Origin of the sequence: Ferrimonas sediminum, from assembly GCF_900100175.1 — a bacterium.
In the GTDB taxonomy this organism is placed as follows: Bacteria; Pseudomonadota; Gammaproteobacteria; order Enterobacterales; family Shewanellaceae; genus Ferrimonas; species Ferrimonas sediminum.
The window spans coordinates 1-57671 of the sequence record NZ_FNEM01000002.1; the positions used below are offsets into that span (position 1 = coordinate 1).

At 57.9% G+C, this 57671-nt stretch carries 49 protein-coding genes (1 of these 49 running past the window's edge); 27 read left to right on the forward strand and 22 right to left on the reverse strand.

Annotated elements, in window-relative coordinates:
• Positions 1-208: 208 nt before the first annotated feature.
• From BLT77_RS02315 to BLT77_RS02390, 16 genes are all read left to right on the forward strand, one after another.
• Complete coding sequence (locus BLT77_RS02315; protein WP_090361389.1) at positions 209-1033, forward strand: pirin family protein; 825 nt, start codon at positions 209-211, stop codon at positions 1031-1033.
• A gap of 152 nt (positions 1034-1185) precedes the next feature.
• Entirely contained in the window at positions 1186-2142 is a 957-nt protein-coding gene (locus BLT77_RS02320; protein WP_090361392.1) for an AAA family ATPase, read from the forward strand.
• Positions 2142-3062 (forward strand): DUF58 domain-containing protein, encoded by a 921-nt coding sequence (locus BLT77_RS02325; RefSeq protein WP_090361395.1) that lies wholly within the window; start codon positions 2142-2144, stop codon positions 3060-3062. Before BLT77_RS02320 ends, BLT77_RS02325 begins: the two co-directional genes overlap by 1 nt.
• On the forward strand, positions 3044-3502 hold the full coding sequence (locus tag BLT77_RS02330) for a DUF4381 domain-containing protein (protein ID WP_090361398.1): 459 nt from the start codon (positions 3044-3046) through the stop codon (positions 3500-3502). Before BLT77_RS02325 ends, BLT77_RS02330 begins: the two co-directional genes overlap by 19 nt.
• Positions 3496-4476 (forward strand): vWA domain-containing protein, encoded by a 981-nt coding sequence (locus tag BLT77_RS02335; protein WP_090361401.1) that lies wholly within the window; start codon positions 3496-3498, stop codon positions 4474-4476. Before BLT77_RS02330 ends, BLT77_RS02335 begins: the two co-directional genes overlap by 7 nt.
• A complete protein-coding gene (locus BLT77_RS02340) occupies positions 4469-6415 on the forward strand; it encodes a VWA domain-containing protein (protein ID WP_090361404.1) in 1947 nt (648 codons plus the stop codon). The genes BLT77_RS02335 and BLT77_RS02340 overlap by 8 nt, the downstream gene beginning before the upstream one ends.
• Entirely contained in the window at positions 6409-8025 is a 1617-nt protein-coding gene (locus BLT77_RS02345) for a BatD family protein (RefSeq protein WP_143026539.1), read from the forward strand. Before BLT77_RS02340 ends, BLT77_RS02345 begins: the two co-directional genes overlap by 7 nt.
• A gap of 148 nt (positions 8026-8173) precedes the next feature.
• On the forward strand, positions 8174-8740 hold the full coding sequence (locus BLT77_RS02350) for a sigma-70 family RNA polymerase sigma factor (RefSeq protein WP_090361410.1): 567 nt from the start codon (positions 8174-8176) through the stop codon (positions 8738-8740).
• On the forward strand, positions 8733-9431 hold the full coding sequence (locus tag BLT77_RS02355; protein WP_090361413.1) for a DUF3379 family protein: 699 nt from the start codon (positions 8733-8735) through the stop codon (positions 9429-9431). Before BLT77_RS02350 ends, BLT77_RS02355 begins: the two co-directional genes overlap by 8 nt.
• Positions 9432-9806: 375 nt before the next feature.
• Entirely contained in the window at positions 9807-11246 is a 1440-nt protein-coding gene (gene putP, locus BLT77_RS02360; protein WP_090361417.1) for a sodium/proline symporter PutP, read from the forward strand.
• A 361-nt stretch (positions 11247-11607) separates the two neighbouring features.
• Entirely contained in the window at positions 11608-12921 is a 1314-nt protein-coding gene (locus tag BLT77_RS02365) for an outer membrane protein transport protein (RefSeq protein WP_090361420.1), read from the forward strand.
• A 160-nt stretch (positions 12922-13081) separates the two neighbouring features.
• Complete coding sequence (locus BLT77_RS02370) at positions 13082-15622, forward strand: efflux RND transporter permease subunit (RefSeq protein ID WP_090361423.1); 2541 nt, start codon at positions 13082-13084, stop codon at positions 15620-15622.
• Between the two features lie 4 nt (positions 15623-15626).
• Positions 15627-16412, forward strand: coding sequence for an outer membrane lipoprotein-sorting protein (locus tag BLT77_RS02375; RefSeq protein WP_090361427.1), 786 nt, complete (start codon positions 15627-15629; stop codon positions 16410-16412).
• Between the two features lie 7 nt (positions 16413-16419).
• Positions 16420-17712, forward strand: a complete 1293-nt coding sequence (locus BLT77_RS02380; RefSeq protein WP_090361431.1) for a TonB-dependent receptor — start codon at positions 16420-16422, stop codon at positions 17710-17712.
• Between the two features lie 11 nt (positions 17713-17723).
• Positions 17724-17945, forward strand: coding sequence for a YgaP family membrane protein (locus tag BLT77_RS02385; protein WP_090361435.1), 222 nt, complete (start codon positions 17724-17726; stop codon positions 17943-17945).
• A gap of 3 nt (positions 17946-17948) precedes the next feature.
• Positions 17949-18299, forward strand: coding sequence for a rhodanese-like domain-containing protein (locus BLT77_RS02390; RefSeq protein WP_090361440.1), 351 nt, complete (start codon positions 17949-17951; stop codon positions 18297-18299).
• A 281-nt stretch (positions 18300-18580) separates the two neighbouring features.
• On the opposite strand, the gene BLT77_RS02395 is transcribed toward BLT77_RS02390, so the two are convergent.
• Positions 18581-18991 carry a hypothetical protein gene (locus tag BLT77_RS02395; RefSeq protein WP_090361445.1) on the reverse strand — a complete coding sequence of 137 codons (411 nt, stop codon included), beginning with the start codon at positions 18989-18991 and terminating at the stop codon, positions 18581-18583.
• Between the two features lie 142 nt (positions 18992-19133).
• Between BLT77_RS02395 and BLT77_RS02400 the strand changes: the two genes are divergently transcribed.
• Entirely contained in the window at positions 19134-20114 is a 981-nt protein-coding gene (locus tag BLT77_RS02400) for a transposase (RefSeq protein WP_090361449.1), read from the forward strand.
• Positions 20115-20529: 415 nt separating this feature from the next.
• Entirely contained in the window at positions 20530-21180 is a 651-nt protein-coding gene (locus BLT77_RS02405) for an HAD family hydrolase (protein ID WP_090361452.1), read from the forward strand.
• 105 nt (positions 21181-21285) lie between these two features.
• Here BLT77_RS02405 and rssA read toward each other — a convergent pair whose 3' ends face one another.
• From rssA to BLT77_RS02420, 3 genes are all read right to left on the reverse strand, one after another.
• On the reverse strand, positions 21286-22218 hold the full coding sequence (gene rssA, locus BLT77_RS02410; RefSeq protein WP_090361455.1) for a patatin-like phospholipase RssA: 933 nt from the start codon (positions 22216-22218) through the stop codon (positions 21286-21288).
• Positions 22219-22346: 128 nt separating this feature from the next.
• Entirely contained in the window at positions 22347-23510 is a 1164-nt protein-coding gene (locus tag BLT77_RS02415) for a helix-turn-helix transcriptional regulator (protein WP_090361457.1), read from the reverse strand.
• On the reverse strand, positions 23494-24492 hold the full coding sequence (locus BLT77_RS02420; protein WP_090361461.1) for a helix-turn-helix domain-containing protein: 999 nt from the start codon (positions 24490-24492) through the stop codon (positions 23494-23496). The genes BLT77_RS02415 and BLT77_RS02420 overlap by 17 nt, the downstream gene beginning before the upstream one ends.
• Positions 24493-24866: 374 nt before the next feature.
• Here BLT77_RS02420 and BLT77_RS02425 point away from each other — a divergent pair, with 374 nt between their 5' ends.
• Complete coding sequence (locus tag BLT77_RS02425) at positions 24867-26426, forward strand: SulP family inorganic anion transporter (RefSeq protein ID WP_090361466.1); 1560 nt, start codon at positions 24867-24869, stop codon at positions 26424-26426.
• Between the two features lie 166 nt (positions 26427-26592).
• On the opposite strand, the gene BLT77_RS02430 is transcribed toward BLT77_RS02425, so the two are convergent.
• Positions 26593-29463: a hypothetical protein gene (locus BLT77_RS02430; protein WP_143026542.1), complete on the reverse strand. Its 2871-nt coding sequence runs from the start codon at positions 29461-29463 to the stop codon at positions 26593-26595.
• A 595-nt stretch (positions 29464-30058) separates the two neighbouring features.
• Here BLT77_RS02430 and rihA point away from each other — a divergent pair.
• On the forward strand, positions 30059-30994 hold the full coding sequence (gene rihA / locus BLT77_RS02435) for a pyrimidine-specific ribonucleoside hydrolase RihA (protein ID WP_090361477.1): 936 nt from the start codon (positions 30059-30061) through the stop codon (positions 30992-30994).
• 54 nt (positions 30995-31048) lie between these two features.
• Here rihA and BLT77_RS02440 read toward each other — a convergent pair whose 3' ends face one another.
• Positions 31049-32698, reverse strand: a complete 1650-nt coding sequence (locus tag BLT77_RS02440) for a methyl-accepting chemotaxis protein (protein ID WP_090361480.1) — start codon at positions 32696-32698, stop codon at positions 31049-31051.
• Between the two features lie 272 nt (positions 32699-32970).
• Complete coding sequence (locus tag BLT77_RS02445) at positions 32971-33294, reverse strand: hypothetical protein (RefSeq protein WP_090361484.1); 324 nt, start codon at positions 33292-33294, stop codon at positions 32971-32973.
• 338 nt (positions 33295-33632) lie between these two features.
• Here BLT77_RS02445 and BLT77_RS02450 point away from each other — a divergent pair, with 338 nt between their 5' ends.
• Entirely contained in the window at positions 33633-34244 is a 612-nt protein-coding gene (locus BLT77_RS02450; protein ID WP_090361487.1) for an outer membrane beta-barrel protein, read from the forward strand.
• Here BLT77_RS02450 and BLT77_RS02455 read toward each other — a convergent pair.
• The 13 genes from BLT77_RS02455 to BLT77_RS02515 form a co-directional block, all read right to left on the reverse strand.
• Positions 34241-35113: an NAD-dependent epimerase/dehydratase family protein gene (locus BLT77_RS02455; RefSeq protein WP_090361490.1), complete on the reverse strand. Its 873-nt coding sequence runs from the start codon at positions 35111-35113 to the stop codon at positions 34241-34243. The two genes, BLT77_RS02450 and BLT77_RS02455, sit on opposite strands and share 4 nt — an antisense overlap.
• Before the next feature lie 27 nt (positions 35114-35140).
• Positions 35141-35623, reverse strand: a complete 483-nt coding sequence (locus BLT77_RS02460; protein WP_218126889.1) for a DUF2059 domain-containing protein — start codon at positions 35621-35623, stop codon at positions 35141-35143.
• Positions 35624-35788: 165 nt separating this feature from the next.
• Entirely contained in the window at positions 35789-36721 is a 933-nt protein-coding gene (locus BLT77_RS02465) for an esterase-like activity of phytase family protein (protein WP_090361496.1), read from the reverse strand.
• Positions 36722-36790: 69 nt separating this feature from the next.
• Positions 36791-37681: a cation diffusion facilitator family transporter gene (locus BLT77_RS02470; protein WP_090361499.1), complete on the reverse strand. Its 891-nt coding sequence runs from the start codon at positions 37679-37681 to the stop codon at positions 36791-36793.
• Positions 37682-37920: 239 nt separating this feature from the next.
• Positions 37921-38157 carry an RNA recognition motif domain-containing protein gene (locus BLT77_RS02475; RefSeq protein WP_090361502.1) on the reverse strand — a complete coding sequence of 79 codons (237 nt, stop codon included), beginning with the start codon at positions 38155-38157 and terminating at the stop codon, positions 37921-37923.
• Positions 38158-38244: 87 nt separating this feature from the next.
• Positions 38245-38598: a hypothetical protein gene (locus BLT77_RS02480; RefSeq protein ID WP_090361504.1), complete on the reverse strand. Its 354-nt coding sequence runs from the start codon at positions 38596-38598 to the stop codon at positions 38245-38247.
• Positions 38599-38769: 171 nt separating this feature from the next.
• The gene (locus tag BLT77_RS02485) at positions 38770-39531 is read right to left on the reverse strand and encodes an SDR family oxidoreductase (protein ID WP_090361506.1); all 762 of its coding nucleotides are present in this window, start codon (positions 39529-39531) and stop codon (positions 38770-38772) included.
• Between the two features lie 2 nt (positions 39532-39533).
• Positions 39534-40436, reverse strand: a complete 903-nt coding sequence (gene mmsB / locus BLT77_RS02490; RefSeq protein WP_090361510.1) for a 3-hydroxyisobutyrate dehydrogenase — start codon at positions 40434-40436, stop codon at positions 39534-39536.
• A gap of 2 nt (positions 40437-40438) precedes the next feature.
• Positions 40439-41554 (reverse strand): enoyl-CoA hydratase/isomerase family protein, encoded by a 1116-nt coding sequence (locus tag BLT77_RS02495; RefSeq protein ID WP_090361513.1) that lies wholly within the window; start codon positions 41552-41554, stop codon positions 40439-40441.
• Positions 41554-42327 (reverse strand): enoyl-CoA hydratase, encoded by a 774-nt coding sequence (locus tag BLT77_RS02500; protein ID WP_090361517.1) that lies wholly within the window; start codon positions 42325-42327, stop codon positions 41554-41556. The genes BLT77_RS02495 and BLT77_RS02500 overlap by 1 nt, the downstream gene beginning before the upstream one ends.
• A gap of 12 nt (positions 42328-42339) precedes the next feature.
• Positions 42340-43497 carry an acyl-CoA dehydrogenase family protein gene (locus BLT77_RS02505; RefSeq protein ID WP_090361520.1) on the reverse strand — a complete coding sequence of 386 codons (1158 nt, stop codon included), beginning with the start codon at positions 43495-43497 and terminating at the stop codon, positions 42340-42342.
• Between the two features lie 10 nt (positions 43498-43507).
• Positions 43508-45001, reverse strand: coding sequence for a CoA-acylating methylmalonate-semialdehyde dehydrogenase (locus BLT77_RS02510; RefSeq protein ID WP_090361523.1), 1494 nt, complete (start codon positions 44999-45001; stop codon positions 43508-43510).
• A 96-nt stretch (positions 45002-45097) separates the two neighbouring features.
• Complete coding sequence (locus BLT77_RS02515) at positions 45098-46285, reverse strand: thiolase family protein (protein ID WP_090361527.1); 1188 nt, start codon at positions 46283-46285, stop codon at positions 45098-45100.
• 181 nt (positions 46286-46466) lie between these two features.
• Between BLT77_RS02515 and BLT77_RS02520 the strand changes: the two genes are divergently transcribed.
• The 5 genes from BLT77_RS02520 (at position 46467) to BLT77_RS02540 (ending at position 55117) form a co-directional block, all read left to right on the forward strand.
• Complete coding sequence (locus BLT77_RS02520) at positions 46467-47951, forward strand: FMN-binding glutamate synthase family protein (RefSeq protein ID WP_245709845.1); 1485 nt, start codon at positions 46467-46469, stop codon at positions 47949-47951.
• 610 nt (positions 47952-48561) lie between these two features.
• Positions 48562-51378, forward strand: a complete 2817-nt coding sequence (locus BLT77_RS02525) for a TonB-dependent receptor plug domain-containing protein (protein ID WP_245709846.1) — start codon at positions 48562-48564, stop codon at positions 51376-51378.
• 347 nt (positions 51379-51725) lie between these two features.
• Positions 51726-52052 (forward strand): c-type cytochrome, encoded by a 327-nt coding sequence (locus BLT77_RS02530; RefSeq protein WP_090361533.1) that lies wholly within the window; start codon positions 51726-51728, stop codon positions 52050-52052.
• Between the two features lie 36 nt (positions 52053-52088).
• Positions 52089-53669: a DUF3373 domain-containing protein gene (locus BLT77_RS02535; RefSeq protein WP_090361536.1), complete on the forward strand. Its 1581-nt coding sequence runs from the start codon at positions 52089-52091 to the stop codon at positions 53667-53669.
• A gap of 71 nt (positions 53670-53740) precedes the next feature.
• On the forward strand, positions 53741-55117 hold the full coding sequence (locus BLT77_RS02540) for a tetrathionate reductase family octaheme c-type cytochrome (protein ID WP_090361538.1): 1377 nt from the start codon (positions 53741-53743) through the stop codon (positions 55115-55117).
• Between the two features lie 69 nt (positions 55118-55186).
• On the opposite strand, the gene BLT77_RS02545 is transcribed toward BLT77_RS02540, so the two are convergent.
• Together BLT77_RS02545 and BLT77_RS02550 are read right to left on the reverse strand one after the other, a co-directional pair.
• Positions 55187-56125 carry a GlxA family transcriptional regulator gene (locus BLT77_RS02545; protein WP_090361540.1) on the reverse strand — a complete coding sequence of 313 codons (939 nt, stop codon included), beginning with the start codon at positions 56123-56125 and terminating at the stop codon, positions 55187-55189.
• Between the two features lie 40 nt (positions 56126-56165).
• A complete protein-coding gene (locus BLT77_RS02550) occupies positions 56166-57053 on the reverse strand; it encodes a LysR family transcriptional regulator (RefSeq protein WP_090361542.1) in 888 nt (295 codons plus the stop codon).
• 176 nt (positions 57054-57229) lie between these two features.
• Between BLT77_RS02550 and BLT77_RS02555 the strand changes: the two genes are divergently transcribed.
• On the forward strand, positions 57230-57671 hold the 5' portion of the coding sequence (locus BLT77_RS02555; RefSeq protein WP_090361544.1) for an NADPH-dependent FMN reductase. 104 nt of this gene lie beyond the right edge of the window; only the first 442 of its 546 coding nucleotides appear in the window; it begins with the start codon at positions 57230-57232; the stop codon falls past the right edge of the window.

The window sequence follows — 57671 nt, forward strand, 5'->3', positions numbered from 1 at the left end:
CCCCGCAACCAACTTTTACAGAAAGCCTGATTCGAAAGAGTCAGGCTTTTTGGTGTGTGTCGGCGGAAAGACATCGGCGCTTAACGTCGAAGCCAAGCCGCAAGTCGCCCTTCCTTTCGATTTACCTGCATATTAACCGCAACATTATGCGCTTTTTGTTCGATTTTAGTAGATCCATACTGTCTCCAGAATAGTTAGGAGACACAGCATGAAAATTCGACCGCTCATTCACATCGAAGCCTCCCGTCCGACTCAGGACGGCGATGGCGTCACCATCCAGCGTATCGCCGGGTTTAAAAATCCGCTTATGGATCCCTTCTTGATGCTCGATGAACTCAAAGGCGATCAATCCCGAGACTACATCGGCGGGTTCCCCTCCCACCCCCACCGTGGCATCGAAACCCTGACCTACATGAAAACCGGTCACTTTTTGCATCAGGATCACCTGGGCAACCGGGGAGAACTCAAAGACGGCGGGGCGCAATGGATGAGTGCCGGCAAAGGCGTGATCCACTCTGAGATGCCCATCATGACACAGGGCCAACTCCATGGCTTTCAGCTTTGGATCAACCTGCCTGCCGAGAAGAAGATGCAGCCCGCGGACTATCAGGAGTTTCAAAAAGACACCATCGCCAACATCGAACTGGCTCAAGACAGCAGCATGAAGCTGATCAGTGGCAGTTATGCCGGCCAGCGCGGTCCGCTGGTGCGCCAGGCCGTTCCCATGCTGATTGCCGATCTCAGCCTGTACGGCGAGCACCATCTGACTATCCCTGACAGCATGCAGGTCATGGCCTACCTTTATCAGGGCCGTGTCGCCACAGAGAAAGGTTCAATCCACGCCGGTCATATGCTCTATTTTGGCGAAGGCGAGACCGTTCACCTAAATACCAAAGACAGCGCCAGGATGCTGCTGTTGGCCGGAGAACCAATTCGAGAACCCATAGTGCACTGGGGTCCGTTTGTGATGAACAGCCAACAACAGATCGATACCGCCATCCGCCAGTACCAGCAAGGCACACTGACCGATTAAGCAACGTCGGTCCGCTGTGCAGGAAACCAGCACTCGGCACACTATTTGGGAACTTTTTGGCTCAAGTCGTCTCAGAATTAGACTCCCTCTGGCAGGGAGTAACTGATTTTAATAGGATAGTATCGGACTTACAGACGAAAGCGGGCTCCCACATGTTGCTGGAACGATTTGAACAGGCAAAAAACTACCTCAACCAGATGGTCATCGGCCAGCCTGAGATGGTCGAAGGACTTCTCATCGCCCTGGTGGCCAATGGCCACTTATTGGTGGAAGGCCCACCGGGACTGGCCAAAACCCGAGCAGTAAAAGCCCTGGCAGACAGCATCGAAGGCAATTTTCACCGGGTCCAATTTACCCCTGATCTGCTGCCCGCTGATCTGACCGGTACCGACATCTTCAGGCAGGAAACCGGCCAGTTTGAATTTCAGGCCGGGCCACTGTTTCACAATCTGCTGCTGGCCGATGAAATCAACCGGGCGCCGGCCAAGGTTCAGTCTGCGCTGCTGGAAGCCATGGCCGAGAATCAGATAACGGTGGGCAAAACCAGTTACCGGCTACCGGAACTGTTCCTGGTATTGGCAACCCAGAATCCCATCGAGAACGAGGGCACCTACCCACTGCCGGAAGCCCAACTGGACCGTTTTCTGCTTCACCTGTCTCTGGATTACCCCGGACCCGACGTCGAAAAACAGATTTTGGCCCTCAGCCGGCAGGAGGCGCTGTCTACTCCTCCTCAGCCCCCGGTGCCGCTGACCCAATCCGAAGTTTTCAGTGCCCGCAAACAGGCGCTGGAGCTCTATCTGGCGCCACAACTGGAGGACTACATGGTCCACCTGGTGGACGCCACCCGGGCGCCTCAGCGCTACAGCGACCAGTTGCAACGTTACCTGGAATGGGGTGTGAGTCCACGGGCCACCATCGCCCTCGAGCGCTGTGCCCGAGCCAGAGCCTGGCTGCACGGCAAGGATTACGTGGCACCGGAAGACATTCAGGCGGTCCTGCCCAATGTCCTCAGACACCGGCTGCTACTCAGTTATCAGGCGGAAGCCGAAGGGGTTAATGCCGATGAGATCATTAACCAAATCATTAAGTTAGTGGCCTTGTCCTGATGGTCAGTCTGCCGACCCACAGCAACGGCATCGATGTCAGTCTTGAGGAGCTGCTGATCTATCGCGGACCGGCAGCACGCAACAATCCATTTAAAGGGTTACCCCGCACCAGCCACCGCGCTGGCCAGAACCTGAGCCGCATCAAAGGCCGCGGCATGGAATTTGACGAAGTCCGCCGCTATCAAAGTGGCGATGATGTCCGTACCATCGACTGGCGAGTCACGGCCAGAACCGGTCATGCCCACACCAAGCTGTTTCGCGAAGAGCGGGAGCGCCCGGTGCTGCTGTTTGTGGATCTGGGCAACCGCCTGCATTGCGGTTCCGCACTGTTGCTGCAGTCGGTTCAGGCCTGTCACCTGGCGGCAATGCTGGGATGGCAGAGCATCAACGCCGGCGAGCGTCTGGGCGGCATCATCTGCCGGGAAGGGGGCCATCGGGAACACAAGCCTCGGGCTCGCCGTCAGGGGATCGCCCCGCTGCTGGACTCTCTGGTTGAACTGCACCGGGCAGAGCAGCAATCGGAGCCGCAATACCTGGATACCGGCCTGAACAGGCTGCGACGACTGGCGCACCCCGGCAGCGTGGTACTGGTGATTTCCGATGGTCTGGGATTTAACGACCACCACCTCGACATTCTGGCGGAGATGGCCAGGCACAGCGAAATCCGCCTGTTTCAAATAACCGACCCGCTGTCAAAACGACTGGCTCAACTCAATGCCGACGCGGTATTGCCGGTATGGTACCAGGGCAAGCTGACCACCCTGAACCATACCGGGCGTCAACAGTGGCTGCAACAGCTTGAACAGGAGCAACAACACTTCGTCCAGGGAAGCCGCCAACGTGGCCTGGCCCGAAGCCAGGTGGATGCCGCCATCCCCTTAACGGAGCAACTGGAAACACTATGGCACCCGATCCGTTAGCTCAACTGAGAGACATCATCACCGAACCGGCGCCCTGGAGCTGGCCGCTTTCTATCAGCGCCAGCCTGGTTCTGCTGGCATTGAGTGTGGCCCTGGGGCTGGGGCTGGTCTGGGTGTGGCACCGACACCGTCACCAACGGCCATTGCGCTGCGCCCTGCAGGAGCTGCAAGCCTTACCGGACACCGTGACCATAACCGACCTCAGTGGCCTGATGAAGCGCACCGCCCTGTGTTACTACCCCAGAGAGCAGGTAGCCAGCCTAAGCGGAGCCGACTGGGCGCAGTGGCTGGCCCAATATCAAGCCCCCGACCACCAACGCCAGTGGCAACAACTGCAGCAACGACAATATCAAGCCAACGCCGAGGTTCGTCGTGACGGCGTTACGGCACTGCTGACCCATACCCTCAAGCGGCTCAGCAAAGGGAGGAAGCCATGTTAACCCTGGCCTGGCCCTATCTATTGCTGGCCGTGATTCTCCCCTGGCTACTGCCCCGGCCTCGCCAGCGTCAGAGCGCCATCACCGCTCTTAAGTTGCCCTGGGGACAATCCCCTCTGCACAGCAGCGAACGCCGACCCACACCGGCTTGGCTGAAGCTCGTCATGTTGATCGCCTGGTTGGCCCTGGTTGCTGCCTGCGCCCGACCACAATGGCTGGGTGAACCGGTGCCCCTGGAGCGTCAGGGCCGGGATCTGATGATCGCCGCCGACCTTTCCGGCAGCATGCAGATTCAGGACATGCGCTACCAGGGCAACATGATTGACCGTTTCAGTATGATGCAACATCTGCTGGGAGACTTTGTCCGTCGCCGGGAAGGGGATCGCATCGGCTTAATCCTGTTTGCCGACGGAGCCTACCTGCAAGCGCCGCTGACCTTCGACCGCTATACGGTGAAGCGCTACCTCGATGAAGCGGTACTGGGGCTGGTTGGACAGCAAACCGCCATTGGTGACGCCATCGCCCTGGCGGTCAAACGGTTCAGCCAGCTTCAGGAGAGCAACAAGGTGTTGCTACTGCTCACCGATGGCAGCAACAATGCCGGGCAGTTCAATGTCGATCAGGCCCTGCAGCTGGCAAAAAACGCCGGGGTAAAGATCTACGCCATCGGCATCGGTGCCGACAGCCTCAAGCAAACCAGCTGGATGGGCTTCGACACGCGCCAGGTCAACCCCAGTCGGGATCTGAATGAAGCGGTGCTTCAACAGTTGGCCAATGAGACCGGAGGCCAGTATTTTCGGGCCCGCAGCGGCGACAACATGGAGCAGATCTACGCCAGACTCGATCAACTCGAGCCGGTGGCACGAGACGAAAAAAGATGGCGCCCCAAAACCGAACTCTATGCCTGGCCTCTGGGTCTGGCCTTGTTGCTGACCACACTGGGGCTGATGGCAAGCCGGAGGGTACAGCGTGACTGACTTTCATCTGATTCGACCATGGTGGCTGCTGGCACTGGCACTGCTTCCCGCGCTCTACCTGGCCTCAAAGCGCTACCGCAACCACGGCCTCAACTGGCAACAATTGGTGCCCGAGCATCTTCAGGCCGCCATGTTGATGCGCCATCAGGATCAGCACCCCTCCCGGCGCAGCCAGTGGCCCTGGTGGCTGGCGGCCCTGTGCATGCTGGCCCTCAGTGGTCCCAGTTGGACCCGCCTGGAGGTGCCGGTGTTTCAGCTCAATCAGGGCAGGGTCATCGTCATGGACATGTCCTACTCCATGTATGCCACCGATCTGACACCGAACCGACTGACTCAATCCCGGTTTAAAGCCATTGACCTCATCCGGAGTTTTGACGAGGGAGAAACCGGTCTCATCGCCTACGCCGGCGACGCCTTCACCCTGGCACCGATGACCGACGACAAGCAAACCCTGCTCAACCTGATCCCCACGCTGTCGCCTGAAATCATGCCGGTACCGGGCTCCGACCTGCCCAGTGCTCTGGAGTTGGCCAGCACCCTGCTGAAAGACGCCGGCTACCACAAGGGCGAGATCATTCTGTTTATTGACGGCATCAACGATGAGCACGCCTCCCGGGCATTGGAACTGGCACAATCCCAGCCCTGGAACCTGAAGGTGTACGTGCTGGGCACCGATGCCGGGGCTCCCATGCGTCGCTCCGATGGCAAGCTGGTAAAAAACCGGGCTGGAGAGGTGATCGTGGCACAAGCCAACACCGCGTTACTGAACAAACTGGCCGATGCCGGCAACGGCAGGCTCATTCCGTTCCGTGCGGGTGATCAAGACATCGCCACACTGGCTGCCCCCCTGCACCGGCAGGACCAGAGCAAGCACACGCAACAACAGCAACGGAGCACTGATCAATGGCAGGATATGGGCATCTACCTGCTGCCACTGCTGCTGCTCCCGGCTGCCTGGTTCGCCCGTCGCTACCTGCCGTTACTGATGCTGTCGCTATTGGTGCTACCTCCGGCCCCCGCCGACGCCGCCTGGTGGCAATCGTCCCAATCTCAGGCCAATGAGCTGATGCGCCAGGGCCAGCATCAGCAGGCTGCTGACCTGCTGCCCGACGGCAGTCAGAAAGCCGAAGCCTACTATCGCAGTAACCAGTTTGAACAGGCGCTGACCCAGTATCAGCAACTGCCTCAAAGCGCCCGCTCTCTGTATAATCAGGGCAACGCCCTCGCCCGTCTGAACCAGCTCAAGCCTGCACAACACGCCTATGAACAGGCACTGGCGCTGAACCCCAAGCTTGAAGCCGCCCAGGCCAACCTGCAACTGGTCAAGCAGTTGCAAGAACAGCAGCAGAAACAACAGCAGGCTGGCGACGGCGATCAGGGGCAGGAAGGCCAGCAGGATCAGAATCAGCAGCCCGGGGATCAAGACGGCCAGGAGCAAACGCCGCCATCCGACAATCAGAGTCAACAGAGCCAAGACCAATCCCAGAACTCGAATCAGAGTCAGGGGCAAAGCGCCTCCGACGATCAATCTCAGTCCGCGCCGGACAGCGACCCGCAAGGTTCACCGCCTCGGCCGGAGCTCGGCGACAGCCACGACTCCGGCACCGGCGCCCGGCAACCGGACGGACAGGCGCCACCAGCGCCGGCGCCCCTCCCTCCGTCTGATGATGCACAACCGTCGCAGACCCGCGAGGAGTTTGAAGCCGCCTCCGAAGGCGCTAACGACACCTCGTCGCCGGATCAGGCTCACCCCCAAGGGAGGGCTGCTGCCGATGGCCCTTCCGATACCGAGCAGCAGGAGCCGCCGGCGTCCATCGATGCCCGAACGCTGGAACGCATTCAGGACGACCCCAGCCTGCTGCTGAGAAACAAGATGAAACTAGAGTATGAGCGCCGCCGCCGGGCCGGCCAGATCAATGAGGAGCGTACCCAGTGGTAAATCGATTGGTACTGCTAATGATGCTGTGCATCTCCCCCGCTTGCTGGTCTTACAGCAGCTTAACCGCCAGTATCGACGCCAACCCGGTTGTGGCCAACCAATCGTTCGTGCTTACGGTCATTGCCGACGACGACGTCGACGCCAACGCACTGGATACCACCGTCCTGGAAAACCAGTTCACCGTGGTTCGTAACAACGTCAGCCGTTCCACCCAGATCATCAACTTCAACACTCGGCGGGAAACCCGCTGGCAACTGGTGCTGATACCTAAAAGCACCGGCACACTCACCATCCCTGCGCTGATGGCCGATGGCCTGCAAAGCCAGCCCATCACCCTTAAGGTGGTGGCAGACGGCGCCAAAGCCGGCCAGTTGGCCACGGTATTCATGAAAGCCGGCCTCAGCGAGCACGAAGTGTGGCTTGGCCAGCCGGTGGACTACTGGGTCAAACTTTACCTGGCGACGGAGCTGCAACGCGGCCAACTGTCCGAACCGCAACTGGCCAACGCCAGCGTCGTTCAGCTCGGGCAGGACAGAAACGGCAACGAGGTGGTGAATGGCCGCCGTTACCGGGTGATCGAGCGCCACTACCTGATCACCCCCCAGCAAGCCGGCACGCTGACAGTAAAAGGCTCGGATTTCAGCGGCGACATCCTCAAGCCAGGGCGAAGTAATGACCTGTTTGCCCGCAGCCTGTCCACCCCGGTGCAGGTGATGGGCAGCCCGGTGACTCTGACGGTGAAACAGCCTCCGGCGTCCTTCACCGAGCCATGGCTGGTAGCCAACGCCGTTTCCCTGTCGGAACAGTGGAACCCGGAGCAGCTAACGGTTGAGGTTGGCGACCCCATTACTCGAATCATCAACCTGACCGCCGTCGGCACCTCGGAGGCTGCCCTGCCGACACTGGCTCTGGACTACCCGAAAGGGCTGAAAAGCTATCCGGATAAAGCGGAACGAGGAGACGATCACCAAGGCAAAGAGATCGTGGCCCGCCTGCAGCAAAGCACTGCCATTGTGGCCTCCAGTGCCGGAGAGTACACCCTGCCGGAGATTCGGGTTGCCTGGTGGAACAGCAAGCTCAATCGGAAAGAGTACGCCACGCTGGCCGCCCGTACCCTGACGGTACTGCCAGGAGAAGCCACCGCCGCACCGGCTCCCCCACCGTCACAGCCGGAACAGGCCCAGCCGGCTCAACCTGAAGAGTCTGTGCTTTGGCGATACCTGTCGATGTTGCTGGCCATCGCGCTGGTGCTGACCTTTATCTGGGGCTACCGGCGTCAGCCAGCGGCCACCGCCCCCGCCGCGGCGCCACGACTTCAGTCTGAGGCTGACAGCGGATTCGTTCAGGCTGCGCAGAACAACGATCTTCAACGGGCGCTGAAACTCCTGCCCGCGCACCTGGACGGCATTCGGGGCCCCACGCCGTCACTGAGTCAGGTTCGCACCCTGTTCCCCGAACTGGCACCGGAACTGGATCAACTGCAGCAAGCCCAATTCGGCCGTCAGCAACAGCCGGTGCAGGTATTGCAACTGCTGAAACTGGTGACCGCCTTACAAAAAAAAGTTCAACAAAACCAACAACACCTACCAGAACTTAATCCCAAAGCCTGAAAAGCAGATACACTCTGTACCTAAGGCATGAGCACTCATCGCCTGGAGCGCGCCCACTCTTCGCCTCCAGGCCGGCTACTCACTCCAGGGCGCCTCGATGGTCGGCGCCTTGCGGTGAAAACCACTGCCCGGGACAGGCAACAGAAAAATGTTGAAAATATTCCGAAAGAAAACGCAGCCTTCACCGGTCTTAGATGACATGGTGAGTAAACAAAACCGTTATGAAAGCCTGGTTAGGGCTTTGAATACAGAGCTCTACCGCTATGCCTACTGGCTCAGCGGCAACCCCACGGTGGCGGAAGATCTGGTTCAAGAGACCTTTCTCAGAGCATGGAAGGCGCTGGACTCTCTTAAGGATGACAAAGCCGCCAAGGCATGGCTGATCACCATTTTACGGCGTGAAAATGCCCGTCGATTTGAGCGTAAACAGCTGGATGTCAGTGACATCGACGACTATCAGGTCGCCGACAACCACGCCACCAGCAACGAGCAACTGGTGGACAATGCGCTGCTTCGCAAGCACATCGCCGCATTGGCAGAGGACTATCGCGAACCCCTGGTATTGCAGGTGTTGCATGGTTTTAATGGCGACGAAATCGCTGAAATTATGGGTTTAAACAGAAATACCGTTATGACCCGGCTATTTCGGGCCCGAAACCAACTGCGCGAGAAGCTCGAAGATAAGTCGCTTTCCCGGGAGTTAAACAATGGATGAATTGAAGTTCCGTCGGCAAGCCTATGCCGATCCAAGCAGTCAGGAGCAGGACTTCATCGACGCCACCTTACAAGAAGCGGCCCGGCAGAGCTTTGTCGACGAGCTGCAACTGTTGGATGAACATCTGGCCTCGGCCATGAAGGTGGCTCCGCCTGAGGATCTGGCCAACCGAATTTTACTGCAGCAGAACCTTAACCAGTTTCAGCAGCAAAAGAAACGCCAGCGGTTCCACCTGGCTGCAGCGGCCTCGGTCGCCTTCGTAATCGGCTTGTCGCTGACCTTTATCCGCCAACCCGCCAGCCTGGGCGATCATGCCCTGGCTCACGTGGCTCACGAAGCCGGCTTTGCCGACAAAGTGGATGAATCGGTTAGCCTCAATGCCCTCAACACCAAACTGGCTAGCTTTGGCGGAAAAATGGAGCAGATGCCCGGTCACATCTATTACGCCAACTACTGCGATTTCGACGGCGTTCGCAGCCTGCACATGGTAATGGACACCCCGGACGGCAAGATGACGGTGTTCTTTGTTCCCAAAGAACAAAACAAATCGATGTCTCCCGAGTTTGGCAATGATCAATACACTGGCGAGGCCTTTGAGAAGGGTCGCTTCCAGATCGCCGTGGTCGGTGGCAAGCAGCAGCAGATCGACTCGACGGTTTCTCTGCTGAGAAACTCAGTTTCCAGCATCTGATCGTCATCCCCCTCCTGATTCGGCTGGCTGGCCTATTTGACCAGCCGGCCGAATCTGCCCCAACCGCAGCAATCCGTCCTGTCCGAGCCCCTCCCTGAGCAGCGGCCGCCTTATTCAACCGTTCGCGACGGCCATCAGCAGCATAAAGCGCCGTTCGTGAAGGTGGTCACATATAGCCGTCTCTGATAGGATGAAAAGCGATTGGGATTAACCGCCCTATCAGTCTGTTTGATTTTTCATCACATTTGTTGCATTTCGTCGCATCGCGGCCAACAAATCAATATCAATGCCTTCAGACTCAGCAATCAACACTCTGCAGCCCTTCGCCGACTGCAATGAGACCGTGTTTAATAAACAACAAAATTAAGTAGACTCATGATTTCTACCCCAGCACTCATAACCTTTTTTGGTTATCTGATTCTGTTGTTGGTGATTGGTACTCTTGCCTACCGCGCCACAACCACATCCAGTGACTACATTCTGGGCGGCCGTAAAATGGGGCCCGCCGTCACCGCTCTCAGTGTCGGCGCTTCCGACATGTCTGGCTGGTTGCTGCTCGGCCTGCCCGGAGCGGTGTACCTCTCTGGCCTGGGTGAAATGTGGATTGGTGTCGGCCTGCTGGTCGGTGCCTGGATCAACTGGCTAGTGGTCGCCAAGCGGTTACGGATCTACACCCATTTCACCGACGATGCCCTGACCATGCCAGATTTTCTGGAGAAACGGTTTCACGATACCGGTGCCTTGCGGCTGGTGGCAGCCAGCATCACCCTGCTGTTCTTCGTCTTCTACACCTCGTCTGGCATGGTGGGTGGCGCCATCCTGTTCGAGAAAGTCTTTGGGCTGGACTACCTGACCGCCCTGATGATCGGCAGTGCCATCATCGTCTCCTACACCTTTGTGGGCGGTTTTTTTGCCGTCAGTTGGACCGATTTTCTGCAAGGCTTGCTGATGCTGTTTGCCCTGTTGTTGGTACCCACCATGGTGTTTGGCATTCAAGGAGCCAGTGTCGACACCCTGCCCGAGTCGATGACCCAGCTGGTCTCGGACAACACCACCACCATCGGCATGCTGTCCTTGCTGGCCTGGGGACTGGGTTATTTTGGCCAGCCCCACATCCTGAGCCGATTTATGGCCATTGGTGATGTTAAAGATCTGCCTCTGTCGCGCCGCATCGCCATGAGCTGGATGTTACTGTCCCTGCTGGGAGCCCTGGCCACCGGCCTGGCGGGTGCCGTCCATTTCCACGGCGACACCCTGGCCAATTCAGAAACGGTGTTCATTGAGCTGAGCCGGGTGCTGTTTAACCCCTGGCTCGCCGGTATTCTGATTGCCGCCATCCTGTCGGCCATCATGAGCACCATCGACTCACAGTTGCTGGTGTGCTCCTCCGTCGTCACCGAGGATTTCTACAAGAAGTGGTTGCGTCCCGACGCCAGTGAGCGGGAAAAGGTGATGGTCGGCCGACTGACCGTGCTGGCAGTTGCCATTATTGCCACCCTCATCGCCCTGGATCCTGAGAGCACAGTACTGGAACTGGTCAGCTACGCCTGGGCCGGCTTTGGCGCCTCTTTTGGCCCGGTGATTCTGTTGGCGCTGTACTGGAAGCACTACAGCCGCTTCGGTGCCATCGCCACCATTTTGGTCGGCGCGGCAACCGTGGTTACCTGGAAACAGATGCAAGGTGGAATCTTTGATCTTTATGAAATTTTACCTGGTTTTCTGCTCGCTACTTTAGCCGGTATCGCCGTCAGCAAACTGTTACCTGCCGATAACAAAACCCAAGCTCTTCACCACGCTTTTGAGCAAAAGCTCTAAGCTTTTCTGTTTGCGGGGGCAACTGCCCCCGCACATCTCTCTACCAACACCGGCTCACGCAGACAGTTTCCCCTCCTTGCGACCAATTTAGGGTATTAACTCTAAAAGCGAGCGGCAAATACACATACCTTTAACATGGTGTGATATGGCTTCACAATCGAAGCATTTCGTGGCAAATTCACTCTAAAATACGTTCTGGTCGGAGCTGTATTGGTGCTCAATCCCCCCTACAATGGCGCCAATTCAAAGGGGCGTATTTTGGGTTTGAACTTGCATCGAACTCCGCCGAAAAAAGACACAACTAAAGACCCCGAGGCCTGTCCGAAGGGAAAATAATAACAATCTGAATTTAGAGAGAGTTATGAAAACGTTTAACAAGACGATTATTGCCACTGCGCTGATGGCCATCAGCACCGGTTCCTCAGCGGCCGGCTTCCTGCTTAACGAAACCTCAGTATCTGGCCTGGGCCGGGCCTTCGCCGGTGAAGGTGTGGCGGCAGACGACGCCGCCGTGCTGGCTCGTAACCCCGCCGCCATGTCACTGTTCGATGAAACCGCCATCTCCATCGTTGGTACCTACATCGATCCCGGCGTCGACATGCAGGGTGTCAGTGGTGCAGCGGATCCAAGTGATCTGGATATCGACGGTGCCGCCCCTACCGCCTTTGTCCCCGCCGCCTACCTGATCATGCCGCTGAACGACAAGGTCGCCATCGGTTTCGCGGGTTTCTCCAACTTCGGTCTGGGCACCGATTTCGGTAGCGACTACGCCGCAGGTTCCATCGCCGGTAAGACCGAAGTGATGACCATGAACCTGAACGCCAGTGTTTCCTATCGCATCAACGAGCACTGGTCCCTGGGCCTGGGTGCCAACATCATCTACGGTGACGCCGAGCTGAAGCGCTACGCCGGCAACATGTCCGACAACCCGGCCATGAATCCCATTCTGCCAAGCTACGACACCACACTGGCCGATATGTCCGGTGACGGCTTTGGCTATGGCTACAACGTTGGCGTAATGTACGAACTGAACGACAACCATCGTTTCTCGGTAACCTACCGCTCTCAGGTGACCGTTGAGCTGGAAGGTCAGTTCCAGAACGACATCACCACCATGGTTCCAATCTACTCTCAAGCCCTGAGCGCCACCGGTGGCCAGGCCATCGACGGTACCCTGGATCTGGAACTGCCGGACATCTTTGAATTCTCCGGTTACCACAAGGTCACCGACAAGCTGGCGCTGCACACCACCGTAATGTGGACCGGCTGGAGCGTGTTTGAAGAGATTCGCGGCGTGGCCGATCAGGACTTCAACGACGGTGAGGTCTCCATCAGCAAAGGCCAGACCGTGCTGCTGAAGGAAGAGAACTTCGAAGACGCCTGGCGCTTCGGCATCGGCGCCACCTACAACGTCAGCCCGGAATTTACTCTGCGCACCGGTATCGCCTACGACGAAACCCCGGTACCAGAGAGCCACCGCTCCATCTCCATTCCAGATTCCGATCGTGTCTGGTACAGCATCGGTGCTAACTACCAGCTGTCGGACAACGCCAACATCGATCTGGCCTTCTCCTACATCGACGGAGAGCAGGTGGAGGTCAACGAGGATGGCTACGTGCTGAACTCCGAAGGCAACGCCTTCCTGGCCGGCGCTCAGTTCAACTACAGCTTCTGAGTCTGACTTTCTGTTGACGATAAAAGCCGCGACATAATGTCGCGGCTTTTTTGTTTTTCCACTCCGCCCTAATGTAAAGACGTATCATCAGAGTCAATCGAGGATTGAATATTAGAAAAGACTAAATTATAGTACACCTAATAGATTAGGGAGCTCTAATATGAAAGCCTGGCTGATCCATTTTGCCACTCACTATCCGAAACGGGTTTACGCGCTGGTTCTGAGCCTGACGCTGTTGACCGCCGCGTTGATGCCGATGATTCAAATCGACACCGACCCGGAGAACATGCTACCGGAACACGATGCCGCCAGGCTGTTTCACAACGCCACCAAAACCGAGTTTGCCCTGTATGACAGCATCGTTGTCGGCGCCGTCACTGATCATGAGCAGGGAATCTTTACACCGGAGTCCCTGCAGCAGATGGCCGCCATTACCGACGCCATCCTGGCCATTGACGGGGTCGTTAAAGCCGACCTGATGGCGCTGTCTACCGTGGATAACATCACCCAGTCGGCGCCGGGCACCATCCGCTTTGAATACATGATGAAGTCGGCGCCCACGACCCCGCAGCAGGCCTCCGCCATTGGCGATGCCGTGGCCCGATTGCCGCTGCTGAACAACACCCTGGTATCCGGCGACCGCCAGGCCGCCGCCATCTATGTCCCCCTGAAAGACAAAGCCGAGAGCTTTGCCATCGCCGAGCAGATTCGGGCCATCATCGCCGACCAGCAACCGAGCGCCCACTACTACCTGACCGGTCTGCCGGTGGCGGAAAACCAGTTTGGCCACGAGATGTTTGTCCAAATGGCCATCGCCGCTCCCATGGCCGGAGTGATGATCTTCCTGCTGATGTGGTATTTTTTCCGCTCCCTGCCGCTGGTGGTCGCTCCCATGCTGGTGGCCATGGCCACGGTGATCATCATTGTCGGCAGCCTCATCGGTCTGGGCTTTACCGTCCACATCATGTCGTCGATGATCGCCATCTTCCTGATGCCCATTGCGGTCGTAGACTCCATCCACATCATGAGCGAATTCGCCGACCACTACCGCCCCGGACAGCGGGCACGGGAGGTGATCACCCAGGTGGTCAATGACCTGTTCACCCCCATGCTGTTCACCTCGGTGACCTCGGCGGTAGGCTTTTTCTCCCTGATGATCACCCCAATCCCGCCGGTCCAGGTGTTTGGCGCCTTTGTCGGCAGTGGCATCCTGCTGGCCTTCCTGCTGACCATCGTCCTGCTACCGGCTTACATCGTACGCCTGTCTCCCGATGCCCTGACCAAGATGCAGCAGCGCCTGCACGCGCCCAAAGCCCCGGGGCTGCTAAGCAAACTGCTGCAGGTCACCGGCCAGCGCAGCGTTCGCCAAGCCAAGCCGGTGGTGGCCATCAGTGTGGCGGTGCTGGCCTTCAGCTTCTGGGGCATCAGCAAGATACAGATCAATGATAACCCGGTGCGCTGGTTTAAAAGCGATCACGACATCCGTATCGCCGACGAGGCCCTGAACCACCACTTTGCCGGCACCTACGATGGCTACCTGGTGTTGTCGGCCGAGGATCAGCCGGTTGCCGATGCCAACCTGGCGGCCACCGTCGTGGCGCTACTCGGCCCCGACTACCGGGCCCAGGCGCAATCGGCCAGCGCTGGCGACGCTCAGGCACTGCAGCAGTTGATACTGGCCACCGACGATGCCAGTTTCGAGCGCGACGACCCGCGGCTGTCGACCCTGTTGATACAGCTGGAACGGATGGCAGAGCAGCAGCGACGCTTTCTGGATCCGGCCCTGCTGAACTGGGTGGATACCCTGCAGCAGCACCTCGACCACTCCGGCCTGGTTGGGAAAAGCAACAGCCTGTCGGACATCGTCAAGACCGTAAACCGGGAGCTGCGCAGCGGCGATGATGGCGATCTGGTTCTGCCGGACAGCGCCGCCGGTGTGGCCCAGACCCTGCTGCAATACCAATCCAGCCATCGCCCCAACGATCTCTGGCACTTCGTCACCCCGGACTACCGCAAGGGCCTGGTCTGGCTGCAACTGACCTCGGGTGACAACCAGCACATGAGCCAGGTGATCGCCGAGGTGGATCAGTTTCTCAGCCAACACCCCGCCCCCGACGGCATCGAGGTCAACTGGGCCGGCAAGGCCTACATCAACGTTATCTGGCAAGACGCCATGGTCAGCGGCATGCGCGACAGCCTGCTGTCGGCGTTCGCCATCGTACTGGTGATGATGGTGCTGTTGTTCCGCTCTCCGCTCTATGGGTTACTGGCGATGGTGCCACTGACACTGACCATCAGCTTTATCTACGGGCTTATCGGCTGGCTGGGTAAGGACTATGACATGCCCATCGCGGTGCTCTCGGCCCTGACCCTGGGTTTGTCGGTGGACTTTGCCATCCACTTCCTGGAGCGATTCCGTGAACAATTAAAGCAACTCGGTGAGGTGCGACCGGCGCTGACGGCCATGTATCAGGAACCGGCCCGGGCCATCAGTCGCAACGCCATCGTCATCGCCCTGGGGTTCACGCCACTGCTGTTTGCCCCGCTGGTGCCCTACATCACCGTCGGCGTGCTGCTGGCCAGTATCATGGCCATCTCGGCGGTGGCTACTCTGGTGCTGTTGCCCGCCTGCCTGTGGTTGCTGGCACCGCGACTCACCCCCCACCTTCAGCGGGCCCCGGCCCCTCAACACCAGGAGTAGAGTGATGAGACTACTGTTTGCAGCCGGTGTCATGCTGGCCTCGATGATGATGCCTCGTCCCGGTTATGCCCTTAGCGCCGACGAGGTGGTGTCCAAGGCCAACCTGGCAGCCTTTTACGCCGGCGACGACGGCCGCAGCCAGGCCAGAATGATCATTGTCGATGCCCAGGGGCGAAAACAAACTCGCCAGTTCACCCTGCTGCGCCGGACCCTGGAGCCGGGTGGAGACCAACAGATGCTGGTGTTTTTCTCCCGCCCCTCCGATGTGCGCGGCACCGTATTCCGGGTCGAAAAAAAGGTCAGCCGTGACGACGACCGCTGGCTGTACCTGCCCGGACTGGATCTGCTCAAGCGCATCAGCGCCGGCGACAAGCGCACCTCTTTTGTCGGCAGCCACTTCTTCTACGAAGACGTTTCCGGCCGCAACCTGGCCGAAGACAACTTCACCCTGGAGTCGGAAACCGACAACCACTACCAGATCGGCGCCACTCCCAAAGATCCGGACGGCGTCGAATTCAGCGCCTACCGCGTCTGGATCGACAAGCAGACCTGGCTGCCAAGCAAGGTGGAGTACCGAGATCACCAGGGGCAAACCTATCGCCGGGTAGAGACCATCAAGGTGGAGACCATCGATGGTTACCCAACGGTACTGCGCTCCAAAATCAGCGACCTGAATTCCGGAGGCTATACCCTGATGGAGTTTCGCGGCGTTCACTACAACCTGGGGCTGCCAGAGTCGCTGTTCAGCGAACGCAGCATGCGCCAGCCACCGGTTAAGTATCTGAAGTGAGGATGGCATGATCAGGGGACTGCATCACTGGATGCCGATACTGCTGACACTGTTCGCCGCGGCGCCGGTTCATGCCAATGACCCAGAGTGGGAAGATGACTGGGGCGAGGAGTGGGGCGAGGAGGCCACCTCTCCCTGGCAACCGCTCAGCGGCTTCGTTGAAGCCGGCTTTGGCCGTCGGTTGCAAACCGATGAGGCGGGCCTGGGAAGCACCACCCTGTCTCAACTGACAGCCCGTATGGAAAGCGGCTACCAAGGGGAGCAGTTTCAGGCTTCGGTGCGCCTGGACGCCGGCTATGATGATGTGGTCGACGGCTGGCTAATGGATGTGCGGGAACTGTCCGTCAGCACCGCAATAGGAGACAACACCCAGCTAAAAGCCGGCCGTCAGGTGCTGACATGGGGTACCGGCGATTACCTGTTTCTCAATGATCTGTTCCCCAAAGACTGGCAGGCCTTTTTTTCAGGTCAGGAGGACGAATACCTCAAGGCGCCGGTCAACGCCATTAAGACCAGTTGGTACGGCAGTCGCCTTAATGCCGACCTGGTGTACATGCCCAGATTTGAAGCGGACAACAGCATCAATGGCGAACGCTTCAGCTACTACGACCCCATCAATGGTGGCAAAGTCGCTCCCGGGTACAGCCCGAATGAACCCAGTGACGATGCAGCGGCGGCCAGGCTGTTCTGGAGTTCAGGCCAGATGGAATACGCCCTGTATGGCTACTGGGGCTACAGTGGCCAACCTAAAGCCATCAGCCTTGGCTCCGGCTCCCCCTCTCCTCAGTATGCCCGCCTGAACGCCTATGGTGCCAGCCTGCGCACCACAGTGGGCAGCGGCTTATTTAACGTAGAAACCGCCTATCATCAGAGTCTGGAGGCCACCAGCCCAGCCCATATCGCACCACCGGATCAGGTGCTGCTGTTGCTGGGATACGAGTCTGAACTGGTCACCAACCTGACCGGCTCGATGCAATACTACCTGGAGCATACCCGTAACTACGGTGATTACCTGGCCAGCCAGCCGGATCCGGACAAAGCCGTCGACCAAAATCGGCACCTGCTGACCCTGAGACTGGGCTACCGGGCCTGGCAAGACAAATTGCAGCTCAGCCTGTTCACTTTCTATTCGCCCAGCGACCGCGACTTTTACCTCAAGCCCCAGGCCAGCTACCGAGTCGACGATCGCTGGTTACTGAGTGCCGGACTCAACCTGATGAACGGCCGCGACAACCACACCTTTTTCGGACAACTGGATGACAACAGCAACGCCTGGCTTAGGCTGCGCTACCACTATTAAGGAGCACCACCATGAGCGGACTTTCCACCGAACGCGCCACCCAGGCTTTTGCAGGAACTATGGTATTGATTTCAGTAGGGTTAACCCTTTGGGTTCATCCGTTATTCTTCTGGTTCACCGTTTTTATAGGTGTTAACCTTATTCAATCCGCATTCACCGGTTTCTGCCCGGCGACCCTGGTGATGAAAAAGCTGGGGATGCCAACGGAGAGACAGTTAGCCCACAGAGAATAAACCATGCTAAGACCCTTGATCGCCCTTATCCTGATACTGACCAGCTGGACCTCCTTCGGCAGTGAACGCGCCGAACTGGCCTGGCAGCAGATTCGCCAGCAGCAGGCCGTCATTATCGATGTCCGCAGCCCGGGAGAATTTGCCGAGGGACGCCTAAAAGGGGCCATCAACATCCCGCACGACATCATTGCCGATGAGATGTCACACCTGAGCCTGGCCAAAGACCAACCCATCGTGGTCTATTGCCGCTCCGGCCGTCGCTCCGGCATCGCAGAAATTATTCTTGAAAAACAGGGATACACCAAGGTCATCAATGGCGGTGGCCTCAATGAGATGTTAGAAGCGGAGCGGTAACCGTCCTGCCCGGGCAGCGGTGGCCGAGGGCCGTCTTTGCCCGGGTTCAAACCGGCGCAACATCGATATCAACGAACACACTGGCCCCTCCGTTGGAGAGAATGATCAATGTCGATGCTGATGAATGGGCATTGCCGGGAATAAAGGCTACAACCGCCGCGCTGACGCAAAAACTCTGGACAATCTCCCGAGATAATTTTCGATGATGAATATCGCCCGCCGAAGTGCTATCCGTATCGGCAATAGGACTTTCTTCGATGTCGCATATTCAGTACGGGCAACTACTGTACCTCTTTCAATATACTCTCCACCACCACACCGGATTGAAAACGCAAACTCACTTCCTGCGTGTATCGAAGTGTAAAATCCAGTTCAACATTACAGTCAATAAGCTCCCCCTGGGGCAGGGTGAACTCCCCGGAAAACCAATCCGCCAGTATTGGCTCAGGAGCAGATAGCCGGTATTTTCCCTCTAAGCCGATAAGATAAAGCCGACCCTCACTGATTTCCCAAGTGGCGATGTAGTTTCGCCAACAGGCCGATGACAATACGATACTGTCACCCTCCTGGCGACCCATCTCTTCATCACTCAATGCAGTAATTCGGCCGTCATCGACCGGAAAACCAAGACAAACGGGCATTAAATACTCAGCCCCCTGATACACACACCGATCTTTGAATTGCGTTGTCATACCACCCCGACTTTACTAACCAAACCATCCCTTTATCAGACACCCATACTATCAACGCTTTCTCTAATCAGACACCCAAACGATTAGCGCCGTACCAGACATCGGCTACACTGTGCACTTTGTTAGTTTCAAGGATGAGACTATGCCCACAGCCAGAAACCAACTGGTGTCGCTGCAAGACACCCCTTTCTACCATTGCATCAGCCGTTGTGTACGCCGCAGTTTTCTTTGTGGCGTCGACGCATACACCGGCATCAATTACGAGCACCGTCGCGGCTGGGTCGAAAAGCGATTGCTGGCGCTCAGTGGCGCTTTTGCCATTGAAATCTGTGCCTTTGCCGTGATGAGTAACCATACCCATGTGGTGCTGCATGTGAATACGCAGCAGGCTGCGGCCTGGAGCACGCTGGAGGTGCTCACCCGCTGGCATCGGTTGTTTGCCGGTACCGAAGTTACCCGCCGATATTGTGATGATGAGCAACGAGACAACCTTGCTAGCGTCGAGTTGCATCTGGTGGAACGGAAAGCCGAGCTCTACCGAACCCGCCTGGCAGACTTAAGCTGGTTTATGCGCTCTCTCAACGAGCATATCGCCCGAGAAGCCAACAAGGAGGACGAGTGTACCGGCCGGTTCTGGGAAGGACGCTTCAAATCCCAGGCATTACTGGATGAGCAAGCCCTGCTGGCCTGTATGGCCTACGTAGACCTTAACCCCATTCGCTCCGGCACTGCCAGTACACCAGAGCAGTCGGACTTTACCAGCATTCAGATGCGCATCCGTGCAGCTCTTCAAGGCAAACAACCTGAGGCCCTAAAACCTTTTGATAGTAGTGAGTTAGGTTTACACGCATTGCCGTGTCACCTCAATGATTACCTGGAGTTGGTGGAATTTACCGGCCGAGTCATCAGAGATGATAAAATCGGAACCATCCCAGCATCCTGTGGCCATCTTCTGCAACGCCTCGACATCGACCTGGAGAGTTGGATGGAGCTCTCTGAAGGCTTTGAGTACCAGTTTTGTCACCTAGCCGGTCGACTTCACAGCCTGCAACACTGCCGACAAACCGATGGCATGCATCGGATTCGAGGTTCGGGCAGCGCTAAACGCTTATTCGGTGCTTAATCACAACTCAGACCAACCATACACCACGCCGGACTCTCCCCGGGACTAAGTGGTGCCTGATTCAGGCCCCCTTTTCTTGCTAAACATCGAAAAGTCTCTGGCGGCAATCAATAACATGGCAAACCTGGGCGATTCACGGCCCATTACTGAGTCCAGCAAAAAAATGTAGGAGAGAAACATTTACGAAGGGTGTCTACATAGAGCCTATGGGTGTCTACATAGAGCCTCTACATAGAGCCTGTAGAGCCTATTTACGATGGGTGTCTACATAGAGCCTAGCGAAAAAATGTAGGAGAGAAACATTTACGATGGGTGTCTACATAGAGCCTTTTACGATGGGTGTCTACATAGAGAGGCAAGAGGTGCGGGACTGTGGCATAATGCGGCCCTTTCGCTCACTCATGCTGTACGCCTAATGACTTATCAAGCTGCCATTTTCGACATGGATGGCCTCCTGTTGGACACCGAGCGCCTGTGCATGCGCATCTTTCAGCAGGCTTGTGAAACACAACAACTGCCGTTCTACGAAGAGGTCTATCTCTCTATCATTGGCCGCAACGCCGCCGGCATTGAACGCATCTTTCGACAGGCGTACGGCAAGGATCTCGACCGGTTGCATGAAGAGTGGCGCTGCCGCTACCACGCCGTGGTGGAACATCAGGCTATTCCGATAAAACCCGGTGTGGTTGAACTACTGGAGTGGTTGAAATCCAAGGGCATCGCCACGGCGGTAGCCACCTCAACGGCCAAAGAGGTCGCCAGGAAAAAACTGACACTGGCTGGACTGGATCGCTATTTTGACGTCCTGGCAACCGGGTGTGAGGTCAGCCAGGGCAAACCCAATCCGGAGATTTACCTGTTGGCCGCAACCCGACTCAACGTCGCTCCGGCGAAGTGTCTGGCCTTTGAAGACTCCAACAACGGCGTCCACTCCGCCGTGGCTGCCGAGATGATTACCTATCAGATCCCGGATCTTGTGAACCCCAGTGATGAGGTGCTGGCGTTCGGCCATACCGTCCTGCCCTCAATGGTTCAGGTGCTCGACGACCTGAAACAGCGCCAGTAGCAGAGGCCTTCCCCTTTTGGGTCTTGGCGGCCAGCGCTTCGATGGCGCCGGCCGCGCACCGCCCCAGAGGCACACCCGAACGATTTGCTCTGACGCCATCATGCATCAGGAGAAACGCTGCACTTCGGCTTCGATCTGGTGCTGTATCCGCAGCACCGCTTCCTCACCGGCCGCAATCGCCTCGCCCGCCCGCTGAAACTCCATGGTGTTGATGTCGCCCACCCTGGGCATCACTAACGCCTCTGGCGGATCCCCCATCAACCGAGCCCGCTTATGCCGCTGCTCGAGGATCTCCATCGACTGGTGCATCACCGCCAGCATATTCGGCTGAGCGGTTGCGGCATTGGAGAAGCGATCAGCAAACTCATTCACCAATTCCTTACCACTGGCCAGCAGATCCATAAACCCAGTGGCCGATGCCTCCGTTTGTGGCTGTACCTGGCTGCTGACGTTAGTCAGGCGCACCGGTTCGGCCACCGCCTGGCGGACATCGCCGTGCAGGTCGACGGCAATGACCAGATCCGCCCCCATGGCACGACAGGCCGATACCGGCACCGGATTGACCACGGCCCCATCCACCAACCAGCGTTCACCAATCTGCTTGGGCTCCATCAAACCGGGGATGGAACAGCTGGCACGCACAATGTCAGACAGGGAACCGCTGTCCAGCCACACCTCCTGCCCGGTGTAGAGATCCGTGGCCACCGCCACATAGGGTTTATTCAGTTGATCGATATCGATGATCCCAAGGGCATCACTGGCTGCCTTGAAGATCTTCTCCCCGGAAACCAGGCCACCCCGGCGCCAGGACAGATCCAGTAACCCCACCACATCCCAACTGGAAAAGCCCCGTACCCACTGCTCCAGCTCATCCAGTTTGCCCGCCGCATAAGCCGCACCGACAAACGCACCGATGGAGCAGCCGGCCACATGAGTGGGAATGATGCCGATGCGGTTCAGTCCTCTCAGCACGCCAATATGTGCCCAGCCCTTGGCTGCACCACTGCCCAATGCCACCCCAATTTTCACATCCGCCATAGGATCTCCAGATTTCGGTCGACGTCCCGATTACAGCTGAAAGCCGAATAGAACCGCATTACTGCCTGATATACAAAGAATACAGTCAGGGTTGGGAAGGAACAAGCTGCGCCCGCAGTGACGGAGCCTTATCGGGAGGGGGGGAGGTTCGGGTGGCCAGCCAGAGCCAACAAGGGATCGTGCAGGCGCGCAATCAACTGCTGCTGACTATGCACATTGAATTTCCTCAATAGGGATTGAATGTGAGTCCGCACCGTGGTTTCTGCCACAAAGCACTCATGGGCAATGGAGCGGGCATCCAGCCCCCTGGCGACGTATTGCGCCACATCCAGCTCCCGGGCCGACAGCCCCATCTGTCGTTGCATCAGGCTAAGGCTCAGGTGATCAGTCTGGTGATGGCTTCTCAGCAACACCACTGCATTCAGGCTGGCATCCTCGAAGCTGTGGCTGCTGACGCACCAGGGCCGCACCAGGGCTTCCAACGGTGAACTGCGACTGCCCAGCATCAACGGTGACAGCTGCGGTACACTGTGCTCATCGACGATGTTGCAGGCTCGATACAAGGCCTGTTGCAGTGCCTGCTGTTGTTGATGGTCACTGAGCTCCAGGCGACCGCCGCAGATCTTACCGATGCCATTCTCCAGCAGCAAGGTTTCGGCCTCGGCGTTAAAGGAGCGTACCCGACCGGAGGCATCACACACCACGGCGCCGACCTTCATCTCATCGAGGTGACGAAACGGCCCCGTGCGGCACTGCAGATGATAACGACTCAGCTCATCCAGCTGCAGCGTCTGAGTCAGATGGGGCATCAGCAAGTCCAGGCGACGGACAAAGTCAGTATTAAACGGCGCCTTATCGGCGCCGCGGAAAAACGACAGCCGGAATACCTTATCGCTCCCCGGCAAGCTGGCATAGCCGCCGCACAGGTGCAAAATACCGTGGTCGGCATTGAAGTCGTTGTAGATCTCCGAGCTCAGGTAGTCTTCGAAATCCACCACCTCCTGAATGGCGTAGAACCGCCCCTCTTTCAGCTCCCGGTTAACCATTAATGCTTCGGCCACCATGTCTTTATCGTGATAGTAGCGGTTGTAATCGGCAATGCCCTCGAAGCCGACATCGGCCAGGCTGTCTGCGGCCAGGGTCTGCTTATCCACCAGCGTTACCCAGCCGGCGTCGGAACCGGCATCCTGCAAAAAAGTCTCCAGCCAGTACTGCCAGTGACCCCCATGCACAACGCCCTGATAGAGATTGATGATCAGCTCATTGACCTGGTACTCAGACAATCTTGGCATCGCTCTCCTCCCCGGCGCCTTCAGGCGGCCTCGGCGGCGGGTACAAGCCACTCCACTCCAAGCCGTTGAGGCCACAGTGCATCTTCACCATCAGATGGTTAAGGCTGCGACTGCCGGTTTTTTGAAGGATTTTTCTGATGTGACTGCGAACCGTGCTTTCGCCGATATAGAGGCTCTCGGCGATCTGCTGTGCCAGCAAGCCGTTGGCCAGCAACACCGCCACTGCGGACTCTTTTTTCGACAGGTCGTACAGTTTCTGAAAATAATCCTTCGAAAAGGTCCGGCTTTGCCCCTGCATGCGAATCAGCATCAGGTGCGATCCCGGCGGATCAAAGAATGGCCTGACCAGCACCTGATAACTGCGTCCCCATAGCATTCTCGGTACCCAGCAGGATTGATGGCTTTCCATTACACTGGTCAGGGCCGTCATCAATGGCGACGGCAGCACCGCCACATACGGATCAGGCTGACGTTGCAGTATTTCGGTTCCTAAGGGATTGCTGGCCAGCAACCGACCACGATTGTCACACAACAGCGCCGCAGTATGGTCCGCCGACAGCAAAAACGGTTCCGGTTTGACACTGGTGTGCAACACACTGCCCCATTGCACCAGATGGGGTCTGAGCAGAACCATGGCCGGATGTTGCCACAACGCCGACTGACGGCCGTTACCCAGACACAGCCACAAGCCGTAGTGGGTGTCCTGGCGGGCAAACCAACCAAATCGCTGCTCCACACGGTCATGGTTGCGCTCCAAAGTCAGCGCGACCTTAAAGGCGTTCAGGTTCTCCTGGGCGCTGGCATCATCGAGCGCACAATGGCTCACTACCTCACGGCCATCCCCCGTCCCCACCACAGCCAATTGCACGGCGTCGGATTGCAATATGACCTGCAACTGGCTGACCCAGGTCAGCCAGGGCTGTTCCTCGGTGCCCGCAACGTACAGCCGCTGTATCAGTGGATTGACAGATTCAATCACCACAATGATGCCTCCTTGATTCCCTTTAACATCTTCGCAAACAACTGAAAAATCAACCGTTGCTGTTAAAAAAGTGGCAGCAGGATTATTTCGACAATAAAGGCAAGGTTGTCCCTTAGATTCAATGACAAAATAGATATATCCACCAATAATCAATAATCCCCATATTTTTCATAGGGATAATCACACACCCAAACTAATTATCGGCGGAAAAAATGGCGAATATTCTGAAGCAAACTTTGACATATAAAGCTTCATATTCCATACCTTTCCAAAAGCAACGAAAATGTAATTATTTTTGACTATCCTCACCAATAATGTCAGACTGCGCGGCTTTTTAGTGTCCCATCAACCAACATACAGTGGTGAAATAAGCAATGTTTGAGCTTAGAAGTAATCCAGACGCGTCGGCCCGGGCCGATATTCTGTCGGGATTAACCGTTGCCCTCGCGCTGGTGCCAGAGGCCGTTGCCTTTGCATTCGTCGCCGGAGTCGAACCCAAAGTCGGCCTCTACGCCGCCTTTATGGTCGGTCTGATCACCGCCCTCATCGGCGGACGCCCGGGCATGATCTCCGGCGCTACCGGCGCCCTGGCCGTCGTCATGGTCAGTCTGGTGGCCGAGCACGGCGTTCAGTATCTGTTTGCCACGGTGGTGTTGATGGGACTGATTCAGATTGCCGCCGGCGCTTTTAAGCTGGGTAAGTTCATTCGCCTGGTGCCTCACCCTGTTATGCTCGGTTTTGTGAATGGCCTGGCCATCGTGATCTTTATGGCTCAGCTGGGCCAGTTTAAGGTGGCCAATGCCGCTGGCGAAATGGTGTGGATGGAGGGAGAGCAGCTGTACATCATGCTCGGCCTGATTGCCCTTACCATGGCCATCATTCGCTTCCTGCCAAAATTGACCACCGCCGTGCCCTCCTCTCTGGCGGCCATCGCCACGGTAACCGCGCTGGTGCACTTTGCCGGTATTGAAACCGGCACCGTTGTGGACTTTTTGCGCAACATGACTGGCGATGCCAATGCCAGCCTGTCCGGCACACTGCCGGAGTTTGCCATTCCCATGGTGCCGTTCACCCTGGAAACCCTGTACATCATTCTGCCCTACGCCTTCATTCTGGCGGCCATCGGCCTGATTGAGTCGCTGCTGACCCTGACTCTGGTGGATGAACTGACCCAGACCCGAGGTCAGGGCAACCGCGAATGTGTCGGCCAGGGTGTGGCCAACATCGTTACCGGTTTCTTCGGTGGTATGGGTGGCTGTGCCATGATTGGCCAGAGCATGATCAACATCAACTCCGGCGGTCGTTCTCGCCTGTCCGGCGTCACCGCCGCCCTGGCGCTGCTGGCGTTTATCCTGTTTGCCAGCAGCCTCATCGAGATGGTGCCCCTGGCCGCTCTGGTGGGTGTGATGTTTATCGTGGTACTGGGTACCTTTGAGTGGTCCAGCTTCCGCATCATGCGAAAAGTGCCTAAGTCCGATGCATTTGTCATTGTACTGGTGTCGGCGGTAACCGTAGCCACCGACCTGGCCATTGCGGTTCTGGTGGGCGTGATCGTCTCGGCGCTGCGCTTTGCCTGGGAGCACGCTACCCACATGGTCATCAGCAGCAAAGAAGACAAGTTCGGCCGCAAGGTCTATCGGATCAACGGTCCACTGTTCTTCGCCTCGACCTCCAGCTTCCTGGAGCAGTTCGACGCCAACAATGACCCTCAGGAAGTGATTGTCGACTTCGGCGACTCCCGAGTGTGTGACCACTCGGCGCTGGAGGCCATTGATACCCTGGCAGAGCGTTACCTGAAACAGGGCAAACACCTGCACCTTCGCCACCTGTCCGACGAATGTCGCCAGTTGCTGCAGAAAGCCGGTAACCTGGTAGAGGTGAACGTCATCGAAGATCCCACCTACAAGGTGGCGGTCGACGAACTGGGCGGCTAAGCCTCCGCCTTTGCCAGATAACGCCGTGGTTTCGCCACGGCGTTGTTGTTTGTGGCACAGGTGATAACGCCGGCGCCGCAGCGGCCACTCTGCAACACCAAAGATGCAACCGCACGTTACCTCACGCCGAATACAACAACGCCCCCAACCGGGGGCGTTGTCTCTGCTAGGGTATGATGATGTCCACATCCAGCAACCACCAGGCCCGGGCCTGAAGATCCTCGGCCTCGATCACGCCTCCCGGTTGATAAGGGTGGGCATAGTGCACCAACATCACCGGCTGCCTGGAAACAAAGTGACCCGAAGGCAAGCTGGCGTTGAAAGGATCGGCGTCATTGAACGTCACCGAAACCTGTGGCGTACACCCCGACAACTGGGAATAGGCCAAAGGCCGTGCCAACTGACTGCCATCGCCGCATTGGGCTGTATTTTGCAATCTCAGGGTCAGATTCAGACAGGCCGACGGGTTGTCTTTCAAACAGGCACCGACCACTTGAAGGGTATAGCCTCCCTCCAGGTCGTCGTTATCCCCGGCGGTGGCTCCGTGGCGACTCAGCTGAAACACCGAGTAATGGCTGGACTCACCACTGGCGACCTCAACCGGCGAGTCAATCCGCAGCGGTGTGCCGTTGAAGGTCAACTGCCCCAGCTCCCCCTGTCCGGGCTGATAATCATCAAAGTACACCGGCACCACCCAGGAGGCAGGCTCATAGTTACGACCACCGTCATCGATCACTGCAATGGTAACCGGGGGGGTCTGAGGAAAACGGTGCACCAGCAGGGTACCATCGGCCAACAACTGATAATCCGTCGACGGAGTACCCGCAAGTCGGTAACTGAGCTTGCCCTTTGGGCTTGTCACCGCAATGGGCTCAACACGCATGCCGGGCACAAAAGCGGGAGCAAACACCGCATCGGCATCCGGCAGCCCCGGATAGGGTGCCTTATCCACCCTAAGCGAATACGACAAAGCAGTATCTTCGAAGTTGCGGCTGGTTTCGGTGACCACAAAATCAGCCTGACCGGCATTGTTGATGACCATGTCGCCGCTGTCGTAATCCAGGGTGACCACTTGCTGATTCGCATCCAAAGGCAAAAACTGCAGCTGGCTTTCTGTAGAGCGGCCCGACACCGACGGCCCCTCAAGGGCATCCCCCTCATCAAACACCGCGGCAAACAGAGTCTGGCTCAGAGACAAAGCGGTATTTTTCGGGGCCTTATCAATGGTCACCCGCATCATCGCTCCCCGGGCACCGTGCCCCGCATCGCCGCTATCGGTGATGCCGATGAGAGTGGTGCCGGCATTGCGGATGATCAGACGGCGATTCCCCTCGTCAATCTCGACCACATCTTCTGGCTGAGCGTTGTCATAGCGGTAACTCAGTTGACCCAGCACACCGGAAACTGGAATCGCCAGCTGTTTTCCTTCGACGTAACTGGCCGACACATTGCCGACTTTTAGCGTGCCATCGGCAAAACTGACGTCCACATAAAACCGGCTGCTGCCGCTCAGGTAAAACTCATCGCCACTGTCGGTGACCGTGACCCAGCCACGGCCGGCCGCCACCATTCCAATGCTGCCGTCGCCATTTTGACGAAGTACATCATCCCCCTCGACCACAAAGCTGAGTTGGCCGTGGTGGCCTCTTACGACCGGGATCACCGGTGCGTTGGCATCAAACTCCAACAACAGGTCATCCGCCACCAGGGCTTCATTCACCATCTTATCGATGGTCACCTCAAGGGTCACACGTTGAGACTGGTAGACGCCATCTCCGTCATCGTTGATCCAAAGTGTCGTTGAGCCCGGCCTTAACACCCGAACCAGACCGTCGGCAGACACCGTCACCACATCCTGATCCTGCCCGTCCACGACTCCGTAACTGAGCTGGCCAGTGGCGCCGATCACTGGAATGCTAAACTCCAGATCCTCGACATAGGTTCGCGTTACCGGCTCTGTCGTCAGGCCATCGCTTGGACGTTTTTCAACCTCAACGGTCACGATGATCTGTGCTGGCAGGTAGTCACGATTGCCCGAATCACTGACCAGCACCCGGGCCGTGCCTACCGATTCAAAGCCAAAGATCCCCTTGGTATCATCAACCACCCGAATAATGGCACCATCGGCGTCGCTATTGAGGGCAAACGTCAATGCCCCTTTGACGCCGTGGACGGGCAGGGTGAACTCTTCATCGAAGCCATACTCCAGTGTCAGAGCCGGTGCCGCGAGCTCGCCGTTGGCCACAGGCTCCACGGTCACCGAAAACCGCTGCACCGACACCGGCGACGTGCCATCGGTGGCATATTGGGTCACCTCAACCTGTGTCTGCCCCGCATGCAAAATGTCCATATCTCCACTGCTGCCATTTACCCGAACTACCTCGGTATCGGCGCCAGAAGCAATGGCGAAGCGAGAGTTCGGCTGCAGCGGACCGGTAAAACTGGGGTGCAGCTTGCCACCACTGACAAACGGCTTGGGAGACAGATCCACAAACCGGGCCACCGCCCCGTCACCGGCACGAACCCGAATCTCAGCCGTGGCCGTTGCCGGCTGGTAGTTGCGACCACCGTCATCATGCACTTCAACTTGCGCATCGCCCACCCCGATGACAGTGAGCAGACCGCTCGGGTCCAACTCAACCACGGAATCGGAACCGGCCAGGCGATAGCTGAGGCTGCCTTTGCCCCCCTCGACACTCAACTGGTGTTCGGCAAGGGCCTGGTAATCAAGGGCAAGGTCATTGACCAACAGCGGTGCACGTGCGGCCTTGTCGATGCTGACATCAATGTAAGCCTGGGTACCCAGATAGTGATCATTGCCGCTATCGGTCACCATCAACCTGGTGTGCCCTGCATTTTCAATTTGCAACTGGCCGGTTCCCGTCAGGGCCACGACATCCAACGGCTCCCCGTCAGCAAACCCTATGGTAACGCTGCCCACTGCCCCTTCAACAGGCAGGGGCAATGACAGATCTTTCTCATAGGCATGAGAGATACTGGCAAGTTGCAGGCCAGGGTGAGGTAATTTCTCTCTCACCTCCGTAGAGGTCGATTCTCCACCGCCGCCACCGCAGGCGCACAGGAATAGAGAAAGCAACAAAATGAATATTGGCTTCACAGGTTAAAATCCTAGATTTTTAAAAACCGAAGAATCTTAAGTGTAAAAGTTGGATTCACCAATCAAAAACTGCTTACTTTAAACAATTAACGTCCAGCCAGTTTTTTCAGGCCAATCATCTTCATGATTGGATTATTAAAAATCATATTAAAAATTATTTTATTAATTTAAAATCAATTAGTTACTCAAAGATTAACAACTGATCAATTCATTGAAACAATCATGAAAACATATGAGAAAATGGATATAACCAACGAAACAATAAGCGAAGTCGCATTAGAGGCCCCCGTTTAAATTGCATGACCACGCGGATAAAATTGATTATTTATACCAATTGCTTCACAAACATTTAAATTAGGTAATGGCAATGTAAGCTTTGACTCATTTATTCTCGCTTACTGTGGCTTTTGTTATTTTACGTTCCCCGGCCCCCAAATTCGCTACCCCAATCACCTTTCCCCGGCGTAAATCCTGTTAGCGTTATCCGCCTGCGCAACATCAATATGGAGTCTCAATGCGTACCCCAATTATTCTTGACTGTGATCCCGGCCATGATGACGCCATCGCCCTGATACTGGCACTGGCCTGCCCGGAGCTGGAGCCACTGGCGGTCACCACCAGTGCCGGCAACCAAACCCCGGACAAAACCCTGAACAACGCCCTGAGGGTACTGACACTGCTGCAACGCAGTGACATCCCGGTCGCCGGCGGTGCCATTAAACCCCTGGCCCGGGAGCTGATCATCGCCGACAACGTCCATGGTGAATCCGGCCTCGATGGCCCCAAACTGCCGGATCCCGGCTTTGCCCCCCAGCCCATCAACGCCGTAGAGCTGATGGCCGACAAGCTTCGAGCCAGCCCGGTTGCCGTTACCCTGGTACCCACCGGCCCTCTGACTAACATCGCCCTGCTGCTGGCCAACCACCCGGATCTGCACAGCAAGATCGAACGTATTGTGCTGATGGGCGGCGCCGCAAGCATGGGTAACTGGACTCCGGCAGCGGAGTTCAATATCTACGTGGATCCGGAAGCCGCCGACATGGTGTTCAAGTCCGGCATCCCCATCACCATGTGTGGCCTGGATGTCACCCATGAAGCCCAGATAATGGATGAGGACATTGAGCGGATTCGTGCCATCGGCAACCCCATCTCTAATGTGGTGGCAGAGCTACTGGACTTCTTTATGATCTATCACCGCGACCCCAAATGGGGCTTTACCGGCGCCCCCTTGCACGACCCCTGCACCATCGCCTGGCTGGTCGCTCCTGAGCTGTTTAACACCAAAGCCTGCTGGGTCGGCGTTGAAACCCAGGGGGAACATACCCAGGGGATGACGGTCGTGGACTACTATGATCTCACTGGCAAGCCGGCCAATACCCTGGTGGCCATGGGGCTGAATCGACAAGGCTTCGTCGATCTGCTGGCAGAACGTCTGAGTTTCTACAACTGAGCCGGCCGCAACAAAAAGGCCGGCCCTAGGGACCGGCCTTTCACAGCCATCACATTAACTCACTCGAAACCGCAGGGTCAGCTCGGTCAGGCTGTGTGCCAGCTTGGCCAACTCCTGACAAGCACTGGCTGTCTGCTGCGTTCCCGTCAGCACTTCCGCTGCGGTGTCATGAATATTAACGATATTTCGATTCAGCTCCGCGGTAACACTGGACTGCTCCTCGGTGGCACTGGCGATGTGCGCCGACATATCCCCGATCTGGCCCATGGCCGCATTAATGGCACCAATCACCTCACCGGTCCGGTTGGTCTCCAGCACACTGGTGGCCATGGTGTTGCGGCTCTGCTCCATCACGCGCTCGGCATCGAGCGCCCGCTGCTGGGTACTGTCGATAATCTCGTGAATCTGGGTGGTGGAGTCCTGGGTGCGGCTGGCCAGGGTACGGACCTCATCGGCCACCACCGCAAACCCCCGCCCCTGCGCGCCAGCCCGGGCCGCCTCGATAGCGGCATTCAACGCCAACAGGTTGGTTTGATCGGCGATCTCCCGAATCACCGACAGCACCACCGCAATGCGGGAGCTGTCCGCCACCAGCTGACGAATCACGTCACTGGCCTCGGTCAACTGCTGCGACGCCGCCTGAATACTGGCCTGGCCCGACTGAGCCACCCGCTCTCCCTCACTGGCCGACATCCGCGCCTGGTTGGCCGTTTCTGCCGCCTCCGAGGTGTTGTCTGAGATCTCGCCGATGGAGGATTGCATCTGGTTCATGGCGGTCGCCACCATATCAACATCGGTCCGCTGACGATCCATGCCAGTCGCCGCATCCTGAGAGATGGCACTGACCTCCTCAACGGCGGTCGCCAGCTGAGTCGCCGCGGTGCTCAATTCGATCACCAGGCTGTTCAGCTGACGCTGCATCTGCAGGCCATCACAGGCCAGAGCCGCAAACTCGCGGGCATGGAAGCCATCATCACTGATGCTGGAGGTCAGATCGCCAGCGGCAATCCGGCGTAAAAACTCCCCCATGGCACTTAACGGAACCACGATGCTGCGCAGCAACAAGAACGCTGAAAACAGCAGCAGGGAAATGAAACAGGCGGACACCATCAGGCTGTAGCGTGACAACTCACTCAGAGCGGTCACCGTCGTGCTTTTCGCCTGAACCACCCGCTCCGCCGACAGCTGCTTTAACGCCTCCAGCGTGTGCTGCACCTGCATGTACACCTCCCAACTTTGCCGGGACGACAGATAACGGGCGGCCCCCTGAGTGTCACCGGCAGCATCCAGTTTCAGGAACTGGTCATGGATGAGGCTGTACTGGGCAATGTCCCGCAGCAGTTGCTGCAGCAACTGCTGCTCCTGTCCCCGGCTTTCAGCCAGGGCCTTGGTCAATACGCGCTGTTGATCCTGCCTGAGATCCTCCAGATAGCTGAGGGCGGTATCCGGCATCGGCGACCCGATCTCCCGCCGCAAGATATACCCCAGCTCTTCACGCCGCAGACCATCAAACCCAACACTGATCTGGCTCAGATCGGACTGGTTCAAAAAGCCCTGCTCAAGTTGGCCAACGGCGTCGCCGACCCGTGAGGAACTCAGGTAAATGGTGCCAACCACGACCAGAAACAGGGAAAACAGGCCAAGAAATACCCCGGCCAGCAATGCCCGGATGGAAGGTGGTTGAAGTAATCGTGTCAATATCATGGATGCAGTTCTCTTTAAAAATGGCAACAAGGTTGCCGGGCAGTAGATGCATCCTGACCCTAGGTCTCAGTGAGACCGATATAGTTATAGTGGTGTTGTTATACGATGAAAAGCGACGAAAGGCCTTGATCTCTTGACCGATTCCTAGCCCATTTCGACAATTTCTCGATCTGGTTCGCACTATTTCGCAGTTTACCCCGACCGCAACACGATCAGGCACTGCTCAGGCAAGACAAAGGAAAAAGGCGGGAGGGCTCCCGCCCCTGGAAGGGTTAGCGGGTTTTCACCCCGGCAGAGAGCAATACCGACGCCACTGCACAGGCGGCAATGCCCATCAGTCCCCAGCCAACGTTATCGCCGATATCCAGGATGTACTTCCCGGCCAACAGCAGGGTGGCAACGGAAAACACCACTGCCAGGGCTTTCTGCCTGGCCCAGATGGCAATGGCAAACAGCACCGGCAGCACCATTAACCCGTAGGCGACCCCACCCCAGTGCTCTCCGGTTTGGTAAAAACCCGCAAAGCTGTTAAACGGCTGATACCAGAAAAACGCACTGGCCAGCGCCAATATCACGGCGACGATTTTTTTGTTCACGGCTTATACAACTCCCAATGACACACAAAATTGCTTTGCATCATAGTGCTTTAGCTTGATCAGAACCACCGTTCAAGCGGGTAAAATGCCCCTCGGTCACAAAACAACATACCCACCCTCGGCTTCACTGATGTGCACTGCCAGGCTGCCCCATCACGGCTTCGGTCTGTTGGCAGTTAAAGGCCGGAGCAACGGGGAACACTGGATCGGCGCGACGATGCATCCGGTTAAGCAAAAGTTCAGGCAAGAACCTGCCAACTGACCTAGGATAGGTAAAAGGAAAGCATAAGTGCATGAACTAGCGATATTAAATTTACAAAAAAACAAGGGGTGTGATCATGAAAGCTATGACGCTGTTGGCTCTGGGTATGCTCTGCTGTGCCCCGGTATCGGCGCAGTGGTTTGTGGCCCCGTTCGGCGGCTACAGCTTTGGTGCCAACGACTTCGACCTGAGCAACACCGAAGATGACAACAGCGGCAGCCTGAGTATCGAAGAATCGGGTCATTATGGCGCCATGGCCGGCGCCATGGTCGACGACACCGGCAGCGTCTACCTGTATTACAGCCACCAGGACACCGACCTGCGCAGTGGCGGCGCCTTCAGCCCGCAATTGCTGGAATCTCTCAGTGTCGACTACCTGCACCTGGGGGGAACCCGCTACTACCCGCAGGCACAATTCAACCCTTACATCAGTGCCAGTATCGGCCTGACCCAATTGCGCCCCGGAGGCGACCTGTCCAACGAAACCAAATTCTCGATGGGGTTGGGCACCGGTCTGGAGTACGAGCTCGGCCAGCGATTATCGTTCTTCGCCGAAATTCGCGGCTTTGCCACCTTTACCGACTCCGAAGGCGGCATACTCTGCGACGGCGAAGGCTGCGTCTGGAAAATCAAATCAGGCATGTTCTGGCAGGGGCAAGCCAACCTGGGACTGCGATTGAGATTCTAAAGGGGCGGCAACACTTCTGACCACTGCTGATCCAGCATCGCCAGCACAGACTCAAACCCATGGCGTGGCTGCCAGCCCAGAGCACACTGGGCCGCCGACGAGTCGTACACCCGATCGATGCTGTGCGGCAGAATCCAGCCCCGTTCTGCAAAGGCCTGGACCAACTTTGGCTGTCGCCGGGCAATGACCTCGGCGGCGTGCTGTTTCAGGGCATCACAATCCTGACGCTGAAACGGGGTGGCACCGGAGATAATGAACCTATGAAACCCCGGCAGACGCTTGTCGATGGCTCGGGCATGAGCAGACGCCACATCCCGGGCATCGACGCCACGATTGAGGCGATACACCGCCATCTGATCCGCCGGCTCAGGAAAACATCGGGACATCTGCAATACGGTCACCGGAACCCCCAGGATCAGCGACAGCCGCTGCAGCTCGGTTTCGGCAGCGATCTTGGTTCGGTGGTAGATGGTCTTAGGTTGCGGCGACAGCTGCTCATCCACCCACCCCGCCGTGGCCTTCGGGGTTGAGGCATGGCCATAAAGCGCCGTAGTGCTGGTAAAGACGAAATGCCTGATGCCCGCCCGGGCCCCCTGGCGCATCAGCTCCGCGGTCATTTGCACGTTAATGGCATCAAATTCAGTGTCGGCGCGAAGGCCAACATGAGGCGCATGCAGGGCGGCGCTATGAACGATGACTTCGACGCCATCCAGAGCCCGGCGCATGATGGCAGGATCCTGCAGATCGCCGACAATGTGGGCGGTCGAGCAGGGCTGGCAATCGAGGCCTACGACCTGATGCCGGCGCATCAGCCCGACCACAATGGCTCGCCCCACCCGCCCGGCCGAACCGGTCACCAGAACCTTCATCCGCACCGTCTCCAATCCAGAGCGCGATTAATGGAGATGGCCCTCGCCATCGCCAGCCAGCGCCTTAAGCCGCGCGTCCTCCTGCTGTATCATCTGCTGCAGCTCGGCCATGTTCTGTTGCACTTTCATCGCCCCCAACTGGGCCCCCTGGGCCGACAACTGCGGCATCAGCGCAATGCTCTTGCGGCCGGTGGGCGTCTGATAGAAAGCGTTCAGATCCTGCAGTTCCTGCGCCGTAAAGGCTTCCGAGTACATATCGACCAGCATCGGTTTCAGGCTGGTGTAACTCATGTGTTTATGCAAAAACTCGCTCATCACCTGCTGATAGGGGGCCATGGCCGGGTTTTGCTTTACCTGCAGAGTCAGCATCTGGTCGATGGACTGCTCCAGCACGCGCGCCATGCCCATGGAGTCCAGCAATCGTTCCGCCTCCGCCCGGGCGTCGTCCGCCGCCCGCGCCGTCATGGTGGTCATCATCAGCACAATGGCCATTAGCCAGATGGGTTTCAAGGGCACCTCCTGCACACGCGATATGTAGATAACAAAGGCTTACTGCTCACTCAAGAGCATTTCAAAGATAGGTTCGCCATTTAACCAGAATATGGCCGACAATGTTGCGCCCTTTCGCACAACATTTGGCAGCCGCGCTCCAGTCTGGAGTCATGGCTCGCCCCGCTACCACTGCAGGGCATCAAAGTCAGTCAATGGCGGCAATAACGGCCGCCATACGCCGGGGTAATGTTCATCCTCTGTGGCAAAGCTCATCACACTGTCGGCCACCCCAGAAACCGGTCCGGAGAGCGCTTCCACCTTAAAGCCGTCAATAATCCATCCCTTCCCCCGTTTCAGAACGGGTCGAAGCAGCGGCCCGGCGGGCGCCGGATTCAGCTGTGCCACCGCATAGATCATCGACCGAAACGGACCGGCATCCCCACCGTCGTCGGTGGCCGATGCCCACAAGGTACCGTCGGCACCCAGGTGCAGATCAGAGATCGCCCGGCGCCCCGGGCGCCGAGGCCCCGGTGCCGTCACCTGCATCAACGGCTCATCCTGCCATTCCAGGCGGCCGCTCCGAGGCGCAAACTCCCCCAGGCGCAACTCCCCTTGCGGATAGTGGGAACTGCCGCCGCGCTCGGCAATGATCACCTTAAACCCCTGGTCTGAGGCCAGGCACACCATGCCTTCGACATTATCGCCATCGACGCCGGGCGCACTGTCCACCCGCCTGGGCAGCGGGTACACCGCCATCACCTCGGCCCGCTCCCCCTGAAGGCGCACGTGAAACACCCGGCCATAACGTCCCTGCCAGGTGCCAGACTCCGCCAGCAAAAACTCGCCATCGCGCCCCGGCAGGGCACACAGGGACTCCAGATCACTGGCCTGGCCATCGGGACTTCGCCATTCCTCGATGAGCACCGGCCGATACTCATAGCCGGAGGACGGGGTCATCCGTACGATCCCCAGCCGCTCCCCCTCCGCATAACTTTTGCGATCCAGCACCACCACAAAGGCGCTGTCATTCAGCGGCGCCATACCGCTGAAGCCCGGCACCGACGCCCACACTGACTGGGGCAGCCATGCCACAGCCACAATCCACCAACGCCACATAGAGAGTTCCGACTTTGTTACAGGAGAGAGCCCGAATGTCAGTCCGGGCACGTCACAGACAGGAGACCATCATATCCATTCCGGGTCATGGGTAAAGCTCACATTCACCCAATACCAGGGCTGAATCTTCGACGCGACTTCGGCGACGCGATAGCGAACATCATCCATCTGCTTCACCGTCATCGATTGATGGGTCATCAGCAGGTTCAGCTCCACGGTCACATTGCGACCGACACTGACGGTGCGCAGTTTGAACTGGGCGTCCAGCTCGGCGGCAATGGCTTCGGCCTCCCGCCTGAGTGGCGCCAGTTGCTTGTCGCCTACCCGAACCCGCAACACCTCCTTAAATGCCGTCACCAGGCTGTTCAGAGGCAGCAGGATAAACAGGCTCGATGCCAGTACCAGCATCAACGGGTCCGCGTAGGGCACCATCCAGCCAAATGAGGTTCCCTGCAGCAGAAATGCCACTGAAAAGCCCACCAGAACCCCGATACTGAGCAGTGAGTCTCCCAGCCACTGATTGCGCTCCGCCTTCAGAAGCCCGGAGGAGAGGCTTCGATTGCGTCGCTCGATCACCAGGGTCACGGCCACACAGCCCAACGAACTGATCAGCGCATACACCATGGCCGAAGAGGGGGATACGTCGCGGCCACCGGCCATCAAATCGGCCATGGCTTCGAAGGCGGAAAAGGCACACATGCCGATGAGGGTCAGTGATTTGAACACCACCAACAGCGGTTCAAAGTGCGCTTTGCCAAAGGGAAAACGTTCATCCTCATCCACTTGTTGTATCTGCTGCAACACCAACAGAGACAACAGGCTCAGGCCCATGCTAATGAGGGAATAGACTCCATCGAAGAGAATCATTCCGGATGAGGTCAGGATCCCCCATCCGACCCCGAACAGGGCAAAGGCTAATGTCACTACTACCGATAATTGAAGGAGTCTCTTTTCATTCATAAAGCCTGCTTAGTTGAGGGTGTCATCCATTCATAGCAGCCAACGGGATTGCACCCGAAGCCCACACGCACATGATTTAAGCTCATGTAACTATTGGATTTTAACACAGGTTATGAGCAAAAACTGACCGTGAAAGCGGAGCTGACCGTTATGGTGCAATAACCCTGGCGAGCCTCCGCGGCAAAGACGGCCACAAAAAAAGCCGCGCATGGGCGCGGCTGCAGCAAAGCGGAACGGCCTTAATCGGCCTGACGAATTTTGATCGGTTTACGCTCAATCAGTTTACCGTTAAGGGTAAACATCGCCTTTCTGGCCTTGTCGTAGCTGGGCATCTCGACAAAACCGAAGCCCTTGGACTCACCGCTGTGCTCATCCATGACCAGCGTGCAGTCGCTGACATCGCCAAAACGCTCAAACAGGGCTTTCAGATCAGCCTCAGTCAGGGTGCGGGCAAGATTTCGTACCAAAAGTTTCATAGTAGGCCGTCGTTATACAGAAGGGGAAAACACAATAAGCCGGCCATTATCCCAGATGCCCCAGCGCAAACCAAGCACTGCTTTAACTCATCGCCCGACCCGCTGAGCCACCTGCATCTTGAGCCAGTAACGCTGCTGACAACGGTTATGAAACTGCTTGCGCAGGGGCCGAATCGCCAATCCCGCCGTTTGTATGACCCGATAACTGATCCAGCACTCGAGGCAACAGTCCGCTGCCGGGGCTGCATCCGTCTCCGGGAGGTGGTCCTGCTCTTCGAGCTGGATCAGTTCGACGCCATTATCAAACCAGTAGTGGTATTCAGTTTCACACACCTCCACGCCCTGATCCTGATACCACCGCTGCTGACTCTGCTGCCGGGCCAGACCCACCCTGGAGGGAGACTGGCCAATTGCCAGAATGTAGCTGCTCAGATGTTCCATCGACACTCCCCTGCCTGTTGAACCCCAGCCCGAAACCGAGCCAGATGGCGCCTCAGTCTAGGGCGTCGGTGGCCGAATACAACCCACAGACAGTAGGGTTAACCAGTTGAGTCACAATAAAAAACGCCACGAGATCCCCCGTGGCGTCATTCTGGAATCACCGAAGCCGCTCTAGAGGCGGATGCCACCGTCCACCTCAATGCAGCGACCGGAGAAGTAGTCGTTGGCAATGATGAATTCGATGGCCTGGGCGATCTCGTCCGGTTGCCCCAGACGCCCCACCGGCACCGCCTGCTCCAGCCGGGCCAGTGCCTCAGGCTTCATGGCGTCGGTCATCTCGGTTTTGATCACGCCCGGCGCCACCACCCCGGTACGAATGCCATAGCGGGCCAGTTCCCTGGCCCAGCCTACGGCCATGGTGGCCACCGCCGCTTTCGAGGCAGAATAGTTGGTCTGGCCGATGTTGCCAGCCTTGGCCAGCGACGAGATGTTGATGATCACCCCCTGACAACCGGTCTCCACCATCACCGCCGCCGCCTCCCGGCCACACAGGAAGGTGCCGGTGAGATTAACATCAATCACCTTCTGAAACTGCGCCAGGCTCATCTTGGCGTTGACGGTTCCCTCCTTGGCTTTCAGCAACATGCCATCCGCCAGCACACCGGCATTGTTCACCAGCACATCCAGCGCCGCATGATCGCGTTTGATGGCGGCAAACACCGCTTCCACTTCGGCTTCATCGGTAATGTTGACCTGGTAGCCACTGGCATCAATGCCCTCGGCAGCCAGCGCCTGACAAGCCTGATCCAGCGCCTCTGCCTGGATGTCCAGTAGCGCCAGGCGGGCGCCCTGACGGCCAAGACGCTGTGCCATGGCCAACCCCAGTCCCCGGGCACCGCCGGTAATGGCCACCACCTTGTTATTGAGTTCCATCCTTACCCCTGCTTATTATTCTGCTGTTCAAACTGCTCAAAGATGCTGGAAAAGTCCCGGCGGCCATTACCTTTGGCCGCATGCAGGCGGAATAGGCTGGTGGCCAGCGACCCCATGGGGGTGGCGCTGCCGCTGTCGGTAGCGGTGTGTGCCGCCAACCCCAGATCCTTGCACATCAGGTCCACCATAAAGCCGCCCTGATAACCGTTGCTGGAGGGTACACTGTCCATTACGCCCGGACAGGGATTGTACTTCTCCAGGGTCCAGTTACCGCCAGAGCTGACCTTGATGATCTGCGACAGCACCTTGGGATCCAGACCGTTCTGAATCCCCAGTTGCAGCGCTTCCGAGGTACCGGCCATCAACACCGCCAGCAGCATGTTGTTGCAGATCTTCGCTACCTGACCGGCACCGGCCGCGCCGGCATGGAAGATGTTGACCCCCATGGATGCCAGAATCGGCTGCGCCTGAGCAAAGCCGTCGTCACTGCCGCCGCAGATAAAGGTCAGGGTTCCGGCGGCCGCGCCAGCGGTGCCTCCGGATACCGGTGCATCGACAAACTCCAGCCCCTTTTTCCGGGCAGCCTCCGCTACCACGCGGGCGCTTTCGGCGTCGATGGTGGAGCTGTCGATCAACAGGGTGCCTTGAGCCACGGTCTCCAGCAAACCCGACTCACCGAGATACAGGCCACGAACGTGCTTTCCCGCTGGCAGCATGGTGATCACCACCTCGGCACCGGCGGCGGCGCCACAGCTGGAGGGACAGGGAATCGCTCCCTGCTCGGCAATGGCGTGTACGGCGTCGTGATTGAGGTCAAACACCCGCACGGTGTGGCCGGCCCTGACCAGATTCAGGGCCATGGGCCCGCCCATGTTACCCAGGCCGATAAAAGCGATGGTCGCCATAACTACTCCTTGTTCCAGTTCTGTAATGGATGCTCACGCCAGGGTGGGGTCACCATGGCGTCGATGTGGGCCGACGGTACCTCGGAGACCGAGGCAAAACGCCACTTTGGCTGACGATCCTTATCGATCAACAGGGCTCTGACCCCCTCGACAAAATCCCCCAGCTCGGCGCAGCGTACGGCCATCACCAGCTCTTTTTCAAACACCTGCTCCAGGCTCAAACTCTGTCCCTGCTGCAGCTGATGCCACAGCAGGTGCATGGTAATGGGGCTGCCCACCGCCAGGGTGGCAGCGGCCCGGGACAGCCATTTCTGGTCACTGTCCAGCTGGCTCAGACGGGTCACCACTTCGGCCACCTCGTCACCGGCCATCAAGGCATCGATGCCGGTCTGATTGGCCCGCAATACACTGTCCGGCAACTGCGGTAAATCCTCGCCCTGATACCCCTTCAGCAGTCTGTCCACCGCTTGGTGGGCTCCAGGTCCAGGCCAGTCCAGCTCGCACAGGTCGCTCAGCAACTGCCCGCGACGTTCGCTGGCCACCCCATAATCCGCCAACCCCACATAGCGGGCGTCGGCGCCATTCATCTGATAGCCGGTCAGGCCGAGAAAGCGACCACACTGCCCCGGCATACGGTTCAAAAACCAGGTACCGCCGACATCGGGAAACAGACCGATGGTGATCTCAGGCATGGCGATGCGGGAGGTTTCGGTCACCACCCGGTGGCTGGCTCCGGCCATCAGCCCCAGGCCGCCGCCCATCACGATGCCGCTGCCCCACAGCACGATGGGTTTGGGATAGACATGAATCAGATGGTCGAGCCGGTACTCGGCGGTAAAAAACTGCTCCACCTCCTCAACCCGCTCGCCGGGGTGGGCTATACAGGCGTCGTACATGGCCCGAATGTCACCGCCGGCACAAAACGCCTTGTCTCCGGCCCCGTCGAGCAGTACACACTGAATGTCATCCCGGGTCCGCCAGGCCAGCAACTGCTGATACAGACGCTCCACCATCGGCAGAGACAGGGCATTGAGTGAGCGCTCACTATTGAGGGTCAGCTGACCGATGCGGGTACCACCGCGGCCCTGATGCTCTTGAACATGAACCAACTCTGTCATCAGCGATTCTTCCATTGTGGGGCGCGCTTCTCCAGGAAGGCATTAACGCCCTCCCCCTGATCCTCACTGTCGAACAGATCCAGAAACCGCTCGCGCTCGTTGACCAACGCCTGCTGGCGGGGCATGCTGCGTCCCGCCTGCACCAGGCTCTTGCAGGCAGCCACGGCGACCGGACTCTGTTTGGCCACACTCTGAGCCAACGTCAGGGCCGCATCCAGGGCCGCGCCGCGATCCACCACCTGCTCGACCAGACCGATGGTCAGGGCCTGATCCGCCTTGAGGCGCTCGCCACACAAGATCATCCGCTTGGCCCAGCCCTCACCCACCAGGGCGGTCAGGTTCTGAGTGCCGCCGGCGCAGGGCAGCAGCCCCACCGTGGCTTCCGGCAGGGCCATCTGGGCCTGAGCTTCGGCCACCCGCAGATCGCAAGCCAGCGCCACCTCCAGGCCACCGCCCATGGCGTAACCATTGATGGCGGCGATGGAGACGCCACGAAACGCCGACAGCGCTTCAAAGGCCCGGCCAAAGGCACGGGCCATGTTGGCGGCCACCGCCTTGTCGCCATCGGCAAATAGCTTCAGATCGGCGCCGGCGGAGAAGAACTTGTCGCCCTCGCCGGTCAGAACCAGGGCGTACACCGAAGGATCCGCATTCAGGTCGGCCACCAGTTGCTCCAGCTCACCGAGACTCTGCAGCGTCCAGGTGTTGGCCGGCGGGTTGTTGATGGTTACCAGGGCGATGTGGTCCCGGCGCTCAAGTTTCAAAAATTCCATTTAGCCTCTCCGTTACACAATGGCGCTGGCGTTGTCGTCCAGCAGGCGCCGGGCGATGATCAGCCGCATGATCTCGTTGGTGCCCTCCAGAATCTGATGCACCCGCACATCACGGACATGGCGCTCCAACGGGTACTCCTGAATGTAACCGTAGCCGCCGTGGATCTGCAGCGCCTCATTGCACACCATAAAACCGACGTCGGTGGCAAAGCGCTTGGCCATGGCACAGTAGGCCGTCGCCTCCGGATCGCCGTTGTCCAGCTTAAAGGCCGCCAGGCGCACCAACTGCCGCGCCGCCACCAGTTCGGTGGCCATGTCCGCCAGCTTGAATTGCAGCCCCTGGAACGCCGCCAACGGCTTGCCAAACTGCTTGCGCTCGGCCATGTACTGCTGTGCCCGCTCCAGCGCCGCCTGAGCGGTTCCCAACGAGCAGGCGGCGATGTTGATGCGACCGCCGTCGAGCCCTTTCATGGCAAAGGTGAACCCCTGGCCTTCGTCACCCAACAGGTTGGCCACCGGCACCCGCACGTTATCGAAGGTCACCAGCCGGGTCGGCTGGGCATTCCAGCCCATCTTCTCTTCGGCCTTGCCGTAGATGATGCCGTCCAGATCGGCGGGCACCGCAATGGCACTGATCCCCTTGGGGCCCTCACTGCCGGTACGGCACATCACCACCAGTAACTCGGTGGCTCCGGCACCGGAGATGAACATCTTGGCACCATTAAGCACGTAATGATCGCCATCCCGCTCCGCCTTGGTGCTCAGGCTGGCGGCATCACTGCCGCTGCCCGGCTCCGTCAGGCAATAGGAGGCCAGTTTTTGCCCCGTGGTCAGCGCCTCGCACCACTGGGCCTTGAACGCCTCGGTGCCCCAGGTCGCCACCATCCAGGTGGCCATATTGTGGATGGTCATCATGGCAGTGGTGGCGGTGCAGCCCTTGGACAGCGCTTCGAAAATCAGCGCGCTGTCGAGCCGGGACAGCCCCATTCCACCGGCCTCTTCCGGCGAATAGAGGCTGCAGAAGCCCAGCTCGCCAGCCTGCTGAATCACCGCTTTCGGAAAAAAGTGATCCTTGTCCCATTGACCGGCGTTGGGCGCCAGTTCCGCCTCGGCAAACTGCTCTGCCACCTCAATGAAGGCCTGCTGATCCTGAGTCAGATTAAAGTCCATCGTTCTCTCCTTACTTCAGGGCGATGGTCAGGTTCTGACCTTCGACGATGCCGGACTCGGGCCAGCGGGCGGTGACGGTTTTGGTTTCGGTGTAGAAACGCACTGCCTGCTTACCATAAGCGTGCAGGTCGCCATAGAAGCTGTTTTTCCAACCGGTAAAGGAGAAGAACGGCAGCGGTACCGGAATCGGCACATTGATGCCTACCTGGCCCACTTCAATCTCGTGCTGGTATTTGCGTGCCGCGGCACCGGAGTTGGTAAAGATCGAGGTGCCGTTGCCAAAGGGGTTGTTGTTCACCAGTTCGATGGCCTCGGCCAGGGTATTAACGTTGCTGGTGCACAATACCGGCCCGAAGATCTCCTCGTTGTAGATCCGCATCTGTGGCGTCACGTCGCTGAACAGCGTTGGTCCCACCCAGTTGCCGGACTCGTGGCCGGCAACGGTAAACTCGGAGCCATCCAGCAGACAGGTGGCCCCCTCCTCCTTGCCGGATTGAATCAGCTCCAAGACCCGCGCCTTGGCACCGGGGTTGATCAGCGGCCCGTAGCCGGCCTCCTCGTCGTCCCACAGTCCGGGACGAACCTTGGCCAGCGCCTGCTGTAACTCCGGAATCCACTGTTTGGACTCCCCCACAAACACCGCCACCGAAATCGCCATGCAGCGCTGACCCGCCGCGCCCACGGAGGAGCCGACCAGCTGATTGATGACGGTATCCTTATCCGCATCCGGCATCACCACCATGTGGTTCTTGGCGCCGGCAAACGCCTGGACCCGCTTCAGGTTGGCGGTACCGGTTTTGTAGATGTACTGCCCCACGGGCACCGAACCGACAAAGGAGATGGTCTTGATGTCCGGATGGGTCAGAATCTGATCCACCACCTCTTTGGCACCATGAACCACGTTTAGCAACCCTTTGGGCGCACCGGCCTGCTCGAACAGCTCCGCCAGCAGCATCGGCGTCATCGGATCCTGCTCGGACGGCTTGAGGACAAAGCCGTTACCGCAGGCGATGGCCATCGGGAACATCCACAGCGGGATCATCGCCGGGAAGTTAAACGGCGTAATGCCGGCACATACGCCCAGCGGCTGAATGTAACTGTAGGTGTCGATGCCACGGGCCACGTTTTCCACCGTTTCCCCCATCATCATGCTGGCGATGTTGGCCGCCTGCTCCACCACTTCGATGCCACGCCAGACGTCGCCCTTGGCATCGGCAAAGGTTTTGCCGGTCTCTTTGGCCAATACAGTGGCGATACGGTCGTGGTTCTCTTTCAGCAGGTGCTGATAGCGCAACATTAAGCGGGCCCGCTCCGAGACCGGCGTTTCCCGCCACTGGAGCTGGGCGGCCTTGGCGCTGGCGACGGCCTGGTTGACCTCCGCTTCGGTGGCGCAATTGAGCCGGGCAATGGTGCCGTTGTCGGCTGGGTTGGTGATCTCGATGATGTGGTCGCCGCTGCCGTCCAGGCATTCGCCGCCGATCAGGTGCTGTACTTGTGTGGTCATTGTTGCTTCTCCCGTTAGCTAAGTCGCCACCTGCCATTTGTGCCTTGCTGGCATTCTTATGGGCAGGAGGCCAATCCTTGTCCGTATGACGCGTCGTTAATCGGCCAGTTCGATGGCCACCGCCGTCGCCTCACCGCCGCCGATGCACAGCGATGCCACTCCCTTACGCAAACCCCTGGCCTTGAGGGCATGCACCAGGGTCACCAACAACCGGGTGCCTGAGCAACCGATGGGGTGCCCCAGGGCACAGGCGCCGCCGTTGACATTGACCTTGGCGGCATCCAGTTTTAGCTCCGAAATGGCCAACATGGTCACCATGGCAAAGGCCTCGTTGATCTCAAACAGATCCACCTCATCCCGCTGCCAGCCGGTTTTTTCCAGCAAGCCGCTCATGGCACCGACCGGGGCTATGGTGAACTCCTCGGGTGCCTGAGAGTGGGTATGGTGTCCGGCAATGCGTGCCAGCACCGGCAGTCCGTTAGCCCGGGCGTAGCCGGCGCTGGTCAGCACCACCGCGGCGGCGCCGTCGGAGATGGAGCTGGCATTGGCGGCGGTAATGGTGCCGTCTTTGGCAAAGGCGGGACGCAGGGCTGGAATCTTGTCCGGACGGGCATTGCCCGGCTGCTCGTCCACAGTCACCTTCATCTCCCCTTTGCGGGTGTTCAGGGTCACCGGGGTGATCTCATCCTCAAAGGCACCGGCTTCGATGGCGGCGTTGGCCCGGCGCAGGCTCTCCAGGGCATAGGCATCCATCTGCTCCCGGGTCAGCCCGTACTCATTGGCGGTGGTCTGGGCAAACACCCCCATGGCCTTGCCGGTATAGGCGTCCTCCAGGCCATCTAGAAACATATGATCCATCACCTGGCCATGGCCCATGCGCATGCCACCACGGGCCTTGTCCAGCAGATAGGGAGCCCGGGTCATGCTTTCCATGCCTCCGGCCACCACCACCTCGGCACTGCCAGCCTTGATCAGATCGTGCCCTAGCATCACGGTTTTCATGCCGGAACCGCACACTTTGTTGACCGTGGAGGCACCGGTGGATTGTGGCAGCCCCGCTTTCAAACTGGCCTGACGGGCCGGTGCCTGGCCCAGGCCAGCCGGCAACACGCACCCCATCAGCACTTCATCCACCTGCTCCCCAACCAGCCCGGCCTGGTTCACGGCGGCGGCGATGGCGGCGGCCCCCAGTTCCGGCGCCGCGACGCCACTCAGCGCCCCCTGAAAACCGCCCATGGCCGTGCGGCTGGCGGCGGCTATCACAATCTCGTGATCCTTGATCATTTCTAACTCCTTGTAATCAGGTTAGAGCTAGGTTACTTGAAATCTGACGTTTACGGCAACGTAAACTTTGGTTTAATACCGCTGAAAGTTTCACCACGCTGTAAGCCCACGCTGACGCAATCTCCACTATCCTTTACTCAACCAGTTACAAACAGATGGCATTTCAATGGATAACGGACAGATGATGATCAGTTGGTTCAGCCGCCTGCTCGAATTGAGCGCGGCACTGCTGATCTTCCTGCTGGGACTCGGACTGCTGGCGGTGATCTACCTGTACATCAAGGACGTCACCCAGACCCAGCAGGCGATTCGCCGAAATTATCCGGTGATTGGCCGGTTCCGTTATTGGTTCGAGCACATGGGGGAGTTCTTTCGCCAGTATTTTTTTACCCTGGATCGGGATGAGATGCCGTTTAACCGGGCCCAGCGCAGCTGGGTCTACCGGGCCGCCAAAAACGTCGACAGCACCATCGCCTTTGGTTCCACCCGCCCTTTGAACCAACCCGGCGACATCATCTTCCTCAACTGCCTGTTTCCCACCCTGAAGGAGGATGCGGTGCCGCCCACGGCCGTGACCATAGGAGAAGATGTAGCCCGCATTCCCTATACCACCAGCAGCTTTTTCAATGTGTCCGGCATGAGCTTCGGCGCCCTGAGTGTTCCGGCGGTGCGGGCGCTGTCCATCGGCGCCCGAGAAGCCGGGATCTGGATGAACACCGGCGAAGGGGGACTGTCTCCCTATCACCTGGAGGGAGGCTGTGATCTGGTGTTTCAGATAGGTACCGCCAAATACGGCGTCCGTGACGCCGACGGCAACCTGTGTGACGACAAACTGCGTGAAGTGGCCCGCCATGAGCAGGTAAGAATGTTTGAGATAAAGATGAGTCAGGGGGCCAAACCGGGAAAAGGGGGGATCCTGCCCGGAGCTAAGGTCACCACCGAGATTGCCAAGATCCGTGGCATTCCGGAAGGCGAGGACTCCATCAGCCCCAATGGCCACCCGGAGATACGCTGCATCGACGACCTGCTGACGATGATCGCCCGGGTGCGTGAGGTCACCGGTAAGCCCTGCGGCTTCAAATCGGTAATTGGACACACCGCCTGGCTGGAAGATCTGATGCATGCCATCAAAAACCGGGGGGCGGACTCGGCTCCGGATTTTATCACCGTCGACTCCGCCGATGGTGGCACCGGCGCCGCCCCCCAGTCGCTAATGGACTTCATGGGATTACCGCTTAAACGCAGCCTGCCTCTGGTGGTGGACACCTTGGAGCGCCACGGCCTGAAACAGCGTATCAAGGTAATCGCTTCAGGCAAGCTCATTAACCCGTCAGACGTGGCCTGGGCTCTGTGTGTCGGCGCCGATTTTGTTAACTCGGCCCGGGGGTTTATGTTTTCCCTGGGCTGCATCCAGGCGCTGCAATGCAACCGAAATACCTGCCCCACCGGCATTACCACCCACGACCCCAAGCTGCAAAAAGGACTGGTGGTGGAGGACAAAGCCCTGCGGGTGGCCCATTACGCCACCAACCTGATGCACGAGGTCGGCGTCATCGCCCACTCCTGTGGTGTGCGGGAACCCAGATTACTGCGCCGGGATCATGCCCAGGTGATCGACGATCACGGGTTGCCGGTATCACTGCAACGGCACGCGGATGATCAATAAGCAGCCTCGCTGGTGGAATTATCAAAGTTTCGATGCTTTCTTTTATCAGGGCCATCCCATACTAACGGGCACCTTTAATAGCAAAATAACGAACTTAAAAATCGACGTTATTATCGGTAATGTGTCAGCTAAAAATTATCATATTGAGTCAGGGCCAAACGAGTTATCCGCATCGGAATAATCAAGGTTAATGACAATAATTAATCCTCTATAATGCGTCGCGACCAAGATATCAATACCTGGTTGATAATCTGCCTTTTGAAATCTAATTCATGACAAAAATAATCTGCCCCCCCCTGACCGCTACACATTTTATCTCTTCCTGCCGCAATTACCGCGACAATCCGCTATCATCCACAGACAAACCAAAGCTAAATCACCGTGATATCAGCAGGTTCAACTGATTAGTGGGCACTTACTACGACAACTAACCAAGTGCGAGTGAAATAAATCAGCATTTTGCTGCGAATTATTAATCTTGGAGTGCATTTGGCAAATATTCTACTACGCTCAATGTTGTGTCGTATTAGGCGACATTTGTGCTCCGGTATTGCGGAGCAAAAGGATATGACTACACAGATAATAATTTTCAAGGGATTTGGAGACGATGATGAAAAACAGTTTACTGTCCACTACGATCCGCTTTTCCATGATCGCGGGTGCCACCACCGCTGCCCTCGCGGCGCCCGTGGTTTATGCCGAAGAGGAAGTGGAGCGCATTGAAGTAACCGGTTCACGAATTAAGCGAACCGATGTTGAAACCCCGGTACCGGTAACGGTCATCAGCCGCTCAGACATGGACGCCATTGGCGCCCTTAACGTAGCCGATGTCCTTAACTCCTCTCCGGTAGCCATCGCCGGCAGCGACCAATCCAACTCATCCTTCTCAACCACTACAGTGGGCCTGGCCACCACCGAACTGCGAAATCTGGGAGCGGAGCGAACCCTGGTGCTGGTCAACGGCCGCCGCTTTGTCTCCGGTGTGGATCCTTCCACCGGTTATGCGGTGGATCTGAACTCGATTCCCACCTCCATCATCGAACGGATTGAGATTCTGAAAAGCGCCTCGTCAGCCATCTACGGCTCCGATGCCGTCGCAGGTGTGGTTAACATCATTACTCGCAATGAAGTTGAGGGGGTGGAGGTTAACGCCCAATACGGCACCTCCGATGAGAGTGACCGCGACACGGTAGAACTTAACATCACCGCCGGCGGCAGCTGGAACTCCGGTAATGCCTACGTCACCATGGGCTGGGATGACGATGAGGGCCTCAAGGCCAGCGACCGGGGCTTCTCGGCCCAGGATACCGCCATCTATCTGGATGATAACGGCAACGAATTTGCCGATGTGCTGTTCTCCTCCTATCCACCGCAGGGACGAATCACCATTCCCGATGTCGGCAGTTTTAATGCCGACGGCACTCCATTTACCGCCGACAGCCGCTTCAACCGGGCCGACTACCGTCAGCTGGTAACCCCCATTGAGCGCCGCTACGCCGCCGCCGGGCTGACTCAAGAGATCAACGATGATCTACGTTTCTTTGCCGAACTGAACTACAACGGCAGTGAAACCAACGACTCCACCATCGAACCAACACCGCTGGATGTGGTCAACGACATCTGGCTGCAAGATCGTAACGGTACCGGCGGCATGGACATTAACTCGCCGCTGATTCCGGAACTGATGCGCCAGGAGCTGATCAACGCCGGCATCACCAACCTCAACGAAGTCGCTTTTGTACGGCGGTTGGTGGAGTTCGGAGCCCGATCCACCGACGTCGAACGAGACACCATCCGCATGGCCGCCGGCTTCGACTGGATCATCAATGACGACTGGGAGGCGGAGTTCTACTACACCTGGGGCAAAACCGACCAGTGGCAAAACAACGGCGGTCAGATCAACATCGAACGAGCGGCACTGGCGCTGGATGTGATCGATGACGGCACCGGCAGCCTGGTATGCCGCGATGAAACCGCCCGCCTGCAAGGCTGTGTTCCGCTGGATCTGTTCGGGGCCGGCACCGTGACTCCGGAGGCGGTGGATTACGTTCGCTCGCCGGCCAAGGCCACTGGCGAGGTCGCTCAGGAGGTGTTCGGAGCCAGCGTCGCCGGTGAGATGCCACTGGAACTGCCTGGCGGCCGCATTGGCGCGGTGCTGGGTTATGAATACCGCGATGAGTCCGGTAACTATCAGCCAGGAGATCTGGCCCAGACCGGCTCCTCCAGTACCAACCGTTCAGAACCCACTGATGGCAGTTTCCACACCAACGACATCTTTGGCGAGCTGCAGTTTCCCATCCTCGATGAGTTGATCCTCAATCTGGCGGCCCGCTACTCGGATCACTCCATTGTCGGCGGTCAGACCACCTGGAATGCCGGGGTGGAGTACTCGCCCATCGAGTCTCTGAAACTCAGGGCTTCGGCCGCCACCGCGGTTCGTACCCCCAACATTGCCGACCTGTTTGGCGGCCGCGGTCAGACCTTTGCCAGTGTCAGTGACCCCTGTTCAGGTCTGATCTCGGAAGGCACATCCGGCAACGTTCTCGACAACTGTCTGTCCATCGACGCCATCGCCCAGCGAGTGGCCGATGACGGCGACTTTGTGCTGACCCAGACCGAGGCTCAGGGTACCGGCGGCTTTGTCGGCGGTAATCCGGATGTGCAGGAGGAGACTGCCGAAACCTTTAGCCTGGGCTTTATCTGGCAGGCTATGGACAACCTGTCGTTCACTGTCGATTACTACGACATCTCCATCGACGATGCCATCACCACCACCACTCGAACCACGGTGCTGCGCCGCTGTTTTGAGCAGGATCCGTCCCAATTTGAAGAGACCTGTGGTGGCAACGCCATCCGTAATGCCGACGGCGCCCTGATTGAGGTGAACTCCGGTACCGCCAACGAAAACAAAATCGACACCTCCGGGTTCGATCTTGAGCTCAATTACAACCAGGAGATGTTTGGCGGTGACTTGCGAGCGTCCCTTATCTACAACTACATCCGTGAGTACGTCGAGACCGGCATTGAGAGTGGCGACAGCATCGACCTGGCTGGCGAGGTTCTGAAGCCGGAAAACCGGGCGGTGGCCAACCTCAGCTACGGCTACGACGATTTCGACATCAGCTGGCGCATTCGGTTCTGGGATGAAGTTGTGGACTCTGTCGAGGGGGCCAACTTTAACTTCACCGACTTCCAGCCACTGGATGAGTTCAACAGCGTCGCTTCCTACGTGATTCACGATCTGAACCTCGGTTACGCCGTGACCGACAGCGTCCAGACCAACTTGGGTATTCGCAACCTGTTCGATAAAGAGCCACCACTGCTGCCTCAGGGAACGGTGCACGGCGGAACCGGTATCAATACCGCGTCGGAAGCCTATGACGTTACCGGACGTTACTTCTATGTCGGCCTGAATATGACCTTCTAAGGCCAGCCACGCTCTCCCTAGACGGCCCCCTTCCGGCACTTTTTGAGGGGGCCTTTTTAGTTACTTTCGCCCCGGTTTCTGCTCATCAGGACGAGATTCCTGAACCGGAGCTGTCTTGTTCACAAATTAGCAACCCGCTTTTGCCCCTCCCCCCGCTGATTCTCAACAAATTTGCTGCACCGGAATCCTGCGAGCGTGATCCCGCTCACCCTTTGTTCACTTTCGAGAATCAAGGCTTACACCCTGTCAGTTTTCCTTATACCCCCCACGGTTTTATGCGCTCTCAATAATTAGAGTTTCCTAATACAGTTGTACCTAAATAATGCGTCATTGCTTAGAGGTATCTTATGAAAACACGATCAATTCAAGCTCTTACCGCAGCATTGCTGCTGACCGTCTCCGCCGGACTGGCCGCAGCCGACGGTGGCAACCCCAAAAAAGGCAAGCACCTCTATAAGAAACACTGCAAAGCCTGCCACAGCCAGAGCAGCGAAGGCATGGAGCTAACTCCTATGTCCAAGACCATGTCTCAGTGGGATCGTTTCTTTGACCGAAACAAGCACAAAGCCAAGCCCGAAGCCTTTGAAGGGCTGTCTGAGCAGGCTCTGAAAGACATCCAGCAGTTCCTGTACAACCACGCTGCCGATTCCGATCAACCGGCGACCTGTGGCTAACCAATAAAAAGACACCAAACCGTGTTAAGGAAGATGATGATGAAACCCACACTCGTAGCACTGCTCGTCACCCAAGCCCTGATCATCCCTCAGGCCCTGGCTGCAGACAGCACCGACCAAACCATTGAACAGCTGAAGCGACAGCTTAATGAGGTCACCGAAGAGCTGGAGTACCTGTCGGATCGCCTCGACAAGCCAGAATCTCACGCCGCCACCGACCGCATCCTGTTTACCGGTGATTTCCGCACCAAGGCTCACACCCTGCACTATCAGGACGTGGTCTGGAGCCCGGGGATGACCATTCAAACCCCGCAAGGGCAGATGATGCGCTCCATGTTCGACCAGGGCCAGGGCTACACTCCAAGCCCTAAAGACATCGATAACGACGTCTATTACACCACTCGCCTGCGTCTCAACATGAAGGCCAAAGTGTTCGACAACGTCAACTTCGCCGGCCGCCTGACCATGTTCAAGAACTGGGGCGACTCCACCGGTGTCAACGTGTTCGACTCCTGGAACTCCTTTACCATGGACGGCACCAGCAGCGGCCACCCCAACGGCGACTACCTGCGGGTAGAACGCGCCTACTTCGACTGGAAGAAGATTGGCGGCACCGAATTCTATCTCTCCGTGGGCCGACGCCCCTCCAGCTACGGTTACCCCACCAACCTGCGCGAAAATGAGTTGCGGGGCGGCACCCCTTCGGGTCACCTGGTGAACTTCAACTTCGACGGCGCCACTCTGGGCTACCACACCGAGCACCTGACCGGCATGGAAGGCCAGGTGGTACGCTTCTGTTATGGACAGGGCTATGAGTCCCAGTGGGGCAACGGCGAGCTGTTCGGCAATACCTCAGTGGACGACGTCCACCTGGGCGGCTTTAACATCGACATCCTCAACGACGGCACCAACTTCCTGCAGATGATTCTGTTTGGCGCCAAGGATGTGGCCGACGGCTTCAAGGGCACCATGTCCATGCCTGACGAACTGCTGGGTCTGTTCCAGCAGCAAGGCATGGGTAACATCACTCCGGTGGTCCGTTATCAGCCCAGCACCAACATTGGCGACATCTACCTGGGCGGCCTGACCTTCGTCCGTGATGAAGACAACGGCATTAAGTGGTTTACCTCCCTGGGCTGGACCCGCACCGATCCCAACGGCAACTTCGGTATGTTTGGCGGCATGAACAACGACCCGCTGTACCAGATGACCAGCCCGACCGAAGCGGCACCAGTGGGTGTGACTGACTCCGAAGCCCACAATGGCTACTCCGTGTACGCCGGCGTCCAGATTCCTGTGGGCAGCGGCAAGTTTGGCCTGGAATACAACTACGGTTCCAAGTACTGGACCCCGTTCACCCAGGCCCAGGATGACCCAATCGGCAGCAAGCTGGCGACCCGCGGTCACGCCTATGAGGGCTACTACATCTACGACGTCAACCCGAAGATGTTCATTAAGCTGGCGGCCCTGTACTACGACTTTGAGTACACCGGTTCCGGCTCCCCGGTAGGGGCTCCGCAGAACATCGACAGCGTCCTCAACGGCACCGCCTTCAGCATGCTGCCGGCAATGGACACCGCCTACGACGTCAACGCCTCCATCACAGTTAAGTTCTAAGTTCTAAGTTCATCATCTGGCGGCCTCTTCCTTCTCACCGGGAAGCTGGCCGCCCTATTAGGAAATAGCGTATGAGAAACCTTATATTGACCAGTCTGATAACCGGCCTTATGTTGCCGGTAACGGCGGTTGCCGAGAACCCCCATCAGGACTACATCAGCGGTCCCATCGGTTCTGGACAGGAGGCGACCGCCCAGTGCATCGAGTGCCACGAGGAGCACACCGAAGCCTTTATGAAGACCAGCCACTGGACCTGGGCCAAAGAGCAAACCGTCAACGGCAAGACCGTCAAGCTGGGCAAGAAGAACGCCATCAACAACTACTGCGTCTCCGTCTCCAGCAACGAGCCCCGTTGCACCAAGTGTCACGCCGGTTACGGCTACGAAGACGCCAAGTTTGACTTCACCGACGCCACCAAGGTGGACTGTCTGGTATGCCACGACACCACAGGCACCTATCAGAAGGATCTCAGCGGCTATGCCTTCAAGGGGGCCGACCTGCTGAAAATCTCCCAAAACGTCGGCGCGCCGGTACGCGACAACTGCGGTAGCTGTCACTTCTACGGCGGCGGCGGCGACGGCGTTAAGCACGGCGACATGGACTCCAGCATGGCCTACCCGGACAAGGCGCTGGATGTGCACATGGATGCCGACGGCATGGACTTCCAGTGCCAGGATTGCCACAAGGGCGAATCCCACACCATCAAGGGCCAGGCGATGAGCGTCTCCCCCGGCAGCACCGACCATCTGGAGTGCACCAGCTGCCACGACAGTGATGCGCATAGCAACGCCAAGCTCAACAAACACACCGCAAAGGTGGCCTGCCAGACCTGTCACATCCCCGAGTTTGCCAAGGTGGAGCCCACCAAGCTGTGGTGGGACTGGTCCGAAGCGGGTCAGGATCGTGAAGAAAGCAAGAACCAGTGGGGCCGCAAGGACTACATGAAGAAGAAAGGCAGCTTCGTCTGGGGCCAGAAGGTGCAACCTGAGTACGCCTGGTACAACGGCACCGCCCAGGCCTACCTGTTCGGCGACACCATGAACCCGGCCGAGGTGACCTCCCTGAGCAAGCCTGTGGGCAGCAAGGGAGACGGCGTCTCCAAGATCTACCCCTTCAAGGTCCACCGCGGCAAGCAACTGTACGACGCCAAGCACAAGGTGTTTATCCCCACCAAGGTGTTCGGCAAGGACGGCTACTGGAAGACCTTCGACTGGGACAAATCAGCCAAGTTAGGCATGAACGACCACCCGGCAATGAAAGCCAAGGGCCTCACCTACAGTGGTCAGCATGACTTCGCCGAAACCGAGATGTGGTGGCGCATCAATCACATGGTCTCTCCGAAGAAGGAAGCCCTGGGATGCATGGACTGCCACGGCAAAAAAGGACGCCTGGACTGGCAAAAGCTCGGGTATGACATCGACCCGATGAAAGCCTCGAAGAAGAAATAAAAAGTAAGACTCCCAAGCAGTGATAAGTTGGCCCACCGAAAGGTGGGCCTTTTTTATCCACTGCGCCGGCTAGCGCCGAAAGCGAAGCCGAAACTCTCTGGGAGCCAGCCCCATCAACCTGATAAACACCCTACGAAACGCCCCCGAATCCTCGTAGCCCACCCGGGCAGCAATCAGCTCCACCGAGTCGGCAGTGGACTCCAGCAGATCGCACGCCTGCTGAATCCGCAGTCGCTGCAGGTAGTGCAGTGGCTTAAGGCCGGTGTTTTTAGCAAAGCGCCGCAGGAAGGTGCGCTCGGTCAGGGTCGACAGGCGCGCCAGCTCAGCGACACTGATCCCCTGGGCGTACTGGCTCTGTATATGGTGCTGCACTCGAACGATGGCGGCATCACCGTGATCCAGTCGCGGTGCGAAACGCTGATAGTACCGTTGTTCCCGGGCGCCGGTATCCACCAGCAGCACCTTGCCCAACTGCCGCATCAACGGCTCACTGCCGAACCTGGCCACCAGTGCCAGCCCCAGATCCAACCAGGCCATCAATCCGCCGGCACTGATGACATCGCCGTCATCGATGAGGATTTTATCGGCATTGAGCACCACATCACCAAAACGATCGGCAAACTCAGAGGCCAACTGCCAATGGGTGGTTACCGGCCGCCGAGCCAGCAACCCGGTCGCCGCCACAATAAAGCTGCCGGCACAGGCGCAGGCCAGGGTGGCCCCCAGTCGATGCTGTTCACGCAACCACTGCAACAAAAGCGGATCCGGATGCCGGTAGAACTCCCCCTCCAGGCAAGGAGGAATCAGCACCACCTGGAACGCGGACGCCTGAAATTGTGACAACTGCTGCAACGACAAACGCTGCAACTCAAACCCAAAAGGGTAATGGTGCTGGCGACACAATCGCTCGGCCAGGCCAAACAGTTCGCAAAACCCCAGCACCGATGACTGCATCGCTTCGGGATAATCCAGTAATGCGATCTGCACCTTAGGCCTCAGGTTCGACATGCACATACCTCATGCGACACGACCGGCGACTTCAGCAAGCTCATTGAATAAACGCCTGCTCAATGCTGGAGACCAGGGGATCGAACCAGGGCTGGCTCTGACTTTCCCATGACGCTAACAGGCTACGGTGGCACAGATGGTCAAACCCGTCCAACTCAAACGCCATCAGGGCGCCGGAACGAAGATGAGATCGAATCAGGGCACTGGAGATGAAACCGACGCCCTCTCCGGACAGCAGCGCTTCAACCATGACGTGCAGATCACCACAGGAAACCTGGAACTTAAAACTCTCCAGCTCCATGCCGCGGCTGCTGAGGTTATGCATCAGCAACTCACGGGAGCAGCACCCGGGTTTGGCAACATACAGGGGGTAGGCCAACAGCGCATTCAGATTCTGATAATCGATGCTATTCAGCAACGACGGCGCCGCCACGAAGATCACCTTGTCCGGCGGCAGAGGGTGACGCCAGCAGGTGCTGGTGCTGATGGGTTTAATGTGCTCGGTAATGGCAATGTCATAGCGCCCCTCATTGAGGGCGGTGGTCACCTGATCACTGGCCAGGTAATCGAACTCTACCGAATGGTGGTACTCGCGATTAAATTCACTCAACGCGACGGGAAAATAGCTGGCGCCAAAAGCGGGTGTACAACAGAGACGCAGCGCATCGTTGCCGGAGCACTGCAACCGCGACATCAACTGCGCTTCCATCTCCAACACCCGGCGCCCGTGCTCCAGTACCAGCTCTCCCATCGCCGTTGGCTTAATCGGGGTGAGCTGCCGATTCAACAGCGACGTGCCGCAATGCTCCTCCAGGTGTTTCAGCCGTTGCGAGGCTGCCGAATGAGACAGGTTCATCGACGCTGCGGCCTTGGAGATGCTGCCCAGCTCCACCGTTTGTACCAGAGTATGCAGATCCTGAGTTTTCATGCTTCTGTCCTTGGCTAAAAGGCGATGGCCAACAGGCTTATTAGCAATAAGATAACAATTAGGATTAGCCAAACCTAATATAAAAGCCGGTTCCGTGACCGGTTTCACTGCCCGGGCTCTCACGACTCCGACACTGAGCGGCTACACTGAGTGCATTCCCCTTCAGGAGTGATGATATGGACACCATCAATGTGGTTGCTCTGTGCGGCAGCCTTCGGCAACAATCCCTAAACAAGAAACTGCTGCATCAAGCCATCGAACTGGCCCCGAAGGAGCTCAGTTTTCGTCACGGTGACCTCAGCGAACTGCCGCTGTATAACGAAGATCTGCAAAACGCCGGCTTCCCCGTCGGCGTCGACCGGCTGCACCGGCTCTTAATCAGTGCCGACGCTATTCTGATCGTCACCCCGGAATACAACTACTCCATACCCGGAGTGCTGAAAAATGCCATCGACTGGCTGTCACGGTACCAACCCCACGGCTTTCACAACAAGCCCATCGCCATCATGGGTGCCAGTCCCGGCAGAATGGGGACCTGCCGTTGCCAATACCACCTGCGCCAGGTGATGGTATTCCTCAATGCCTGGGTGCTGAACAAGCCGGAGATCATGATCAGTG

Excerpts from the sequence above, each read along its gene's own strand:
- BLT77_RS02315 (WP_090361389.1), top strand. The coding sequence starts at position 209 with ATGAAAATTCGACCGCTCATTCACATCGAAGCCTCCCGTCCGACTCAG.
- BLT77_RS02320 (WP_090361392.1), top strand. The coding sequence starts at position 1,186 with ATGTTGCTGGAACGATTTGAACAGGCAAAAAACTACCTCAACCAGATG.
- BLT77_RS02325 (WP_090361395.1), top strand. The coding sequence starts at position 2,142 with ATGGTCAGTCTGCCGACCCACAGCAACGGCATCGATGTCAGTCTTGAG.
- BLT77_RS02330 (WP_090361398.1), top strand. The coding sequence starts at position 3,044 with ATGGCACCCGATCCGTTAGCTCAACTGAGAGACATCATCACCGAACCG.
- BLT77_RS02335 (WP_090361401.1), top strand. The coding sequence starts at position 3,496 with ATGTTAACCCTGGCCTGGCCCTATCTATTGCTGGCCGTGATTCTCCCC.
- BLT77_RS02350 (WP_090361410.1), top strand. The coding sequence starts at position 8,174 with ATGTTGAAAATATTCCGAAAGAAAACGCAGCCTTCACCGGTCTTAGAT.
- BLT77_RS02355 (WP_090361413.1), top strand. The coding sequence starts at position 8,733 with ATGGATGAATTGAAGTTCCGTCGGCAAGCCTATGCCGATCCAAGCAGT.
- putP (WP_090361417.1), top strand. The coding sequence starts at position 9,807 with ATGATTTCTACCCCAGCACTCATAACCTTTTTTGGTTATCTGATTCTG.
- BLT77_RS02365 (WP_090361420.1), top strand. The coding sequence starts at position 11,608 with ATGAAAACGTTTAACAAGACGATTATTGCCACTGCGCTGATGGCCATC.
- BLT77_RS02370 (WP_090361423.1), top strand. The coding sequence starts at position 13,082 with ATGAAAGCCTGGCTGATCCATTTTGCCACTCACTATCCGAAACGGGTT.
- BLT77_RS02375 (WP_090361427.1), top strand. The coding sequence starts at position 15,627 with ATGAGACTACTGTTTGCAGCCGGTGTCATGCTGGCCTCGATGATGATG.
- BLT77_RS02380 (WP_090361431.1), top strand. The coding sequence starts at position 16,420 with ATGATCAGGGGACTGCATCACTGGATGCCGATACTGCTGACACTGTTC.
- BLT77_RS02385 (WP_090361435.1), top strand. The coding sequence starts at position 17,724 with ATGAGCGGACTTTCCACCGAACGCGCCACCCAGGCTTTTGCAGGAACT.
- BLT77_RS02390 (WP_090361440.1), top strand. The coding sequence starts at position 17,949 with ATGCTAAGACCCTTGATCGCCCTTATCCTGATACTGACCAGCTGGACC.
- BLT77_RS02395 (WP_090361445.1), bottom strand. The coding sequence starts at position 18,991 with ATGACAACGCAATTCAAAGATCGGTGTGTGTATCAGGGGGCTGAGTAT.
- BLT77_RS02400 (WP_090361449.1), top strand. The coding sequence starts at position 19,134 with ATGCCCACAGCCAGAAACCAACTGGTGTCGCTGCAAGACACCCCTTTC.
- BLT77_RS02405 (WP_090361452.1), top strand. The coding sequence starts at position 20,530 with ATGACTTATCAAGCTGCCATTTTCGACATGGATGGCCTCCTGTTGGAC.
- rssA (WP_090361455.1), bottom strand. The coding sequence starts at position 22,218 with ATGGCGGATGTGAAAATTGGGGTGGCATTGGGCAGTGGTGCAGCCAAG.
- BLT77_RS02415 (WP_090361457.1), bottom strand. The coding sequence starts at position 23,510 with ATGCCAAGATTGTCTGAGTACCAGGTCAATGAGCTGATCATCAATCTC.
- BLT77_RS02425 (WP_090361466.1), top strand. The coding sequence starts at position 24,867 with ATGTTTGAGCTTAGAAGTAATCCAGACGCGTCGGCCCGGGCCGATATT.
- rihA (WP_090361477.1), top strand. The coding sequence starts at position 30,059 with ATGCGTACCCCAATTATTCTTGACTGTGATCCCGGCCATGATGACGCC.
- BLT77_RS02440 (WP_090361480.1), bottom strand. The coding sequence starts at position 32,698 with ATGATATTGACACGATTACTTCAACCACCTTCCATCCGGGCATTGCTG.
- BLT77_RS02450 (WP_090361487.1), top strand. The coding sequence starts at position 33,633 with ATGAAAGCTATGACGCTGTTGGCTCTGGGTATGCTCTGCTGTGCCCCG.
- BLT77_RS02455 (WP_090361490.1), bottom strand. The coding sequence starts at position 35,113 with ATGAAGGTTCTGGTGACCGGTTCGGCCGGGCGGGTGGGGCGAGCCATT.
- BLT77_RS02465 (WP_090361496.1), bottom strand. The coding sequence starts at position 36,721 with ATGTGGCGTTGGTGGATTGTGGCTGTGGCATGGCTGCCCCAGTCAGTG.
- BLT77_RS02470 (WP_090361499.1), bottom strand. The coding sequence starts at position 37,681 with ATGAATGAAAAGAGACTCCTTCAATTATCGGTAGTAGTGACATTAGCC.
- BLT77_RS02475 (WP_090361502.1), bottom strand. The coding sequence starts at position 38,157 with ATGAAACTTTTGGTACGAAATCTTGCCCGCACCCTGACTGAGGCTGAT.
- BLT77_RS02480 (WP_090361504.1), bottom strand. The coding sequence starts at position 38,598 with ATGGAACATCTGAGCAGCTACATTCTGGCAATTGGCCAGTCTCCCTCC.
- BLT77_RS02485 (WP_090361506.1), bottom strand. The coding sequence starts at position 39,531 with ATGGAACTCAATAACAAGGTGGTGGCCATTACCGGCGGTGCCCGGGGA.
- mmsB (WP_090361510.1), bottom strand. The coding sequence starts at position 40,436 with ATGGCGACCATCGCTTTTATCGGCCTGGGTAACATGGGCGGGCCCATG.
- BLT77_RS02495 (WP_090361513.1), bottom strand. The coding sequence starts at position 41,554 with ATGACAGAGTTGGTTCATGTTCAAGAGCATCAGGGCCGCGGTGGTACC.
- BLT77_RS02500 (WP_090361517.1), bottom strand. The coding sequence starts at position 42,327 with ATGGAATTTTTGAAACTTGAGCGCCGGGACCACATCGCCCTGGTAACC.
- BLT77_RS02505 (WP_090361520.1), bottom strand. The coding sequence starts at position 43,497 with ATGGACTTTAATCTGACTCAGGATCAGCAGGCCTTCATTGAGGTGGCA.
- BLT77_RS02510 (WP_090361523.1), bottom strand. The coding sequence starts at position 45,001 with ATGACCACACAAGTACAGCACCTGATCGGCGGCGAATGCCTGGACGGC.
- BLT77_RS02515 (WP_090361527.1), bottom strand. The coding sequence starts at position 46,285 with ATGATCAAGGATCACGAGATTGTGATAGCCGCCGCCAGCCGCACGGCC.
- BLT77_RS02520 (WP_245709845.1), top strand. The coding sequence starts at position 46,467 with ATGATGATCAGTTGGTTCAGCCGCCTGCTCGAATTGAGCGCGGCACTG.
- BLT77_RS02525 (WP_245709846.1), top strand. The coding sequence starts at position 48,562 with ATGAAAAACAGTTTACTGTCCACTACGATCCGCTTTTCCATGATCGCG.
- BLT77_RS02530 (WP_090361533.1), top strand. The coding sequence starts at position 51,726 with ATGAAAACACGATCAATTCAAGCTCTTACCGCAGCATTGCTGCTGACC.
- BLT77_RS02535 (WP_090361536.1), top strand. The coding sequence starts at position 52,089 with ATGATGAAACCCACACTCGTAGCACTGCTCGTCACCCAAGCCCTGATC.
- BLT77_RS02540 (WP_090361538.1), top strand. The coding sequence starts at position 53,741 with ATGAGAAACCTTATATTGACCAGTCTGATAACCGGCCTTATGTTGCCG.
- BLT77_RS02545 (WP_090361540.1), bottom strand. The coding sequence starts at position 56,125 with ATGTCGAACCTGAGGCCTAAGGTGCAGATCGCATTACTGGATTATCCC.
- BLT77_RS02550 (WP_090361542.1), bottom strand. The coding sequence starts at position 57,053 with ATGAAAACTCAGGATCTGCATACTCTGGTACAAACGGTGGAGCTGGGC.